The 57,671-nt window shown below is 33.6% G+C and carries 50 protein-coding genes and 2 pseudogenes (2 of these 52 cut by a window edge); 17 read left to right on the forward strand and 35 right to left on the reverse strand.

Going from position 1 to position 57,671, the window contains the following annotated elements; translation table 11 throughout:
* From ACYVEC_RS02800 to ACYVEC_RS02820, 5 genes are all read right to left on the reverse strand, one after another.
* Positions 1-50, reverse strand: partial view of a LytR/AlgR family response regulator transcription factor gene (locus ACYVEC_RS02800; RefSeq protein ID WP_098556227.1) — the 5' end (the start) only. 667 nt of this gene lie to the left of the window's left edge; only the first 50 of its 717 coding nucleotides appear in the window; its start codon is at positions 48-50; its stop codon lies beyond the left edge, outside the window.
* 265 nt (positions 51-315) lie between these two features.
* Positions 316-1,515: an MFS transporter gene (locus ACYVEC_RS02805; protein ID WP_061680085.1), complete on the reverse strand. Its 1,200-nt coding sequence runs from the start codon at positions 1,513-1,515 to the stop codon at positions 316-318.
* Positions 1,516-1,803: 288 nt separating this feature from the next.
* A complete protein-coding gene (locus ACYVEC_RS02810) occupies positions 1,804-2,544 on the reverse strand; it encodes a WecB/TagA/CpsF family glycosyltransferase (RefSeq protein WP_063223953.1) in 741 nt (246 codons plus the stop codon).
* A gap of 15 nt (positions 2,545-2,559) precedes the next feature.
* A complete protein-coding gene (locus ACYVEC_RS02815) occupies positions 2,560-3,660 on the reverse strand; it encodes a glycosyltransferase family 4 protein (RefSeq protein ID WP_063223954.1) in 1,101 nt (366 codons plus the stop codon).
* Positions 3,661-3,738: 78 nt separating this feature from the next.
* Positions 3,739-5,145 (reverse strand): O-antigen ligase family protein, encoded by a 1,407-nt coding sequence (locus ACYVEC_RS02820; protein ID WP_060633028.1) that lies wholly within the window; start codon positions 5,143-5,145, stop codon positions 3,739-3,741.
* Between the two features lie 272 nt (positions 5,146-5,417).
* Here ACYVEC_RS02820 and ACYVEC_RS02825 point away from each other — a divergent pair, with 272 nt between their 5' ends.
* From ACYVEC_RS02825 to ACYVEC_RS02835, 3 genes and pseudogenes are all read left to right on the forward strand, one after another.
* Positions 5,418-6,050, forward strand: coding sequence for a trimeric intracellular cation channel family protein (locus ACYVEC_RS02825; protein ID WP_000924376.1), 633 nt, complete (start codon positions 5,418-5,420; stop codon positions 6,048-6,050).
* 249 nt (positions 6,051-6,299) lie between these two features.
* A pseudogene (locus ACYVEC_RS02830) lies at positions 6,300-6,677 on the forward strand (protoglobin family protein); the annotation flags it as partial.
* Positions 6,675-7,481: a methyl-accepting chemotaxis protein gene (locus ACYVEC_RS02835; protein ID WP_371830870.1), complete on the forward strand. Its 807-nt coding sequence runs from the start codon at positions 6,675-6,677 to the stop codon at positions 7,479-7,481. The pseudogene ACYVEC_RS02830 and the gene ACYVEC_RS02835, both read left to right, overlap by 3 nt.
* Before the next feature lie 91 nt (positions 7,482-7,572).
* Here the strand turns inward: ACYVEC_RS02835 and ACYVEC_RS02840 are convergent, their stop codons facing one another.
* Entirely contained in the window at positions 7,573-8,886 is a 1,314-nt protein-coding gene (locus ACYVEC_RS02840; protein WP_098556226.1) for an ArnT family glycosyltransferase, read from the reverse strand.
* A gap of 312 nt (positions 8,887-9,198) precedes the next feature.
* Between ACYVEC_RS02840 and ACYVEC_RS02845 the strand changes: the two genes are divergently transcribed.
* The 4 genes from ACYVEC_RS02845 (at position 9,199) to ACYVEC_RS02860 (ending at position 14,150) form a co-directional block, all read left to right on the forward strand.
* On the forward strand, positions 9,199-9,711 hold the full coding sequence (locus tag ACYVEC_RS02845; protein ID WP_000412135.1) for an acyl-CoA thioesterase: 513 nt from the start codon (positions 9,199-9,201) through the stop codon (positions 9,709-9,711).
* Positions 9,712-10,095: 384 nt separating this feature from the next.
* A complete protein-coding gene (locus tag ACYVEC_RS02850) occupies positions 10,096-11,550 on the forward strand; it encodes an oligosaccharide flippase family protein (RefSeq protein WP_063223957.1) in 1,455 nt (484 codons plus the stop codon).
* A 29-nt stretch (positions 11,551-11,579) separates the two neighbouring features.
* Positions 11,580-12,401 carry a glycosyltransferase family 2 protein gene (locus ACYVEC_RS02855; protein ID WP_063223958.1) on the forward strand — a complete coding sequence of 274 codons (822 nt, stop codon included), beginning with the start codon at positions 11,580-11,582 and terminating at the stop codon, positions 12,399-12,401.
* A gap of 195 nt (positions 12,402-12,596) precedes the next feature.
* Positions 12,597-14,150: an ABC-F family ATP-binding cassette domain-containing protein gene (locus ACYVEC_RS02860; protein WP_098556224.1), complete on the forward strand. Its 1,554-nt coding sequence runs from the start codon at positions 12,597-12,599 to the stop codon at positions 14,148-14,150.
* A gap of 95 nt (positions 14,151-14,245) precedes the next feature.
* Here the strand turns inward: ACYVEC_RS02860 and ACYVEC_RS02865 are convergent, their stop codons facing one another.
* Complete coding sequence (locus tag ACYVEC_RS02865; protein ID WP_063223960.1) at positions 14,246-15,703, reverse strand: glycosyltransferase family protein; 1,458 nt, start codon at positions 15,701-15,703, stop codon at positions 14,246-14,248.
* A 303-nt stretch (positions 15,704-16,006) separates the two neighbouring features.
* Here ACYVEC_RS02865 and ACYVEC_RS02870 point away from each other — a divergent pair, with 303 nt between their 5' ends.
* A complete protein-coding gene (locus tag ACYVEC_RS02870; RefSeq protein ID WP_063223961.1) occupies positions 16,007-16,390 on the forward strand; it encodes a GtrA family protein in 384 nt (127 codons plus the stop codon).
* Positions 16,391-16,426: 36 nt separating this feature from the next.
* Positions 16,427-17,398, forward strand: a complete 972-nt coding sequence (locus ACYVEC_RS02875) for a glycosyltransferase family 2 protein (protein WP_060633037.1) — start codon at positions 16,427-16,429, stop codon at positions 17,396-17,398.
* A 29-nt stretch (positions 17,399-17,427) separates the two neighbouring features.
* On the opposite strand, the gene ACYVEC_RS02880 is transcribed toward ACYVEC_RS02875, so the two are convergent.
* Positions 17,428-18,300 carry a TetR/AcrR family transcriptional regulator gene (locus tag ACYVEC_RS02880; RefSeq protein ID WP_063223962.1) on the reverse strand — a complete coding sequence of 291 codons (873 nt, stop codon included), beginning with the start codon at positions 18,298-18,300 and terminating at the stop codon, positions 17,428-17,430.
* Positions 18,301-18,440: 140 nt separating this feature from the next.
* On the opposite strand from ACYVEC_RS02880, the gene ACYVEC_RS02885 reads away from it, so the two are divergent.
* Entirely contained in the window at positions 18,441-21,557 is a 3,117-nt protein-coding gene (locus ACYVEC_RS02885; RefSeq protein ID WP_460505589.1) for an efflux RND transporter permease subunit, read from the forward strand.
* A gap of 28 nt (positions 21,558-21,585) precedes the next feature.
* Here ACYVEC_RS02885 and msrB read toward each other — a convergent pair whose 3' ends face one another.
* From msrB to lytS, 7 genes and pseudogenes are all read right to left on the reverse strand, one after another.
* Positions 21,586-22,038, reverse strand: a complete 453-nt coding sequence (msrB, locus tag ACYVEC_RS02890; RefSeq protein ID WP_257148876.1) for a peptide-methionine (R)-S-oxide reductase MsrB — start codon at positions 22,036-22,038, stop codon at positions 21,586-21,588.
* 45 nt (positions 22,039-22,083) lie between these two features.
* A pseudogene (gene msrA, locus ACYVEC_RS02895) lies at positions 22,084-22,551 on the reverse strand (peptide-methionine (S)-S-oxide reductase MsrA); the annotation flags it as partial.
* A 90-nt stretch (positions 22,552-22,641) separates the two neighbouring features.
* Positions 22,642-23,685, reverse strand: a complete 1,044-nt coding sequence (locus ACYVEC_RS02900; RefSeq protein ID WP_063223965.1) for an AI-2E family transporter — start codon at positions 23,683-23,685, stop codon at positions 22,642-22,644.
* Positions 23,686-24,012: 327 nt separating this feature from the next.
* Positions 24,013-24,705 carry an antiholin-like protein LrgB gene (gene lrgB / locus ACYVEC_RS02905; RefSeq protein WP_063223966.1) on the reverse strand — a complete coding sequence of 231 codons (693 nt, stop codon included), beginning with the start codon at positions 24,703-24,705 and terminating at the stop codon, positions 24,013-24,015.
* A 34-nt stretch (positions 24,706-24,739) separates the two neighbouring features.
* Positions 24,740-25,171, reverse strand: a complete 432-nt coding sequence (gene lrgA / locus ACYVEC_RS02910; protein ID WP_060633042.1) for an antiholin-like murein hydrolase modulator LrgA — start codon at positions 25,169-25,171, stop codon at positions 24,740-24,742.
* A 132-nt stretch (positions 25,172-25,303) separates the two neighbouring features.
* Positions 25,304-26,044: a LytR/AlgR family response regulator transcription factor gene (locus ACYVEC_RS02915; protein WP_063223967.1), complete on the reverse strand. Its 741-nt coding sequence runs from the start codon at positions 26,042-26,044 to the stop codon at positions 25,304-25,306.
* Complete coding sequence (gene lytS / locus ACYVEC_RS02920; RefSeq protein WP_063223968.1) at positions 26,022-27,791, reverse strand: two-component system sensor histidine kinase LytS; 1,770 nt, start codon at positions 27,789-27,791, stop codon at positions 26,022-26,024. Before lytS ends, ACYVEC_RS02915 begins: the two co-directional genes overlap by 23 nt.
* A gap of 327 nt (positions 27,792-28,118) precedes the next feature.
* On the opposite strand from lytS, the gene ACYVEC_RS02925 reads away from it, so the two are divergent.
* Positions 28,119-29,417 (forward strand): MFS transporter, encoded by a 1,299-nt coding sequence (locus ACYVEC_RS02925; RefSeq protein ID WP_098555261.1) that lies wholly within the window; start codon positions 28,119-28,121, stop codon positions 29,415-29,417.
* A gap of 109 nt (positions 29,418-29,526) precedes the next feature.
* Here ACYVEC_RS02925 and ACYVEC_RS02930 read toward each other — a convergent pair whose 3' ends face one another.
* On the reverse strand, positions 29,527-31,095 hold the full coding sequence (locus ACYVEC_RS02930) for a BCCT family transporter (RefSeq protein ID WP_199677972.1): 1,569 nt from the start codon (positions 31,093-31,095) through the stop codon (positions 29,527-29,529).
* A 361-nt stretch (positions 31,096-31,456) separates the two neighbouring features.
* Positions 31,457-32,527, reverse strand: coding sequence for a nitric oxide synthase oxygenase (locus ACYVEC_RS02935; protein ID WP_063223971.1), 1,071 nt, complete (start codon positions 32,525-32,527; stop codon positions 31,457-31,459).
* A 216-nt stretch (positions 32,528-32,743) separates the two neighbouring features.
* Between ACYVEC_RS02935 and sodA the strand changes: the two genes are divergently transcribed.
* Positions 32,744-33,370 carry a superoxide dismutase [Mn] gene (gene sodA / locus ACYVEC_RS02940; protein ID WP_063223972.1) on the forward strand — a complete coding sequence of 209 codons (627 nt, stop codon included), beginning with the start codon at positions 32,744-32,746 and terminating at the stop codon, positions 33,368-33,370.
* Positions 33,371-33,458: 88 nt separating this feature from the next.
* Here sodA and ACYVEC_RS02945 read toward each other — a convergent pair whose 3' ends face one another.
* Positions 33,459-34,340: an NAD-dependent epimerase/dehydratase family protein gene (locus tag ACYVEC_RS02945; RefSeq protein WP_080468617.1), complete on the reverse strand. Its 882-nt coding sequence runs from the start codon at positions 34,338-34,340 to the stop codon at positions 33,459-33,461.
* A gap of 105 nt (positions 34,341-34,445) precedes the next feature.
* On the reverse strand, positions 34,446-35,036 hold the full coding sequence (locus ACYVEC_RS02950) for an AmiS/UreI family transporter (RefSeq protein ID WP_063223974.1): 591 nt from the start codon (positions 35,034-35,036) through the stop codon (positions 34,446-34,448).
* Positions 35,037-35,459: 423 nt separating this feature from the next.
* Between ACYVEC_RS02950 and ACYVEC_RS02955 the strand changes: the two genes are divergently transcribed.
* The gene (locus tag ACYVEC_RS02955; protein WP_063223975.1) at positions 35,460-35,861 is read left to right on the forward strand and encodes a hypothetical protein; all 402 of its coding nucleotides are present in this window, start codon (positions 35,460-35,462) and stop codon (positions 35,859-35,861) included.
* Positions 35,862-36,031: 170 nt separating this feature from the next.
* Here ACYVEC_RS02955 and galE read toward each other — a convergent pair whose 3' ends face one another.
* Positions 36,032-37,048, reverse strand: coding sequence for a UDP-glucose 4-epimerase GalE (gene galE / locus ACYVEC_RS02960; protein WP_098555259.1), 1,017 nt, complete (start codon positions 37,046-37,048; stop codon positions 36,032-36,034).
* 223 nt (positions 37,049-37,271) lie between these two features.
* Entirely contained in the window at positions 37,272-37,919 is a 648-nt protein-coding gene (gene trhA, locus ACYVEC_RS02965; RefSeq protein ID WP_063223977.1) for a PAQR family membrane homeostasis protein TrhA, read from the reverse strand.
* A gap of 164 nt (positions 37,920-38,083) precedes the next feature.
* Between trhA and ACYVEC_RS02970 the strand changes: the two genes are divergently transcribed.
* Complete coding sequence (locus ACYVEC_RS02970; RefSeq protein WP_098555258.1) at positions 38,084-38,644, forward strand: DUF1836 domain-containing protein; 561 nt, start codon at positions 38,084-38,086, stop codon at positions 38,642-38,644.
* Positions 38,645-38,684: 40 nt separating this feature from the next.
* On the opposite strand, the gene dbpA is transcribed toward ACYVEC_RS02970, so the two are convergent.
* Positions 38,685-40,130: an ATP-dependent RNA helicase DbpA gene (gene dbpA / locus ACYVEC_RS02975; RefSeq protein WP_063223979.1), complete on the reverse strand. Its 1,446-nt coding sequence runs from the start codon at positions 40,128-40,130 to the stop codon at positions 38,685-38,687.
* Between the two features lie 188 nt (positions 40,131-40,318).
* Positions 40,319-41,350: an acyltransferase gene (locus tag ACYVEC_RS02980; protein WP_063223980.1), complete on the reverse strand. Its 1,032-nt coding sequence runs from the start codon at positions 41,348-41,350 to the stop codon at positions 40,319-40,321.
* Positions 41,351-41,590: 240 nt separating this feature from the next.
* Between ACYVEC_RS02980 and guaC the strand changes: the two genes are divergently transcribed.
* Together guaC and pepF are read left to right on the forward strand one after the other, a co-directional pair.
* The gene (gene guaC / locus ACYVEC_RS02985; protein WP_063223981.1) at positions 41,591-42,574 is read left to right on the forward strand and encodes a GMP reductase; all 984 of its coding nucleotides are present in this window, start codon (positions 41,591-41,593) and stop codon (positions 42,572-42,574) included.
* Between the two features lie 136 nt (positions 42,575-42,710).
* Positions 42,711-44,528 (forward strand): oligoendopeptidase F, encoded by a 1,818-nt coding sequence (gene pepF / locus ACYVEC_RS02990; protein WP_098556570.1) that lies wholly within the window; start codon positions 42,711-42,713, stop codon positions 44,526-44,528.
* A gap of 38 nt (positions 44,529-44,566) precedes the next feature.
* On the opposite strand, the gene ACYVEC_RS02995 is transcribed toward pepF, so the two are convergent.
* From ACYVEC_RS02995 to ACYVEC_RS03015, 5 genes are all read right to left on the reverse strand, one after another.
* Entirely contained in the window at positions 44,567-45,445 is an 879-nt protein-coding gene (locus tag ACYVEC_RS02995) for a radical SAM/SPASM domain-containing protein (RefSeq protein ID WP_063223983.1), read from the reverse strand.
* A gap of 185 nt (positions 45,446-45,630) precedes the next feature.
* Complete coding sequence (locus ACYVEC_RS03000; RefSeq protein ID WP_078185000.1) at positions 45,631-47,199, reverse strand: recombinase family protein; 1,569 nt, start codon at positions 47,197-47,199, stop codon at positions 45,631-45,633.
* A 15-nt stretch (positions 47,200-47,214) separates the two neighbouring features.
* A complete protein-coding gene (locus ACYVEC_RS03005; RefSeq protein ID WP_165689465.1) occupies positions 47,215-47,364 on the reverse strand; it encodes a hypothetical protein in 150 nt (49 codons plus the stop codon).
* A 30-nt stretch (positions 47,365-47,394) separates the two neighbouring features.
* Complete coding sequence (locus tag ACYVEC_RS03010; RefSeq protein WP_002068761.1) at positions 47,395-48,171, reverse strand: recombinase family protein; 777 nt, start codon at positions 48,169-48,171, stop codon at positions 47,395-47,397.
* Between the two features lie 262 nt (positions 48,172-48,433).
* Positions 48,434-49,180 (reverse strand): rolling circle replication-associated protein, encoded by a 747-nt coding sequence (locus ACYVEC_RS03015; RefSeq protein ID WP_460505599.1) that lies wholly within the window; start codon positions 49,178-49,180, stop codon positions 48,434-48,436.
* 1,390 nt (positions 49,181-50,570) lie between these two features.
* On the opposite strand from ACYVEC_RS03015, the gene ACYVEC_RS03020 reads away from it, so the two are divergent.
* Positions 50,571-50,963, forward strand: coding sequence for a hypothetical protein (locus ACYVEC_RS03020; RefSeq protein ID WP_460505601.1), 393 nt, complete (start codon positions 50,571-50,573; stop codon positions 50,961-50,963).
* Positions 50,964-51,183: 220 nt separating this feature from the next.
* On the opposite strand, the gene ACYVEC_RS03025 is transcribed toward ACYVEC_RS03020, so the two are convergent.
* The 7 genes from ACYVEC_RS03025 to ACYVEC_RS03055 all read right to left on the reverse strand — a co-directional run.
* On the reverse strand, positions 51,184-53,109 hold the full coding sequence (locus tag ACYVEC_RS03025; RefSeq protein ID WP_460505603.1) for a hypothetical protein: 1,926 nt from the start codon (positions 53,107-53,109) through the stop codon (positions 51,184-51,186).
* A 181-nt stretch (positions 53,110-53,290) separates the two neighbouring features.
* Positions 53,291-53,770 carry a 23S rRNA (pseudouridine(1915)-N(3))-methyltransferase RlmH gene (gene rlmH / locus ACYVEC_RS03030; protein WP_063223984.1) on the reverse strand — a complete coding sequence of 160 codons (480 nt, stop codon included), beginning with the start codon at positions 53,768-53,770 and terminating at the stop codon, positions 53,291-53,293.
* Between the two features lie 59 nt (positions 53,771-53,829).
* On the reverse strand, positions 53,830-54,015 hold the full coding sequence (locus ACYVEC_RS03035) for a CxxH/CxxC protein (RefSeq protein WP_044783717.1): 186 nt from the start codon (positions 54,013-54,015) through the stop codon (positions 53,830-53,832).
* Positions 54,016-54,068: 53 nt separating this feature from the next.
* Positions 54,069-55,244: a S1C family serine protease gene (locus ACYVEC_RS03040; RefSeq protein WP_063223985.1), complete on the reverse strand. Its 1,176-nt coding sequence runs from the start codon at positions 55,242-55,244 to the stop codon at positions 54,069-54,071.
* Positions 55,245-55,307: 63 nt separating this feature from the next.
* Entirely contained in the window at positions 55,308-56,102 is a 795-nt protein-coding gene (locus ACYVEC_RS03045; protein ID WP_000522836.1) for an MBL fold metallo-hydrolase, read from the reverse strand.
* Complete coding sequence (locus tag ACYVEC_RS03050) at positions 56,086-56,928, reverse strand: two-component system regulatory protein YycI (RefSeq protein WP_060633058.1); 843 nt, start codon at positions 56,926-56,928, stop codon at positions 56,086-56,088. The genes ACYVEC_RS03045 and ACYVEC_RS03050 overlap by 17 nt, the downstream gene beginning before the upstream one ends.
* Positions 56,909-57,671, reverse strand: the 3' portion of a protein-coding gene (locus ACYVEC_RS03055) for a YycH family regulatory protein (RefSeq protein ID WP_063223986.1). It continues 554 nt past the right edge of the window; 763 of the gene's 1,317 nt are visible here — the last part of the coding sequence; its start codon lies beyond the right edge, outside the window; it ends in the stop codon at positions 56,909-56,911. The genes ACYVEC_RS03050 and ACYVEC_RS03055 overlap by 20 nt, the downstream gene beginning before the upstream one ends.

Raw genomic sequence — 57,671 nt, forward strand, 5'->3', positions numbered from 1 at the left:
ACTAAACTTCTTCGCTCTTCTGCTTCTTCCATGATTAGTAAAATTTTCATTTCTTCAACCACCTAATTCTTTTGTCCGTATGTCCTGTTGTATACATTCGCTTTTATAAGGAACATTCCCTTTTTCTTACTATACCATTACTTATCTAAAAAAACAGAAAAAAGGGAACCACCACGGTTCCCCCTGCCTTTTTATTCCGTTATTTGTAGGCAGTAAAAATCACTGAATGCGAAAACATGAGCCCTTATTTTTACTGCTCTAAAACACAATTGGTACTGGCCAATAATCAGATCACTCACTGATTAAAGTTTTACCTTATACCAATTCTCGTTGCTTCGTTTCTTGCCCAAGTACAATTACAGCAACTACGCCAATTAAAATTGATCCACAGAAAATCGTAAATATTAGTGATAATGAAGCCTGTGAAGCAACTAAGTATCCTACTAATAAAGGCCCAAGAATACCACCAATACGACCGAATGCTGCTGCCATCCCTGCACCTGTACCACGAATAACCGTTGGATACTGTTCAGGTGTATAAGCATATAATGCACCCCAAGCACCTAAATTAAAGAAGGATAGTAACATGCCTGCTACGATTAGTACCGTTAATGACTCTGCCACTCCAAACAAGTAAGCACTGCACGCTGTACCAATCAAATACGTAACTAAAACAAACTTACGACCAAGACGTTCAATAAACCAAGCAGCAGTGAAATACCCTGGCAATTGAGCTAACGTCATAATAAGTACGTATTGGAAACTTTTTATTAAACTAAATCCTTTTAATACCATTACACTAGGTAACCAAAGGAACATTCCATAATAGGAAAAGACAACAGAAAACCATAGAATCCATAACATAATTGTTGCCCTACGATATTCCCCAGACCAAACTGACTTTATATTTTCGATAACAGATGGTCTTTTTTCAACCTTTTGGAATCTCGGAGAATCTGGCAAATTCCATCTTAAATATAAAGCATATAGTGCCGGAACCGCACTCAATACCATCGCCACTTCCCAACCATATTTCGGGATAACAAAATACGAGATAAGAGCTGCAATTAGCCATCCACCTGCCCAAAAACTTTCTAATAGCACAACTATTTTTCCACGTTCATGTGCTTCAACGCTCTCTGATACTAATGTAGAAGCAACTGGAAGTTCTCCACCAAGCCCCATACCAATTAAAAATCGTAAAACAAGGAACATCGCAAGTGTCGTCGTTAAAGCAGTTAAACCACTACCGATAGAAAATAGTAATAATGTAATAATAAAGACTGATTTCCGCCCTATTTTATCTGATAGTATTCCAAAAACGAGCGCCCCGACTGCCATACCAATTGAATTAATGCTGCCTATCCAGCCCATTTCTTGCGTACTTAATCCCCAATCTTTTTGCAACGCTACCATTACAAATGAAAGCATTCCAACATCCATTGCATCAAATAACCATCCAAGCCCCGCTATACCAAGTAGCTTTCGCTTCGAAATTTCTTTCACCTTGCCCACAAGAAGTCCTCCTTACACAGCTGTCTTTACACATCATTTTACATGTGTGAATTGTATAAGTAAAATACTTTGTAAAAAATTCTCCTTCATCATTCCCAAAAAGCCAAATACATATCCCACTATTTGAGGGCCGTAAGAACCCTACCTCAAAATTCAGCTGGAGCAAAGAAGTTAGACTGAAAATATACTGTCATGAAACGCCCGATTATTGAGGGGCAACAATCAGTATTAGATAAACAAAACTTCAATTTATCAAAAATAGCCAAATAAAAAAGTAGCGATATTCCGCTACTTTTTCGAACGCATGATTTCTTTTAAAAATTCCGCTAATACTAACTGACGGCGCCAGCGCGTTGGATTACTACACAATCTATAAAACCACTCTAAATGGATCGCTTGAATCCATTTTGGTGCACGTTTTACCTCTCCAGCCCATACGTCTAAACTTCCACCTACTCCAACAGCCATTTTCGTTTCTAAACGATACTTATTAGTTTGGATAAAGTTCTCTTGTCTTGGGAAACCAAGTGCGACAAGTAATAGATCTGGTTTTACTTCTTGAATACGAGAAACGATATTCTCTTCTTCTTCTTGTTTAAAATACCCATCTTGTATACCTACAATAGATACAGCTGAATACGTCTTCGTTAAATGATCTGCTGCAGCTTGTACAACATGCGGTTTTGCACCAAGTAAGAAAACAGATACCGGTTTATTCTCTTCTGATAGCTTCGCAAATAAATTACACATTAAATCAAAACCTGCTACACGTTCCTTTAAAGGTGTACCTAGCATACCACTTGCTTTTACAACTCCAATACCATCAGGTGTAATTAAATCTGTATTTAATAATGTTTTATGGAATGTTTCATCCTTTTTTGCACACATAACAATTTCAGGATTCGCTGTTACTACCTGAAAAGTATGCGTTCGCTCCAATTCTAGTTGTCCCTTCAAATATTGGATTGTTTCATCCATTGTCATTGTAGAAAAAGGAACACCTAGAATATCAACCGTTTTTACTTCCATGATTAACTATCCTCTCTATTTCAGTAAAAGTTTTTTATATGCATTATAAGTATCTTCATACAAATTCTTTAGCGAGAAATGAGTAGATGCGTGATTATATAAACGATTTCCCATCGCTTCTAATTCACCATTCAACCATTTTTCGTAAGCATTTTCTAATGCGTTTGCTAATGAATCCGCATCACCAATCGGTACAATCCATCCATACGTATCATCAACTATTAACTTTCTCATATCGCCTACATTTGTTGCAATAGACGTTAAGCGTTGATTAGCCGCTTCTAATAAAACGAGAGGGAAACTTTCGCTATAAGAGGTTAACAAATTAATGTGTGCAGATGCATATAATTCTTTTGAATCTGTACGAAAACCTAGAAACATTACTTTATCCTCTAGACCCTTTTGTTTCACCATCTCTTTTAATTCTACTTCTATAGGACCATCACCAAGCAAGAGTACCTTTATATTGGGAATTTTAATTTTTTGTAATGCTTCAAATAAAATATCATGACCTTTAACAGGATGAAGACGCGCTACTTGAATAGCTGTAAATACTCCTTCATCGATGCCAAATTCACTCTTATCATAAGGTTTTACCGGATTACTATCATACTCAATTCCATTATAAACCGTACAAATCTTTTCTTCTGGTACACCTAGTTTTATTATGTTTCTCTTAAAGTTCTCCGTAATTGCAAAGAACAAATCTACCTTCCTGAAAGAACGTAAATTTAACTTCGTAAATACCCATCCTTTTAATCCCCTCTTCATAAAATCCAAAGTTGGATCACTGTGGACAGTCATTATCCATTTCGCTTTTATACCTTTTTTCAAGAGGGAGAGATAGAAATTTGCTCGTGCGCCATGTGTATGCACAATGTCAAATTGATTTTCATTAATAAATGCTTTTATTTTTGAAAGAATTGATAGGTCGTACCGAGATGATTGGGTAAAAACATGCACTTGAATGCCAAGGTTTCTCGCCTCTCTAGCAATTGCACCTTCTTCAAATACCATTAATTCCACTTCTTCCTTTGAAAATTGAGATAAAAGTGAAATAATATGTGTTTTTCCCCCACCTTCTTCTGCACCAGCATTCATATGCAACACTTTCATTTCTTACATCCCCCATTTTTTTCTTTTTATTTACTATAACAAAATAAAAGCTAACATATGCTAGCTTTTATTTTTCTATCATTCAATTTCCAGGTCAACTATTAAATATGCCATGATTACTACTAAGTAGAAACTCACTCCAGGTGCAATTAAAATATGACCAGCCATGAATGAAATACCTAATCCGAGAAGTATCGCTGCAATCACCATTGCATATTTCACAGTGAATATTTGTTTAAATTTAGTAAATATACATGCAATAAATTTAATACCAAAGTATAAAAATGGAATTACAAGTAAAATGAACCCTATGATTCCGAAAGAATAGAACCAATCATGGAAGTCACGTTCAATTAACTTCGGCTGTTCTTTATAGTTACCGGCGTAACCCATTCCTAATAATTTTTGAGACATTGGAGCTTCATTATAGAAATCTTTATACATCTGTTCAAATAATTGACGCCCACTAAAAATAAGAGCTTGCGTTTCTTCTTTTTTCTCCGCTACTTTTTCTTTTTCTTTCTCTTTTTCCTTTTCTTTCTCTGTCACAGGAGGTTTATGCTCTTTAGCTTCCTCCTTCTTTTTCTCTTCCTTTTTCACACTCTGTTCTTGTTCAATCAATTGGAAATGAAATCCCATATTTTTCATAAATGGTGAAAAAGGTGTATATGCCAATATGCCTACAAATACAGTCATTGCAAGAAAACCATTTAATAAATAGGCATGTTTCTTTCCATCTTTACGTTGTGTAAATGCTTGAATAAAGCACATAACAACTGCGATAGCCATTGATCCAAAGATTGCTCCTACGCCAACCTTTGTTCCAATTGCAAATAGTGAATAAACAACTAAAATTGAAGGAATCCAATAGTACGCTTTACCTATACTTTTTGTTTTTTCAATTGAATACAAAATAACAATTGGACACATGATGGCTAAAATAGATCCTAGCTCGTTACCTGCATAAAACCAACCGCGTGATCCTAATTTTACCCATTCATAACTATTATAATCTGTTCCAGTAGTAATCGAAGCTACCATTACTACCCCTATAATTAGTGATGCATACGTAATGTAGTCACGCATTTTTGAATTTGAATGGCTTTTTTCTTTTAAAGACTTGAATACAAACACATAACAAGTAAGCATAACAAAAGGATATAAAGCTTTTGCTATAAATTTAATTTCTTCTGTAAGTACCATAGGGTTTTTTGTAAGCTTGTTATTTACCAATCCGATTGTAAAGACTATCCCTACTAAGATTATATACAATATATATTTTATATTTCCTTGTTTCTTCGTTTGAATTAAAATATATATCCCGCTTAGGAACATAACGAATAAGCGTGTAATAACTCCAATGGTCGTATCAATTTTTAAAACCATGATACAGAACGCTGTAAGCAAATCTAAAATCGGTTGCAACAAAATAAAGATTAGTAGAAAATTTTCAAATTTATTACTTTTACTATTTTCGCTTAACATCTAGAACCTCCATAACTATTACCTAATTTCAATCTATACAGTTAATATTTTTTTCTCATCTCAAATATTTATTATAACATATATTTTTTAATTAAACGTCTCACATTTCTACCCCAACCTTACCTTACAGAAAAAAGATTATTTGTATTTTCAAGCGCTTTCTTTCCTCATTTTTTCTTTTTTTCTACATGTAACGAAAATGCATTGTTATTTACATAACTTTAGTGTATATTTTTTCTCTGGAACATCTTTAGGAGGAAGGGATTACAGCAATGTTATTAATCGACATATTTACGTTTCTTGGCATTATCGCCGCTGCTATTTCCGGTACATTAGTTGGTTTAAAAAAAGATTTAGATTTATTCGGTGTCCTTTGTTTAGCTGTAGCTACTGCGCTCGGCGGCGGTATTATTCGTGATATTATGATCGGTAACCTGCCTCCTGTCGCATTTGTTAAACCCATTTACTTTTTCGTAAGCGTATTATCAGCATTATTTACTTGTATGTTTTTTGAACGTATCAATAAACTGCAAGTCGTTATTATGCTTTCTGATGCTGTTGGCCTAGGTGTTTTTACAGCCATTGGTGCAAATGCGGCAATGTCACATCATGTTGACGCCTCATTTCTAGTTGTTTCAATGGGAGTCATTACAGGTATTGGAGGCGGTATTTTGCGTGACATTTGCGCTCAAGATATCCCTTACGTATTCCGAAAAGAGATTTACGCAATCGCTTCTATTTTAGGAGCAATTAGTTTCCTAATCACATATGCAATGGGGGCACACGTATTAGCTTTCTATGTTTGTTTATTAGTAACATTCATTATTCGTGTTGTCACTGTAATATATAATGTACATTTCCCAGTTTTCTTTAAAACACATGCTAAAATTAATAAAGGCCATTAAGAGAATTCTACATAGAATTCTCTTAATTTATATACTATTCTACACACTAATATAGAGTAATTGTATATAAAAATATATAATTATAATAGAACCAAAAATGAAAACGCTTTATACACAGGGGGAAGAACGATGCTTGGGTTTTTTAAAAAACATACAAATAAAACATACGCCAGTATATTTGAATTAAGTAAGGATCAACAAATCACCTTTAACGTGCCTACTAATTCTGAATTGAAAATTCAAATGGATATGCTACATATTTCAAAGGAAGATTTACAAATCGTAAAGGTACTACAGCCCTTTATTTATGAAGAAATTGATTGGATTACGGAAAAATTCTATGCCAATATTACAAAACAGCCAAATTTAATTACTATTATTGAACGTTATAGTTCTATTCCAAAACTAAAGCAAACTTTAAAAACACATATAAAAGAATTATTCAGCGGAGATATGCATGAAGATTTTATTGAACAACGTGTTCGAATTGCCAAAAGACATGTACAAATTGGCTTACATAGAAAATGGTATACTGCCGCTTATCAAGAATTATTCCGCTCTATCATGAAGATATTGCAAACAAAAATTAAAACAATTGACGATTTTTCATATTCTATAAACGTTATAAATAAATTATTCACCCTTGAACAAGAACTCGTTATTGCCGCTTATGAATCTGAATATGAAAGAATGCAAAAAGAACATGAAAAAGAAAAAGAAATAACAGCTATGACCATTACGCATATTGCAACAGAACTAGCATCTGTATCTGAAAAAACGAGCACTTCTATTCAACAGTTAACCGCTAAATCTGAAACTATTGTAGAAATTGCCAAAACAGGTACATCATTAGCTACAACATCGGAGGAAAAAGCGAATAAAGGGAAAGAGCAATTAAATCAGCAAAATAAACGAATGGAATACATTCAAACGAACATGGAAACTATCATTACAGATACTCATGAACTTCTCGATATTTCTAACAAAATTAACGAAATCATAGATATTGTAAAATCAATTGCGGAGCAAACAAACTTACTCGCACTAAATGCTGCTATTGAATCTGCTCGTGCTGGGGAATTTGGTAAGGGCTTCTCCGTTGTAGCTGGAGAAATTCGAAAGTTATCAGAGCAAACGAAAGAATCCATATCCAACGTGACAAAGCTCGTTGAAAAAACAAATGAACAAATTATTCGTGTCTCTTCTTCAGTCAAACAAATTAGCTCCCTCGTATCTGAAGGAACAGATGGTATGTCTGCAACAGATCAATACTTCCAAGAAATTGTAAAAGACATGTCTAACTCGAAAGAGCAGAATAAAAAAATTGAAAATGAGTTAGAAACCATTTCACAAGTAATGAAAGGAATTCAAGACGATTCCTCAAAAATGGCTCTAACAGCCGATAGTTTACAACTGGAACTGAACCGATAGAGTGCAGATTATGTCAGTAGGGATTCTTTATCTCCACTAATTCTTAGTCCTCATCTTCCATTCAAAAAAAAGAATCCAATCTGGATTCTTTTTATTTTCTGAAGAATATTTTTTGACAGTACACATAACTCATATAAACACCAAAGCTTTGCAAAATAAACAAAGCTGGCACTATAAGATTGTAATATGCCATATCTACTTGGAAGAGTCTTAACAATACGTATCCACTAATTAACAATAAGAACAACATATATCCTTCGTTTTGTTGTTTCTTAATAAGAAAGTGTAATAAAGCAATAGACATAAACAATGTTACTGCTATATATATAAGTTTTTCACATTTAAATAGAATAGAATGTATTCCCTCATCTGAGAATTGATTAATGACTGGCTTTAAAAATTTAAATCTTTCTTCTTCAATCTCTTTTAGGTTTTGGTCAATACGCTCTGTTACGCTTTGATTCTTTGTCATTTCCCTCTCATTTTTACCTTTTCCAATCAAAACAGATTGAACATACGTTTCATTTGAAATCGTATATTGTGACATTCCCATTGTCTGAATTCCATAACTCACACCAAAATGGGCACTATAAAATAGAATAAGTATCCCTATCATCTTTAATAATACTTTTTGCTTCATTGCTGATTGAAAAAGTTCAACTAACAACACATATACAGCAATAAAAATAGGAAGAAATAACCCCATTGGGAAAATCATATTACTACATGCAAATAAAATTGCTGCAAGCACCCACATATAAGGATGATCTAAACCTTTATATAAAAGTATGTAACAAGCTAAGTAAAATAAAAATATTGCGAGTGATTCTGATGTTAATAAAGAACTCATAAATATATTTGGAATATATAAAGCGTAAAATACAGACGCAATACGACCGCATCCTTCTCCAAAAACGATTGCTGCAATACGATAAATGAAAAATGCAGTCCCTGTGCAAAATAAAATATTAAATAACTGCAATGCGAATACTGTATCGCCAAATATACGAATAATAATTGATTCATAAATAATAAAAGGTAACTGTGCTATATTCTCTACGCTATTACCAATTGCAACCTGCTTTGCAGACTCAAACGTAGCTTTCATATCACCGATTAACGGAACGTCTACAAATAAAACCATACTAAGTCTCACAACTATACATGTACCGATAAGGAAAATAAGAAATTGTTTATCTGTAAAACGATACTGTAAAATCGATGCTACCAACAGCATGAGAATAACGAAAATAACCAATACAATTGTTACACTTGTTGTACTGTCTCCAAAAAATTGTTTACTTGTTTCGAACGCAGACCAACAACTGTAAACAAAAAATGCGAGCATCGCACCAATCATTATTTTACTGAAAAAAGACGAAAAATTTGTTTGTATATGATTCATATGTCCATTGCACCTCTATTTCCATTCATAACAAAACGATTCTATCATGAATAGGCACACAGCTGATAGGGAATTTCTATGACAAATACAGGGTCCTAATTTTTTCACTTGCAATGTAAGCGAATCCTCTTTTACACTACACTTTATATAAGATAACTTTTCTTTCAGTTACATGAATACAAATACAGAAGTTTTACTCACCCTCTTCTGGAATTCTTTACTTCATTAAATATCTATGGATTTTTAATATTTTTGTACTCCACTTACAATACATGTCATTCTGATTGAAAACAGAAAATAGGGGCTGACCATATGGAAAAGAAATTCATGCGAGAATCCAAAGCAATTAAAACAACACGTGTTTTTCCGAATGATTTAAATAATCATCAAACACTTTTCGGAGGAAAATTATTAGCAGAAATTGATAGTATCGCTTCAATTGCAGCTGCAAGACATAGCCGTAAACATTGCGTAACAGCATCTATCGATTCTGTAGATTTTTTAACTCCAATTCACCAAGCAGATTCTGTTTGTTACGAAGCATTCGTATGTTATACAGGAAAATCTTCAATGGAAGTGTTCGTAAAAGTAATTGCAGAGAATTTATTAGCAGGAGAACGTAGAATAGCTGCAACATGTTTCATTACATTCGTTGCATTAAAAGACGGAAAACCTTCATCTGTTCCACAAGTACTGCCTGAAACTGAAGAAGAACATTGGCTACACACAACTGGTTCTGAGCGTGCAGAAAGTAGAAAAAAAGGGCGTGTCAAAAGCAAGGAAATGGCTGAAGTTCTAACTTTAAGTAAACCTTGGAGTATATAGGACTTTACCATTAAAACATCTTCTGAGCGAATAATTATCATATATTCGCTCATTTTTTATAATCATTTCCACACCTTCATACAACCATTACTCCTTTTCACACATACTATGTAATATTTTTATACATATCCGTTCGCTATTCACTTTTTCTAATTGATAAAATCTCATTTATAACACGGTTCTATTCCATCAACAGTTGCTTTACAAAGTTTATGTAGGGTACACTTATACGGGTGGTCAACAAAACAATTTAAGGATTTGTAAATCGTGTAGAAAACACCTTACACTTCATTATATTGAAAGAATTAACTGTAGTTTAAAACCTTACTATGACATAGCAAGTATTTTAATTAAATTGGATTATTTTAATGGAAAGGTGAAATTATGCAGAAATCAATTGCTTCAAATATTTTTTATAAAATACTGCTCAATACTTTTAATATTATCCTTCCAATTTTAGTTGGTCCTTACGCATATCGAACGTTAGGAGCCACTTCAATCGGAACCGTTAATATTGCTGAAACTTTTTTCAATTACTTCTTCGTGTTCGCCGTATTTGGTGTATACCAATATGGTTTACGTGAAATTAGCTTAATTAAAAACGATAAGAAGAAAGTTTCTAAGTTATTTACAAGTCTCTATGTAATTAACTTCACAACTAGTATTTTGGCTTTATCAGCCTTTGTGCTCTTTAGTTATATTGGATATGGACATGAAAGTCTATTTCCAGTTCTTCTTATTTTCGGTTTTAATTTCATATCTAACATGTTTTATGTGGAATGGTTCAACGAGGCATATGAAAATTATGACTTCATCACTAAAAAAACCGTTATCGTTCGATTAATCTATGTCGTACTTCTTTTCTCTTTCATTCATGGGGTCGACGATTACAAAACATATGCTGGTTTATTAGTATTATCCACATTTTTAAACCACTCTATTAGCTTTATATATGTGAAACGCCAAGTGAAATTTGATTTTTCCGACTTAACGATTATTCCTCATTTAAAACCGTTACTATTAGTCTTGATTTTTTCAAATGCTAATATTTTATATACTCAATTAGATCGTCTTTTTTTAGGAATATATGTTGGAAAAGAAGAAGTTGCATATTACGTAATGGCTTTTCAAATTATGATGATTATTAATACACTTATGTTAAGTGTTGTACAAGTAACCGTTCCAAGACTGTCTTATTTATCAGGAAATGCGTCTGAAATGGAGTATGAATCTTTACTAAATAAAATTTCAAAAGTATATTTCATTACCCTATTCCCTGCTGCAATCGGTTTAATGCTCATTGCTCATGGAGCTGTTGTCATTTACGGTGGACAACAGTTTGCCGGAGCTGGTAATACACTAATTGTTTTCGCCTTCTATATGATTACAGTTGGCATTGAGTCCATTTTATCGAATCAAATTATTTATGTAAAAAAGAAAGAAAGCATTTTAGTGCGATTTTTATTCATTTGCGGATTTATCAACTTAGCATCTAATATTGCACTAATATTCTTCCATGTACTTACACCAACAACCGCAATTTTTACAACAACAATTGCGAATTGTTTCTTAATCACATTTGAATATATTTATGTGAAAAAGAAACTAAAAGTGAATTATACGTTATTCGATATACAAAAACTTAAATATCTCTTTTATTCCCTAACATTTATACCGATAGCATTCGTTATTGATATGATCGTATCTGGACAAATACTGCAAGTTATCCTAGTAATAATAACGTGTGGATTAACGTATGCCCTTATCCTCTTTATAACAAAGGATGAAATTCTCTTTTCACTACTCGAAAAGATACTAGCACGATTCAAAAAGGCTTAAAACGCAATCTCTAAAAGGAGCTGTTAAACTTGAAATTTTCTTTAATCATGGCTACTTGTGGCAGACGTGATGATATTCTTGACTTACTAAAATCACTTGAACAACAAACTTACAAAAACTTCGAACTTATCGTAGTAGATCAAAACGATACGCCAATCTCTGATTTATTTGATGAATATAAAGATAGATTTTCTATTAATTACATTTATACACCTATTAAAGGACTATCGAGAGCTCGCAATGCAGGCTTAAAAGTAGCGGATGGCGATTTTATCGCTTTTCCAGATGATGATTGTATTTATGAAACAAATGTTTTAGAGAGTATATTAGAAACCTTCAACTCTAATAAAGATGTTCATTTTATCTCAACAAACACGACAAATGTTGAAGGAACGGGTTCTTTAATACACGCGCCGAATACAGACATTATTTTAAATAATAAGTATGGATTCATGGGACCTTCTTTCACACTATTCTTCACAAAGCAATTTGTACAAGATGTAGGTACATTTGATGAAGATTTAGGTGTTGGTTCAGGAACGATTTATGGAGCTGGTGAAGAAACTGACTTTGTACTACGCGGTATGAAACAAAATTATACTGGTTTATTTAGAAAAGATCTGTTCGTATACCATCCTGTAAAAGAGGAAATTATTAATGAACAATCATTAAAACGTGCCATTTCTTATGCTGGTGGTTTTGGTAGGGTTATTCGCTTACACTACGGATTCCCTTATTTCTTACGTGCTGTCGCTGCCGCAACATTCCGTATGACACAAAATATTTCTAATGATAAGCGCAAATTCCATGCAAATCGCTTACGCGGAATTGTTCGTGGTTATTTAAAATAAAAAATAAGGTGTAACCACTTTTATTAAATGGTTACACCTTATTTTTATTTCTTTCACATCATAGCAACCCATCATCCTTTTGGAATCGCATACCCTACTGGTCAAATACATTATATATTTTGGAAATGATAGCATTCTATCCAAGAATTTAGTATCATGATTCAAGACACTATTTAGAAATGAACGGAGGACATTATGAGCTTATTAACTGTTGAAAAATTAGGCCATACATTTGGTGATCGTACATTATTTAAAGATGTATCCATGCGCTTACTTGCAGGGGAACATGTTGGATTAGTTGGAGCAAACGGTGTTGGTAAATCAACATTTATGAATATAATTACTGGTCAGCTTATCCATGACGAAGGTCGTGTAGAATGGACACCTGGTACAAATTACGGTTACTTAGACCAGCATACTATTTTAACACCTGGTCGCACAATTCGTGATGTATTAGCAGATGCGTTTTTACCTTTATTTGAAAAAGAAAAAGCTTTAAATGAAGTTGCAGAAAAAATGGGAACTGCTACACCGGAAGAATTAGAGGAACTTCTTGAGCAAATGGCAGAAATTCAAGATGCTCTTGAAGCAGGCGGATTCTATTTATTAGATATTAAAATTGAAGAAGCAGCACGTGGTCTTGGAATTGACGCAATTGGTCTAGATCGTGACGTTGCAGCATTAAGTGGTGGACAACGTACAAAAGTATTACTCGCAAAATTACTACTTGAGCAACCAGAAGTACTACTATTAGATGAGCCTACCAACTATTTAGACGTTGAACATATTCATTGGTTAACAACTTATTTAAAAGAATATCCATACGCATTCCTATTAATTTCCCATGATACGGAATTTATGAATAAATGCGTCGATATTATTTTCCATCTAGAATTCACAAAAATGACGCGTTACACAGCGACATATGAAAAATTCCTAGAGCTAGCAGAAATGAATAAAAATCAACATATCAACGCTTATGAGAAGCAGCGAGAATTCATTAAAAAGCAAGAAGATTTTATTGCGAAAAATAAAGCTCGTTACTCAACAACAGGACGTGCAAAGAGCCGTCAAAAACAACTTGATCGCATGGAACGTATCGATCGCCCTGAAACAGCTATTAAACCTGAGTTTTCATTTAAAGAAAGTCGTGCAAGTAGCCGATTCGTCTTTGAAGGGGAAAATGTAGAAATTGGATATACACATCCGCTATTACCAAAATTAACGATGACAATTGAACGCGGAGAAAAAATTGCAATTGTTGGATGTAACGGTGTCGGTAAGTCAACACTGTTGAAGACAATTTTAGGTAAGATTAAACCATTAAGCGGAAAAACAAGCCTTGGTGACTTCTTAAATCCATCATACTTCGAACAAGAAGTAAAAGCTGATAATATAACACCAATTGATGATGTTTGGAATACTTTCCCTAGCTTAGACCAACATCAGATACGCGCCATGTTAGCGAAATGCGGTTTGAAAAACGAACATATCTCTCGTCCACTGAACCAATTAAGCGGTGGCGAACAAGCAAAAGTTCGTTTATGTAAACTAATGGGTGAAGAAAGTAACTGGTTACTCTTTGATGAGCCAACAAACCACCTTGATGTTACAGCAAAAGAAGAGCTGCAAAAGGCGATGAAAGCATATAAAGGAACAATTCTTCTTGTATGCCATGAACCAGACTTTTATGAAGGTTGGATAACAAAAACTTGGGATGTAGAGAAATGGGCTCAGCAAGACGCTTAATCCAATAAGAACTATCTTTCAAATTTTATAAGTAAAAAAGCAGTTGCTTCTAAAAGGATTCGTACACACCCTTTTGAAACAACTGCTTTTTTTACTTATCTTTTTACTATATCTCTGTCACTTTTTTTATTATAAATATGCTTAATACCAAAAGCAGCTAAAAAGATCATAGGTATTGTAGCCGAATAATGATATCTCGGTGCTACTTCTACTATCATTTGTGCCATTGTTAGCCCAATTACATATAAACAAATAATTAAAAGTGAAGATTTATTTTTATTTTTTATAGCTACTAACGCTCCGAACAGTGAAGTAACTAGTAAAAAGTAATAGAAGACATTAGAAATTATAGTATAGCGTACTTTATGGTCCATAATTGGATCTGCATATTTAACAGCTTGGTCATCATTACCTAAAAAGATAATAAATTTATCATACATTAGTTTCCCGAAATCTATATCATCGTTTTTGATTCTCTTTTTCGCTTCTTCAAGCATTTGCTTTTGGACGTCCTGAGCACTCCATCCTGGTTGACCACTATAATGATATAGTAATGCTGAATCTCCTGGATTCCATGTTCCTGAGGCTCCCTTATTAAACCCTACATGAATATTGTATCCCGGCACTGTTGCTATCTCTTCACCTAAACGTAATGTTACATAATGATTTGCCGCCGAAGACATCATTAAGTATCCAATAATGATAACCCCTAAGTATGCCACCTTATTAATAAGTAGCTTTTTATTCCCGATATGCTTTGTATCTATAATAAACATCCATATCGCTAAGGCTATAATTGGCACTGCTGCAATTGGTCTTGCCATGTTTATTAATACAAGTAATGCAGCTAATAGAATTGAATACATAATAACCTTTGCAATCGTTATATTTTCAAGTTTATCATAAACAATTATCATAATTGCCCAGGCTAATAACAGTACTGTACAATACAACGGTTCTGAAAGTGCAAACATGTTATACATCGTTTGTGATGGCAAGAGAATCCATAAAACACTTGCTGTTATCGCTGTTCTCACTCCACCAATTCTTCTAGCTATAAAATATATTAATCCCATCGAAATTGTAGTTAAAACAACATTAATAATTGGCGGAATCATAAAGTTTGCCCCAAATATTTTTAGGAAGATACTTAAGAATGAAGCATAACCAAAAATATGTGGAAATAATGCAACATATCTATCATGAATAACAAAGTTATCACCTAATGCTTTTGCAGTATTGAAAAAGGCTTCATAATCACCAATCGGATCAATCTTATATGTAACAATCCATGCAGTTTTCACTGCTACACAAATAATTAGCAGTACAAAAAAGCATATTTTTTCATTTACTCTCTCAAGATATAGCGATCCACTACTAAGTATAAAGTTTCCAATTGTACATAATAATAAAACTCCAACTAATATCATTACATAATTATATTTTTGAGTATCTGAAAAATAATCAAAAATTAATATTGCAACGAAAAAGCTATAAATGCCGTATATGGCACGTGTAGAAAAAGTTGAAAACAATCCAGAAAAACGTTCCAAAAAAACTCACTCCTTAACATATTTATATGGGAAAACATTATATTTCCTAAAAAAATTACACTACCAGCTACTATACATTAATATTACCATGATTTCCATGTTTGCTTTCATACTGTCCGGTATGCCAATTTAAAATAACCTTTTTTATTATTGACAAATTCATTCTATATCCTAAAATGATATCCACTCAAAACATATAACATCTTAGTATAAACTATGCTATAATTGATAGTTGTTATGTAAGAATAACCTTTCTACATTTCTTGTTTTATTTATATATTTTATAAAGATGAGGATACTATTATGGAGAAACTCTTAAAGTTTGGTTTAGTAGGAATCTTTAATACGCTCATTACCATTATTAGCTTTTGGATCTTATTAAAGTTCGGGATGAACTATCTTGTTGCGAATACCATTGCCTATTTAATTGGTGTTGCCAATAGCTACTATTGGAATAAAAATTGGGTGTTTAAACCTAATAATAAAAGCACGTCAATGTTCTTTAAATTTCTAACTGTAAATTTAATTGTATTGGCTTTTAATACATTATGTTTATTTATATTAGTAGATAAGCTTGCCTTGAATGCATTAATTGCACAGATTTTCGCAATTGGTGTCGGAATGGTTATAAATTTTGTCCTTAATAAAATTTGGACATTCAACCAAACTGAAAATGCTACTAATTAAATTTGAACGACTTATTAAAAATACGGAGGATACAACATGCAAAAATTAATTTCGGTTGTAGTTCCTATGTACTTCGAGGAAGAAGTAGCACAGGAATGTTATAACCGTTTAAAGTCCGTTATGCTTCAAAATGATATTAATTACGAGTTTGTCTTTGTAAATGACGGTAGTACAGACCGTACAATGGAAATTTTATCTGAGATTGCAGCAAATGATTACCGTACAAAAATCGTTAATTTCGCGCGTAACTTTGGACACCAAGTAGCCGTTACAGCTGGTATTGCTGCTGCAAAAGGTGACGCTATTGTAATTATAGACGCAGACTTACAAGATCCACCTGAAGTTATTCCTGAACTTATTGCAAAATGGGAAGAAGGATATGAAGTTGTTTATGCAAAACGTAAACAACGTAAAGGTGAAACTTGGTTTAAACTTTTAACAGCTAAATATTTCTATAAATTCCTAAACTACATGTCTGATATCGATATCCCAAAAGATACTGGTGATTTCCGAATCATCGATCGCAAGGTAGCTGATGTTTTCAATCAAATGACTGAGCGAAATCGCTTCATCCGCGGTATGATGTCTTGGGTTGGCTTCCGCCAAACGTATGTTGAATATCAACGCGATGAGCGCTTTGCTGGTGAAACAAAATATCCATTAAAGAAAATGATTAAATTTGCATCTGATGGCATTATTGCATTTTCGACAAAGCCATTACGCATCGTTATGTCTTTAGGTTTATTATCAGTTCTTATTTCTATAATTGTCTTACTATATACAATTACTGTGAAAATTCTCGGACATGATACGCAAACAGGTTGGGCATCTATAATGGTTGCTATTACATTCTTTAGTGGTATTCAGTTATTTGGCCTTGGCATCGTCGGCCAATATATTGCTCGTATTTATGACGAAAGTAAAAACCGTCCGATTTATATCGTAAAAGAAACAATCAATATTGAGCAAGAAGAGACTACACAAACAAAAGAAAAAGTGAATGCATAAAAAAAAGGTAACAATGAAAACTGTCATTGTTACCTTTTTATATTGTAATATCCCATAAGTCGTAAGCGGAATTCTTTTAAATTTGGATATACTTCTAAATTAGACAGCATTCCTTGGATGACCGGAATCCTTGGATTTGGTAATCTCATTTCCGCCTCCAAAACATCTAGCGTAACAATTAATTCATCATCTTCTAATTGATCAGCTAATGTACGTTTAAAAACAATAATTTCTTTTAAAAAATGTTCCTTAACCTGCTCCTTAATAAGCTCTGATTTACAAAGGAATTCTCCAAGCTTTTCTTCATGTAACACGGGTTCTTCCGAAGATTCTACCAATCCATCTACTAAATCATCCACTCTTTTCAAAATAAACGCAGAAACATACGATAAGTCAATTTCTGGTGCTTGTATAATGATTAGTTCTAAATATCCACGGCATATGCCCTCTACCATAATTACTAAATCTAACAAATATGGAATAACCTTGTCACCATAAATAGACAGTAAACTATTCCGATAAAATGCGTGAGACTCTAACTTCATCCGCATCATAAACTCTTCCACTTCTTTATTAAAAGGAATAGCATTTTCCCTCGCATGCATAATAATAAATTCTTTATGCTTTTGTATATCGTTAAACTGGCAATGCAATTGTTTTGCAAATTTTTCACGTGGTAATAATGATTCTTTATCAATATCCATCATTTTATTTTGAATCTTGTCATAGTAATATCGAAGTGTTGCTAATAAAAGCTCATCTTTCGATTTAAAATATAAATAGAAAGCTCCCTTAGATATGCCACAAGCTGTCACAATTTCCTGCACTGATGTCGCATTTACACCCTTAGTCGCAAATAACTTCATAGCCATCTCTATAATTAAGCGCTCTTTTTCTTTCATATCTTCTCTCCTAAACTTAATCTCGCATCTTATCATGAATTTATTATACCATCTCTTTTCATTGACGACTGACCAATCAGTCAGTTATATTATGTATTAGACTGACCAGTTGGTCAATACAATAAAAAGGGAGCGCAAACATGAACAAAATCATTAATTTCTCGTTAAAAAATAAGTTCGCAGTTTGGCTACTAACCATTATTGTTACCATTGCAGGTATTTATTCTGGGCTTAATATGAAGCTGGAAACAATTCCTGATATAACAACACCGGTTGTAACAGTAACTACGGTTTATCCTGGTGCTACACCAGAAGAAGTAGCTGACAAAATTTCAAAACCAATGGAAGAGCAACTACAAAATTTAAGTGGTGTAAATGTTGTTAGCTCATCATCTTTTCAAAACGCATCTTCTATTCAGGTAGAATATGATTTTGATAAAAACATGGAGAAGGCTGAAACAGAAATTAAAGAAGCTCTCGCAAATGTGAAACTGCCAGAAGGCGTACAGGACCCGAAAGTTTCACGTGTAAACTTCAATGCCTTTCCAGTTATTTCGTTAAGCGTAGCAAGTAAAAGTGAATCTTTAGCTACCTTAACTGAAAATGTAGAAAAAAATGTTGTTCCAGGATTAAAAGGACTTGATGGGGTCGCATCTGTTCAAATTTCAGGTCAACAAGTAGATGAAGTACAACTTGTCTTCAAGAAAGATAAGATGAAAGAATTAGGTTTAAGTGAAGATACTGTAAAAAATGTAATTAAAGGATCGGACGTATCTTTACCACTTGGCTTATATACATTTAAAGACACGGAAAAATCAGTTGTTGTAGATGGAAATATTACAACAATTAAAGCACTAAAAGAACTGAAAATCCCAGCTGTTCCTTCATCACCGAGTGGTCAAGGTAGTCAAAATGCTGGAGCTGGTACACAAATGCCGCAAATGAATCCAGCCGCTATGAACGGGATTCCGACAGTTACATTAGACGAAATTGCTGACATTAAAGAAGTCGGAAAAGCAGAATCTATTTCTCGAACAAATGGAAAAGAAGCAATTGGAATTCAAATTGTAAAAGCTGCTGACGCGAATACAGTTGATGTTGTAAATGCAGTGAAAGATAAAGTAAAAGAACTCGAGAAAAAATATAAAGACTTAGAGATTATTTCAACATTCGACCAAGGTGCACCTATTGAGAAATCAGTAGAAACAATGCTGAGCAAAGCCATTTTTGGTGCTATCTTTGCGATTGTTATCATTATGCTGTTCCTACGAAATATCCGAACAACATTAATCTCTGTCGTTTCCATACCACTTTCTTTATTAATTGCTGTATTAGTCATAAAGCAAATGGATATTACGCTTAACATTATGACACTTGGAGCAATGACAGTCGCTATCGGGCGCGTCGTCGATGATTCCATTGTTGTTATTGAAAATATTTACCGACGTATGTCATTATCAGAGGAAAAACTACGCGGAAAAGATTTAATTCGTGAAGCTACGAAAGAAATGTTTATTCCAATTATGTCTTCTACCATTGTAACAATTGCTGTATTTTTACCGCTTGGACTAGTAAAAGGTATGATTGGTGAAATGTTCTTACCATTCGCCTTAACTATCGTCTTCGCTTTATTAGCATCATTACTAGTAGCAGTTACAATCGTACCAATGCTAGCTCATTCTTTATTTAAAAAAGAGAGCATGAGGGAAAAAGAAGTACATCATGAGGAAAAACCAAGTAAATTAGCAAATGGTTATAAACGCATACTTGCATGGGCTTTAAATCACAAAATTATTACATCAAGTATCGCTGTCCTTCTATTAGTTGGTAGCCTTGCACTTGTGCCAATTATCGGTGTAAGTTTCTTACCAGCTGAAGAAGAAAAAATGATTATTGCAACATACAACCCTGAACCAGGTCAAACATTAGAAGACGTTGAAAAAATTGCAACAAAAGCTGAAAAGCACTTCCAAAATAATAAAGACGTCAAAACAATTCAATTCTCATTAGGTGGAGAAAACCCAATGAGCCCTGGTCAATCAAATCAAGCAATGTTCTTCGTACAATATGATAATGACACGAAAAACTTTGAAAAAGAGAAAGAACAAGTCGTTAAAGATTTACAGAAGGTGTCTGGAAAAGGTGAATGGAAAAACCAAGATTTCGGAGCGGGTGGCGGTAGTAATGAAATTAAGCTATACGTTTACGGAGATAGCTCTGAAGAGATTACACCTGTCGTAAAAGATATTCAAAATATCATGAAGAAAAATAAAGACTTAAAAGATATAGACTCTAGTATTGCAAAAACATATGCAGAGTACACTTTAGTCGCAGATCAAGAAAAACTAAGCAAAATGGGTCTAACGGCTGCACAAATTGGAATGGGACTTTCTAATCAGCATGATCGCCCTGTTCTGACAACAATTAAAAAAGACGGTAAAGATGTCAATGTATATGTAGAAGCTGAAAAACAAAATTATGAAACAATCGATGACTTAACAAATCGAAAACTTACAACACCACTTGGTAATGAAGTGGCTGTGAAGGATGTAATGACTGTAAAAGAAGGGGAAACTTCGAATACAGTGAAACACCGCGATGGCCGTGTTTATGCGGAAGTAAGTGCAAAACTAACATCTGATGACGTTTCAAAAGCATCTGCCGCTGTTCAAAAAGAAGTAGATAAAATGGATCTTCCTTCTGGCGTAGATGTTTCTATGGGTGGCGTTACAAAAGATATTGAAGAATCATTTAAGCAACTTGGCTTAGCGATGTTAGCTGCGATTGCCATTGTATACTTCGTTCTTGTCGTTACATTTGGCGGTGCTCTTGCACCATTCGCAATTTTATTCTCGCTACCATTTACAATTATCGGAGCTCTTGTTGCCTTATTAATCTCTGGTGAAACGTTAAGTGTATCTGCAATGATCGGTGCGCTTATGTTAATCGGTATCGTTGTAACAAACGCAATCGTGCTTATAGACCGCGTTATTCATAAAGAAAATGAAGGTCTATCAACACGTGAAGCTTTATTAGAAGCTGGTGCAACACGTCTTCGTCCTATTTTAATGACTGCAATTGCAACAATCGGGGCTCTTATCCCGCTTGCATTAGGATTTGAAGGTAGCGGCTTAATTTCTAAAGGACTTGGTGTAACAGTAATTGGTGGATTAACAAGTTCAACGTTATTAACACTTCTTATCGTTCCAATCGTTTATGAAGTATTAAGTAAGTTTAAAAAGAAAAAAGCAAAATAAAAAAAAAATAACCTCGCTAACTGCGAGGTTATTTTTTATTTCCAAACAAGATTAGAAAATCACCATAGCCTTCTTTCTCTAATTCCTCTTTTGGAATAAATCGAAGGGCTGCTGAGTTTATACAATAGCGAAGTCCATTTGGTCCTGGACCATCTGGAAATACATGTCCAAGATGTGAATCCCCTTCTTTGCTTCTCACTTCCGTACGCGTCATATTATGACTCACATCCATCTTTTCTTTCACACTAGCTGACATAACTGGCTTTGTAAAACTAGGCCAGCCGCATCCGCTATCAAACTTATCGAAAGAAGTAAATAAAGGTTCTCCTGAAACGATGTCTACATAAAGACCTTCTTCTTTATGATTCCAATATTCATTTTGAAAAGGTGGTTCTGTTCCATTTTCCTGCGTTACATAAAACTGCATCTCATTGAGTTTTTCTTTTAAATGAGCATTATCCTTTGGCCAATGTTGCTTAATAAACGCATCTCGCCCTGAGCCCTTACGGTATAACTCGTAGCGGAATGTGTTTTTCTTATGATATCCTTGGTGATATTCTTCAGCCTGATAAAACGTAGTAGCTGGTAATATTTTTGTCGCAATCGGCTTTGAAAAACGCCCACTCTGTGCAAGCTCTTCTTTTGAATCCTCTGCCTTCTTATGTTGTTCTTCATTATGATAAAAAATCACTGTTTCGTAAGACTGTCCACGATCGTGGAATTGCCCACCTACATCAGTAGGATCAACTTGTCTCCAATATATATTTAATAACTCTTCATACGGCATTTTGGTTGCATCAAATGTAATTTGTACTGCCTCATAATGTCCTGTCGTTTCCGAGCATACTTCTTTATAGGTTGGATTCTCTTTATGACCACCTGTATAACCAGAAACAACCTTTATAATCCCTTCCATCTCTTCAAATGGCGAAACCATACACCAGAAGCACCCTCCAGCAAATGTAGCTAATTCTACCTTTTCATTTACAGCCATTCTTTCACCCCTATTCTATATTCTTCTTACAGTATGGCATAAGAAACATCATGTTATAAAAGAAAAAGCATCGAACATCGATGCTTTTCTCTACTTCACTTTATTTTTTTCCAAGTCCTTCTCCATTTCATCACTCGTCACATCTAAGACATCTAATAAGAAAATGAAGATTGGAATACCAATAATTAGTCCCCATACACCTAAGAAGTGTTCTGAGAAGATTAATACCATAAACGTATAGAAAATCGGTAAGTTTGTTTTTTGCGACATAAACTTCGGATTTAACACATAACTTTCAAGCGCATGAATGACTGTTACGATAATTAAAATATAAACAACGTACATAATACCGCCGATATTGTAGGCAATCATACAAAGTGGGAATAACGAAATGATAACCCCAGCTACTGGAATTAAACCGAGTAAGAAGATCATTAACGCTAAACCTAATAATTGTGGGAATCCTAATATCCATAATGCAATAACGGATAAAACACAGTTAACAACTGCAATTAAAAATTGTGCTTCGATTACTTTTCCGAATGAACGTGCAAATTTCTTACCGAAGTACTCAATTTCAGTATAGAAAATTGCAAGTCGGCTTTCTTTAAATTTTGCAGTAAAAGCAACGATACGAGATTTCTCCAACAGGAAAAATAAACTTAAAATTAAAGAAAGTAAAACTTGAAGTCCGAACTTCCCGACATTTGTAATTGATTTATACAAAATGTCTACACCTTGTCCTACATATTTAGAAAGTTCCATATGATTGACAGCATTAACTGCATACTTAATTAATTCACTATCCGGTGGGTTTCTTAAAAATACGTTAAATTGATAAATCAATTGTGAAATTTGTATCGTTAATACTGGTAAATATTTAAATAGCGTAATAGCAATTCCACCAATTAACATGACATATAGAAATGCTATAATGAGCTTTCGATTGATGGGCATAAAATGATCTAATTTACGAGAAATAAACTTTTGGAATCGATCCATTAAATACGTGAGAATAAACGTAATTAAAATTAAATTCAACATACTTTGCAGCCCGTATAACACGAGAGCAAGTATTACTAATACGAGTAACCTCTGAAATCCTTTGCTTTGAAACAGGTTTTTTATTTGCATAATCGACGAGTACTCTCTCCTGTCCTATAAAGTAAAACGTTAATAAGTAGATTTTTCTCTCTTTTCTACTTTTAATTATTCATTCATATTAAGATTTTTATAAGCTCATTATACGCCTACCTTAGTAGGTCTATAGTAACTTACTTCTTATTTTACAATACAATGACCTAATTCAAAACGTATTCTACATAGTATTAATGAAGATTTAAGGAAACTTACATTTTGTTAAAGATAGGTCTTACCACTACTGTAACATAAAAAGCAAGCTATCAGTAGAAATCTGTCCTACAAATAGCTTGCTTTTCTCATTTTTTTAAGTAAGTTTTACTATCCAATAAACGGCATGAACATTGGTATGACAACTACTGTTACAACCCCTACTACCGTTACAGCAATGCTTGCCATAGCTGCCTCTACTTCACCCATTTCAATTCCTACTGCTACTCCTAATGCGTGACCTGCTGTTCCAAGCGCTAAACCTTTTGCAATTGGATGTTTCACTCTAAATGTTTTTAAGAATAATGCCCCTAATGCGTATACGATAACTGCGTTAAAAATAACTGCAAACGATGTAATTGCTGTTATACCACCAATACTTTCAGAGATTGGTAACGCAATTGCTGTTGTTGCTGCTTGCGGTAACATTGAATTCATTACTGCTGTATCTAGACCAATTGCTTTTGCAACAATGAACACGACAATTACTGAACAAATAGATCCTACTACGATAGCTGATAAAATTTGCCACCAATATTTTTTTAACTTATCAACTTGTTTATATAATGGTATTGCAAAGGCAATTGTTGCTGGTTCTAAGAAGAAACTAATCATTTTTCCGCCAGTATTATACTCTTCAAAAGTAAAGTTACCTACCTTTAAAAAGACAATCCCTAATACCATCGCCACAAATAATGGTGTGAATAAGAAGAATCCTTTAGAATGCTTAAATAATAATGTGCCGATTCCGTATGCGATTAATGAAACGACGATTCCGAAATATGGAGTCATTGTACTTGCCATGTTCATTACCTCCTAACAATATATTCTAAAATGGTTACGCAACCTTTCCGTGCTTGCGTCCTTTATTTACTACTTTCAATTCTTTTGTATCTTCTGTTTCTTTTTCATCTTTTCCTAAAATAAATTGTGCAAATAACCCTGTTACAGCGAGTAAAATAATTGTTGCGACAACAATTACAGTTAAAATTTGTACAAAATATTGTCCCATTACACCAAGAGAATTAATAACTGAAATACCTGATGGGACGAAAAGGAATCCGATAATACCGGTTAAAGCTGTTCCAAGTGATTCAACTTGCTCCAATTTAATTACTTTTAAACATAATAGACTAAATAAAATGACTAACCCGATTACCGATGAAGGCATCGGAATTGGTAAATGTGTTGCAATAATATTAGAAATTAACATAATAGCTGAGAATATGAATGCTTGTGATAAGAAACTATATACTTTTTTCGTACTCATTTTGGCCACCTCTTTCGATTTGGTACCTTTATTGTATAGGATATAAACGCCTAAGTAAGCGTTTACATAACAGAACGTCAAATATACAGAATCAATTACAAATATAAAAGGATGAAATACAAAAGCTGCTTCTTAAATACGAAGCAGCTTCTTGAGTTCTTTTGCATATGTACGGCTAACAGGTACTTTCGATCCTTCTTTCATGATTAAATTATAAGTAGAATTGAACCATGGCTGAATTTCAGTAATATGATTAATATTTGCAATAAAGCTACGATGGACACGCATAAAACTTGCTTGTGGCAACTTCTTTTCCAAAATTACAAGTGTATCGTGTGTTACATACGTTTCCCTCATTGTTTTTACTGTCACTTTTCCATCTACAAGCCCTACATATACAATATCTTCAATATTAACAAGTACGATTGATTCTTCAATTGGTAATGCTAATTTATGCATCTCTGCTGTTACATCTGTACCCTTTATTTCTTGCTTTGTTTCTATTTGCGATTGTTTTTGTTTTTTATACTTCTTTAATGTTTGTACAATACGCTCTTCATCAAATGGTTTTAAAATGTAATCTAACGCGTCTACTTCAAATGCTTGCAGCGCATACTGATCATAGGCAGTAGCAAATACAATTGCAGGTGGATTTTTCATCTTCTTTAATATATTCGCGATTTCAAATCCGTTATCATCGGATAGCTGAATATCTAGAAACACAATATCTGGTTTATTTTTCATCAACTCTTCTAATGCGTCTTCTACACAATCAGCCTCACCTATTATCTCAACTTCTTTCGTTCTCTCTAATAGATACTTTAGTTCATCACGTGCTAACATTTCATCGTCAACTACTAACACTTTTAACAACCCGCTCTTCCTCCCCTATCTTTTTTGGAATAACAAAAGTAATCTCTGTCCCCTCATTTAATTCACTTTCGATATGAAGCATCGTTTCTTTCCCAAATAACCCAATAAGACGTTCATTAATATTATATAAAGCTGTTCCTGTCCCTTTCTTTGACGAAACTACCATTCTTCCTAATTGTTCTAAACGTTCTTCCTCAATTCCTTGTCCATTATCTTTTACTTCAAAGTGAACCATACCCTCTTTTTCAAAGACATGCACTTCCACCTCGCATACTGGTTGCTTCTTCGGAAAAGCATGTCGCAATGCATTTTCAACCAATAGTTGAAGAACAAATGGTGGTACTAAGGTTATCTTTAGCTCATCCTCAATATACATCTTTACTTCATACTTATTTGGGAACCTTGCTTGTTCTAGTGATAGGTATGCCTGTACATGGTTTAATTCTTGTTCTAGTGGAATCAATAACTGACGTGCCCCTTGCAAATTACAACGGAAATACACGCTAAGCTGTAATAATAACTTCCTTGCCTTTTCTACATCTGTTCGGCATAAAGCTGATACTGTATTAATCGCATTAAATAAAAAGTGTGGGTTAATTTGTGCTTGTAATGCTTTTATTTCCGCATCTTGCAATAATTTGCTTTGCAACTCAGCTTCACCTAATTCAAGTTGTGTAGAGAATATTTTTGCTAATCCTTCTGCTAATTCCTCTTCCACACGACTTAACTGGTTAGGATTTTTGAAATATAGTTTTAATGTCCCTATCGTATTTCCATGTGAAGTTAGTGGAATAACGATAGCAGCTTGCAAAGGACAGCCTTCGTGTTGACAATTAATAACCTCACGTGATTTTGCTTTCATTATTTTCCCTGTATTTAACACTTCTTTCGACAAACCAGTTATTAAACTATGTGAAGGAATATGGTGATCTGATGCTAATCCAACGTGAGCCAATATTTTCTCTGTATCTGTTAAGGATACTGCATCTGTCCCTGTAAAGCGGTGAATAATTTGTGCCACATGCTTACATGACTCTTCTGTTAAGCCTTGGCGAAAATACGGTAACGTTTTATCTGCAATACGTAATACCTTATGAGTCTGAAGTGCCTTTGCGTTCTCTTCCTGGCGCAAAATAGCTTGTATCATAGAAAGTAAAATAAAACTTCCAAAACTATTTACAAGGATCATCGGTATCGCAATTGTTTTCACAATACTCATTCCATCCTCTACAATTAATAGGATCATAATCATTTCTAAAGAAACGATAAAAACACTTAAAACCGCTGAAAATTTAGGCGTAATTGTACGATTATATCTTTTAAAAATGTATCCGATATAACCTGTTATAATCCCCGCTAAAATTGAAGAGATTGCACAACTTAGCGCTGTCGTCCCGCCAAGCATATAACGGTGAATACCAGCAATTGATCCTACTCCAATTCCGACGATAGGTCCGCCAAGTAATCCACTAATTCCAACACCCATAATACGTGTATTCGCGATTGTGCTCGATGAAGAAACGCCTTGTAGCCAATTTTCATTCATAATCGTATTTCCTGCTATTTCAATTCCTGTGTAATTGCTTACAATTGTAAACACCGAAAAAATACAAATAAGTTTAAGCTTATCTACATATCCGTCTTGCTTATGAAGAAGGCGCCTGAACGTTTTAATATGCGAAAGTAAAAACCCTAAAATAACAATAAGTCCGACGCGTTCAATCATCATAAGTACTAAATTTAGCATCTGTGATTCATTCCTTTTTATAGTAGTTAGTTTTATTATGGGAAAATAATGAAGTAGACGTCAAGAAGAATGAAATACCTTTTGAAATATTTTACACATAACAATTCCATCTTTATTTGACAATATAATAGAAGAGTGCTAAAAATAAAGTAATATAATACAGTCCTTTAACCCAACCCCGTGAGGTTGAGAAGGAAGTCGGAATACAATGTACGTATGTTCTTTTTAGGGATACGTATGCTTTTTTGGCCTTCTCATCATATCAGGTGAGAAGGCCTTTTGTTATTCTTCCATAGCGACTGTAGAAGAAAATAAGGAGGAATAATGATGAACGTCACTACTGATGTACAATCAACAACAGAGGAGACGAAAGAGAAAAGATATAAAACACTATTTGGTTCTGCGCTAGGATATGCAGCAGAAGGTTTAGATATGTTGCTCTTATCTTTCGTACTTGTCTACATTTTAAAAGAATTTCATTTAAGCCCTGTTGAAGGCGGAAACTTAACATTAGCTACCACAATAGGTATGCTAATCGGGTCTTATTTATTTGGATTTATTGCTGATTTATTTGGGCGTATCCGTACGATGGCCTTCACAATCTTACTATTTTCACTAGCAACAGCACTTATTTATTTCGCAACCGATTATTGGCAATTATTAATTCTTCGCTTTTTAGTTGGAATGGGAGTTGGTGGTGAATTCGGTATTGGAATGGCCATCGTAACTGAAACATGGTCTAAAGACATGCGTGCTAAGGCGACATCAGTTGTTGCACTTGGATGGCAATTTGGCGTACTAGTCGCTTCACTCCTTCCAGCATTTATCGTCCCGCATTTTGGATGGAGAGCTGTTTTCTTATTTGGACTCATTCCCGCTTTATTAGCTGTTTACGTTCGCAAAAGTTTAAGTGAACCGAAAATATGGGAACAAAAACAACGATACAAAAAAGAATTGCTACAAAAAGAAGCTGAAGGTAATTTAACAAATACTGAAGTAGAACAACTAAAGCAAATGAAAAAGTTCCCACTTCGAAAGTTATTTGCCAATAAAAAAGTAACGATAACAACAATTGGACTTATTATTATGTCATTCATCCAGAACTTCGGATATTATGGAATCTTTACATGGATGCCCACTATTTTAGCGAATAAATATAACTACACATTAGCAAAAGCGAGCGGTTGGATGTTCATCTCTACAATCGGCATGCTCATTGGAATTGCAACTTTTGGTATTCTAGCCGATAAAATTGGTCGCCGTAAAACTTTTACAATCTATTATGTCGGTGGTACTATATACTGTCTCATTTACTTCTTCTTATTCACAGATTCAACATTATTGCTATGGGGAAGTGCATTGCTTGGATTCTTTGCAAATGGCATGATGGGAGGATTCGGAGCAATTTTAGCTGAAAACTATCCTGCTGAAGCTCGCTCTACAGCAGAAAACTTTATTTTCGGTACAGGACGTGGTTTAGCCGGATTTGGGCCTGTCATTATCGGATTACTCGCTGCAGGTGGTAATTTAATGGGAGCACTCTCTCTCATCTTCATTATCTATCCAATCGGTTTAGTTACGATGCTATTATGTGTCCCAGAGACGAAAGGTAAAGTATTAGAATAGATTAAAACTGTACAAAATGATTGTTCGAGAACTATCCCCCTTCAAGAAAAGTAGTTGGATAAATAGTAAAGAGGAAGCATCTCATTTAAGATGCTTCCTCTTTTATTTATTATTTTGATTTACTAGCCTTCTGAAATAAGAAAGCAGTTTTATCTTCTTCTTTTACAATACCTTGTTCTAATGCTAATTCCCCTGCAACTTTAGGCGCTAGCCATAGCATTGGGAACAACAGAATTGATACTGGGACAGCTGTTACTACGATGAATGATTGCAATGCATTAATACTTCCCTCACCCATGTATAAAAGAATCGCTGCAACTGCGCCCATAATAAGCGACCAAAAAACTCGCAAACTAATTCTAGGATCTCCATCTCCAGTCACTGCCATTGAAATCGAATACGCCATTGAATCTCCTGTTGTCACTACAAATAAAATTGTTAATAAAAGAAATGCAGGTCCAATAATATTGGAGAGTGGCAGTTGCTCTGTAATTGCAATCATAGCCGCTGGCATACCCGATTCACTTAATGCGGTCGAGATAGAACCAGGATTCATTAACTCATAAAACACACCTGATCCCCCTAGTATAGTAAACCAAAACGTTGTAATAATAGGTGCAATAATTCCAATTGCAACGATGATTTCTCGGATTGTTCTCCCTCTTGAAATTCGGCTCACTAAAATTGCCATCATCGGTCCATATCCAATAAACCATCCCCAGAAAAAGATTGTCCACGATCCTAACCAACCTGTATCACCGCGGTATGTGCTCATTGGAATAAATTCATTTATATAAAATCCAAACGAAGAAACAAATGAATCAATAATAAATCCACCTGGTCCAAATAGTAATACAAATACCATTAATAGAACTGCTAATCTAACATTTAAATTACTTATAATTTGAATTCCTTTATCAATTCCTGTTACCGCGGATATAGTAGAAACAGCTACTACACAAACAATAATGGCTAATTGAGTAGTAAACACATCAGGAATGTCAAACAATGCTTGTAATCCATAACTTGCTTGTAGTCCTAAAAATCCAATTGGACCAATTGTCCCTGCCGCTACCGCAATAATGGCAAATGCATCGATCATCGTTCCAAGTATACTCTTTCGCAATTTCTCTCCAAAAATAGGATATAAAAGCGTTCGAGGTTTTAACGGCATACCTTTATGGTAATGCCCATACATCATCACTACTGCACTAATTGTCCCTAAAATCGTCCAAGCTAAGAAACCCCAATGCATATAACTTTGTGCTAAAGCCGGCATGACTGCTTCTTGCGTTCCAGCAGATATACCTTCATGTATTGGTGGCACCGTCATCAAGTGGTACATCGGCTCTGCCGCTGCCCAAAAAACGCCACCTCCGGCAAGCAATGTAGACATAATAATAGCGAGCCATTTTGTCGTACTAATCTCAGGTTTCTCTAGCCCCCCAAGTTTAACTCTCCCATATTTCGAGAACGCCATACACATTGCAACAATAAATGTACCAATTAATAAAACTTGCCAAAAGGCACCAAAATATTTAATTGAAGCTGTAAAACTGCTATTAATGACTCCCTCTACGTAACTTTTATTTAAAAAAACCGCAATTACAAATAATAAAAGTGAGCCCCCACTAATAAGAAATACAGGCCAATCCGTTTTTCGACTCTTCATCCTCATTTACACTTCCTCCTTCCTCAGCAATCTAAAAAAACAACTTTATTATGTTTTATTTTTTACACCCAAAACACAATGATTATATAAGTATAATAATTTATTAATTTCCTACACACTTATGTTGTCCCTAAAAATATGCTAAATCCCTTATTTAAAAGAAAATTTCTATTCCTCTTATATAAAAAAGCAAAACAAAAGACCTTATATTTCTATAAGGTCTTCGAAACAGAAATTTGATTATAACATAAGGAACTTCTTGGTTCAAAAAGTCCCTTCCAAAAATAACCGAGGGTAAAGGCTTCCATTTGCTACGTAACGGTAATTTAAAAAAATTATATTTTGCAGAAAAAAACTATACTAAATATCATTTATGAAAGAAATTCGGCTTCAAAATTTCATTCGGATACGGTTTATGATAAATATGAGTGGTAGCTGGAGATAACGGTGGAATGAGCCACACCCAATTCCCTGTTACAACCCGACCACAAGCGGCTTCTTGCTTCTCAAATTGCTGAAATTGTTGTGCAGCAGTATGGTGGTCAACAATACTCACTCCTTGTTTTTTAAAGGAATGTAAAACAGCTACATTTAATTCAACTAACGCTTTATCTTTCCACAACGTACCGTTTCTCGATGTATCTAGATTCATCATCTCCGCAACTGCCGGAAGTAAGTTATAACGATCATGATCCGCTAAGTTACGTGCCCCAATCTCTGTTCCCATATACCATCCATTGAACGGAGCCGCTGTATAGGAAATACCACCAATTTCTAAGCGCATATCTGAAATCATTGGCACGCCATACCATTTTACTCCTAAAGATGAGATTGGGTACTCTGGATGTTCAATTGGTACCTCTTTCACTTCTTTTTTAGGAATTTCCTTATATACAGGCTCTTTTCCATCAACAGAAAATACAAGTGGCAATACATCGAAATTCGTACCTTCTCCTTGCCAGCCAAGTTCCTGACAAAAATCTGTAAACGCAGTGGAATGAGAGTCACCAATCACTCCCATTTCTGTTTTATATCCTGCATATCGAATTAATTGATGATTATAAATTCGTATATTATTTTCTTCACCTTGATATTGCTTAAAAATCGTAATTGTCGGTTTCACTTTTCCGTCGTTCGTTGCATATTTAATATGATGAATTAATGCATTATATACACCTTCCTCATCATTTACTTCACGTGCATCTAATATATGCATCTTGCTCCAAAATAATCTTCCGATACATCGATTGCTATTGCGCCATGCCATTCGCGATCCATGAACAAGTTCTTCAAATGTATGCTCATACGTCCCTGTATTCTCTATCTCAGCTTGAATTTCTTTCATTCGCTCTTCTATGAATTGTTCTTTATTAAGCTCTTTATAGCAAATCATAATAAAATGACTCGCTTCTTCTATTAATTGTTTCGTTTTACTCATAAACAATCTCCTTCTATTTCAACAAAACGTTACTACTTTACAGTATAAGCAAAAAGAATACGAGTCACAAATGAAAGTCGAAGTGTTACTTTTATTGTAATATTTTTCAGAAAATTAAAGAGATTACTATTGACTTGTATGAAAAATAGGTGTATTTTTGACTCAGGTAAATTATTTTTACCTAGACCAACTTTTAAAAAGAAAGGAGGTAATGTTATGTCTTCATTTCAATTGCCAAAGCTTTCATATGACTATGATGAACTAGAGCCATATATCGATAGCAACACGCTTTCTATTCATCATGGAAAGCACCATGCGACATACGTAAACAATTTAAATGCTACTTTAGAAAATTATACGGAATTACATAATAAATCTTTAGAAGAGTTACTATGTAATTTAGATACTTTACCAAAAGAAATTGTTACAGCTGTAAGAAATAACGGTGGTGGTCATTATTGTCATAGTCTTTTTTGGGAAGTAATGAGCCCACGAGGTGGCGATGAGCCTAATGGAGATGTTGCAAAAGTAATCGATTATTATTTCAATACCTTTGACAACTTAAAAGATCAACTGTCCAAAGCAGCAATTAGCCGTTTTGGAAGTGGATATGGATGGCTTGTCCTTGATGGTAAAGAACTTGCTGTTATGAGTACACCCAATCAAGATACACCTTTGCAAGAAGGTAAGATTCCATTACTCGTCATCGATGTATGGGAACATGCCTATTATTTAAAGTATCAAAATCGGCGTCCAGAATTTGTTACCAACTGGTGGCATACAGTGAACTGGGACCGGGTAAATGAAAAGTATTTACAAGCAATTCAATCACAAAAACATTAGTCGTGCGTATAAGGTAAGTTTGGTAATGTAAAATTAGTATTGTCGAAATCCTCCAGAATCCCCCGGATTGCCACCGGGGGATTTATGATTATTTCATCGCACGTATGTAATAACATAATACTTTTGCTATTTCTACCTTCAACTCTCGGAACGGGAATCCTAATTCATTAGCTTTTCCATTATATAATGTGCAATTAATCACTTCATTATAAGGCGCTACATGATCCCCTACTTCTTGCAGGAGTGCTTTTATTCCCGTATTTTCTTCTATGAAATGAATAATTCCTCCAGTAGAAACTACCCCGTGACTACAAGCATTAATTGGTCCTTCTATGCTTTCTGTCCCGCACCAAGCTAAAAACTGCCCTGCTTCTTCTTCATGTATAAACGACAACTCTCCATCCAAATGATTCACGGCGACAGGTTCTTGCCTCACAATATGTTCAACGTAAAATTGTAACCTTTTCGTATAATCGTTTTCTCCAATAACAACCGGAAAACGAACTGCCACAACTGGGAATGTCGCTTTTTGGAATAAAACTGCTTCGGCTAATCTCTTTCCTTCACTATAACTGAAGTCATTTCTATCTCCATACGCGATTTCATACTCGTACGGATTGAAGTCCTCTTCTGATAAGTTTAGTGCAGGTTCATAGACTGCCATTGAAGATGTCATAATATATTTCTTTGTTTTACCTTCCAAAACTTCACATATTATATTCGCTGCATTCGAGCTATAGCATAAATTATCGTATACGATATCATAACTTTTATCTTTTAGATGCTCTGTTAATTGCTCTTCATCTTCTCTATCTACAATAAGTCTTTTTACTGCACTTCCAAAAGAATCTTCCGTAATTCCTCTCGTCGCAATCGTTACATCGTGTCCATCTTGCAAAAGCGCTTCTACTAAATGTTTACCAAAAAATCTAGTTCCCCCTAGCACCAATACTTTTTTCAACTTCATCATCCCCATTTTGATAAATTGTAAAATACTACCTCTCTATTATAAATGCTAACATATAAAAAGCATGGAATTAGTGTAACGATTCCATGCTTTTCTACAGAAAATATATTAACGTACTCGATATTTATAAATACAATAACAGAAGTATAAAATAGAAATTACGGATACATAAACCCATAGTTCATATACGAATCCCTCTCCCCATACTCCCATAAAATAAAAGAGTGAAGGCAACGTCAATGTTACCCATGATTGTACGAAAGCAATCCTTCCAAGATATTGATTGATATTCTTTTTTTGTGTATTTAATACAAAGAATAAATACCAAAGTAATGCCCACATAAACCACGTTAACGCATTCACAACATCATGGAATTGAACAAATGAAACAACCATATAGAATAAGGCAATAATTGCTACCCAAATACAAAACCATCCTAGACCGCTACTATCCATTCCCTTTATAAAGGTAACACCTACATATAAATAGGTTAATCCAAATAAGAAAGTAGCTGCATATGAATACACTGTCCAATTGCTTTGGTCAGAAATCATGATCAGATAGAACGGAATAATAATTTGTAATGCTCCTACAAATAAATTAAAAACACCCGCACCTTTCATCTCTGCTTTTCCTAATATAACAAGACTATTTAAAAATAAAGCTGCACCCGAAAGTAATAATCCTACGTAACCCATATATCCTCATGTGAAAACCTTACATTTTCACACTGTCCCTCCCCATCTTGTAAAAATTATATTATTCCTTATTCTCCTTCTTACTTACAACTACATACAAAGTTTTTTCGAATATAAGTCAGACTTCCTACCTTAAAAAACGATAAAAAAATCCCTTCGATACATGTCATACAGTAATCATGCCCATCGAAATGTATCACATAATAAAAACGCTTTCAATAATACGTAATTCAATCAAAAAGCTAATGATTATTTGATTATAAACGCACTTTACCAATGATACAAGTATTGGAATATTATTCAATATTACATTTTTTATTTCTATAAAAAATTAATAGAATGATACATTTTCCCTATTTCATTCTATCAATAATCTGCATAGAATATTGTACAATCATATTGAATTAGAAAGGTCTGATATTTATGCCTCTTCATTATCCACATCAAGCTGATATTCATTCAACAGGTGTATTAACAAGAGAGCCTGCAACAGTTTCAGCAGTAATAAACATAGTAAATTTAGATGCATATTATGCACACTATATAAATATAGAGGTTTGGGATTGGTCTAACTATTCTAGTCCTGTAAAATTACCTGTACTCATTGGTGAAGATACAGTTGTAGAATTTCCATACCCTTTACAAGGCAACAATCTAGCAGTATTTTATGCCAATTTAGATGAAGCTATTAATTTGTATGAAATTCGTATTTCTTATCCTACTCACTCCAATATTATTGCAAATTGTTTCGGACGAAGCGTACCGCCTTATACAAGCCAAGAAGGTAATACGGTGTATCATAAACAACTTGTTCGCATTCATTAATAGTTCTTTCCAGTATCTAAAATTGATATAGAACAACTTGCTGTTCAAACGCCATGATCAGTAATATGTTCTCTTTCCCAAAGTGAACATATTACTGATCTCAAGCAACATGATAAAGATTACAATTTATTGTATACATAAAAGAATAAGAGAATACTTTACTAACTATCTTAAATCATTTGATATCCATTTTTATTATTTACTTGCCATCTCCAAGAATCTACACACATCTCTTCTAACCCATATTCCGCTTCCCATCCTAATTCTCGTTTCGCTTTAGATACATCAGCAAAACAGATTGCTACATCACCAGGACGACGCCCTATCACTTTATAAGGTATTTTTTTACCCGAAACCTTCTCAAAAGCCTTTACCATCTCCAATACACTATACCCTTTACCTGTGCCAAGATTATACGCTTCGATTCCTTTCGTCTTAAGTACTTTCTCAAGTGCCTTTACATGTCCTTTTGCAAGGTCAACAACGTGAATATAATCACGGACACCCGTCCCATCTTTCGTTGGATAATCGTTTCCGAATATATTTAGCTCCTTTAACTTACCTACCGCTACTTGCGTTACATATGGCATTAAATTATTCGGAATCCCATTTGGATCTTCTCCAATACGGCCACTTTGATGTGCTCCAAATGGATTAAAATAACGAAGTAACGCAATACTCCACTCATCATCAGCTTTTGCTACATCACGCATAATTTGCTCAATCATTAATTTTGTTTGCCCATACGGATTTGTCACACTCAGTGGAAATTCTTCTGTAATTGGTGATGTTTTTGGAATTCCATATACAGTTGCAGATGAACTAAAAATAAAATTTTTAACATTATGTTTCTGCATCACATCACATAGTACGATCGTACTTATTATATTATTATAATAATATGTAATTGGGATTATAGTAGATTCCCCCACTGCTTTAAACCCAGCAAAATGTATAACCGCTTCAATGTTATTTTCCAAAAAAATCTCATTCATTTTTTCACGATTTAAAACACTTTCTTTATAAAATTCAAATTGTTTTCCTGTTATTTCTTTTACTCGGTTTAAGGACTCGATTGAACTATTTGAAAGATTATCTACGACTATAATTTTATAATTACTATTTAATAATTCTATACATGTATGACTACCAATATATCCTGCTCCACCCGTTATAAGTATCGCCATATATATAGTCCCCCACTAATTATTAATTATAAAATTTTATAACCTCAATACAAATCTATCCTATCATAAAAAACTGATAATTCTAAAAAATTATTTTTAATTATTATTTATATAAAAAAGAGCCACATAACCTTTACGTTATGCAACTCTTCAACATACATATGTGTCTATATCTTTTTTTATTAATCAAGAAAAATAAAATTTGCTCAGAAATTTCATACTGTTAAATTACGTAACAATATACACTTAAAAAGTGGGCAAGGCTTCCCAATAACACGAACACGTGAAAAATTTCATGATGCCCCATATGGTTAAACTCTAACCATTTTGGCTTTGTTCCATAAATAAATCCACCAATTGTATAAAGAATACCTCCAAGCACTAGGAGCACCATACCACCTGTACTTAAGTTAGCAGCTAACGGCGCAAAGAACAGAACAATTAACCAACCCATTGTAATATAAATTGCTGTTGATAACCATCTTGGACAATTGAACCAAAACATTTTAAAAACAATACCACAAATGGCAGTTGCGTAAACTAAACAAAATAATAATAAACCGTGTGCGGAATGTAATGTAATTAAACAAAATGGTGCATATGTACCTGCGATCAATATAAAAATCATAGAGTGATCAAGCTTCCTAAAGAAATAAATAACACGTTCACTGGCTACAACACTATGATATACAGCTGATGCTGTATACAGAACCATCATTCCGATGCCAAACAAAATAACAGCTGTAATTGCCGCAAAAGATGGCATCTTAATAGAAACTTTTACAAGCATAGCTAGTAATGCAATAAATGATAATACAGCTCCTCCCAAATGGGTAAAAGCATTAACCGGTTCTCTTATATAAGCATTCATATAAACACCCCTCATATAATTACATGTAGTTTTAATAACTATATGTAATTATATACACATTATTATTAGAGGTCAACATTTACAATTCATTTGTTTCGTAATACCATATTTAGAGATAAACTAAACATTATGCTCCACTAAGTCATAAAAGTGAGGGGTTCTACGTGGAAAATATAAATAAATTGCTTGAAACATTACATTTAGAAAAAAATATTACACTGGAAGACATTCCAAATGTCGATTTGTATGTAGACCAGGTTGTCCAACTATTTGAAAACACTTATACGGATACAACAAGAACCGATGATGAAAAGGTATTAACAAAAACAATGATTAACAATTATGCAAAAGGTAAATTGTTTATTCCAATCAAAAATAAAAAATACTCAAAAGAGCATATGATTTTAATCAGTTTAATTTATCAATTAAAAGGGGCTCTTTCCATTAATGACATAAAAAGTTCCTTAGAACATATAAACGAATCCTTATTAAGCGATGGTTCATTCGAATTAAATACACTCTATAAAGATTATCTTACTCTTACCGAAAACAACGTCGAAAGCTTTAAACAAGATATAAATAATCGCGTTTCAGAAGTAAGTGAGATTTCTTCCTTAGAAGATCCAAAACTAGAAAAGTTTCTATTACTAAACTCCTTAGTGAACATGAGTAATATGTATAGACGTTTGGCAGAGAAGTTAGTCGATGATTTAAAAGGATCTTAAACAAAAAACTATCCACCTATTAAAGTGGATAGTTTTTTGTTTACTTATTTGCCTCATGAACTTTCAATTGCTTACCTTTTATCGTTGTATTTCTCATAACCTTTAAAACAAGTGGTCCTTTTCCGTTTAATATTTCAACATAAGAAACATTATCTTGTATTGTAATAATGCCTATATCTTCAGCGGAAACACCTTGAATTTTAGCAATTGTACCGACGAAATCCACCGCTCTAATTTTCTTTTTCTTTCCGCCATTAAAGTACAATTTCATAATTCCTTTATTTATATCCGCATTCTTATCCTTCTTGATCATTGGTTTAGCGTGTATTTTTTCTTCAAATGCAGCTTTCCTTTTTATAACTTCTTCTTTTGAAGGTGCGTGTGCCTTCGGAATTGCAAAACCGATGTACGCCTCAATCTCCTCTAAAAATCGATCTTCATAAGGCGTTATAAATGTAATGGCTTTTCCGCTATTACCAGCTCGTCCTGTTCTTCCTGTACGGTGTACATAGCTTTCTTTCTCTAATGGAATATCATAATTAATAACGTGTGTAATATTATCAATATCAATTCCTCTCGCAGCTACATCCGTTGCTACTAAATAACGGAACTTTCCTTTTCTAAAATCATCCATCACTTCAAAACGATCTTCCTGTACCATACCACCGTGTATTTTGTCACAAGGATAATTAACTCGTTTTAGCTGTCTATATACATGGTCTACGTTTTCTTGTGTACGACAGAAAATAATGCAACTGTCTGGATTTTCAATCATGGTTACATCCTTAAGAAGTGAAAGTTTCTCTTCTTCCCTTACTTCAAAAAGGGTATGTTCAATTTTATCTGTTGTAATCCCAGCCGCTTTAATTTCAATATGAGTTGGTGCATTCATATATGTACGGGATAACCTTTCAACATCTTCCGGTAAGGTTGCTGAAAATAGCATTGTCATTCTTTTTGTAGGTAATTCATCAATAATTGCCTCTACTTGATCGATAAAGCCCATGTTTAGCATTTCATCTGCTTCATCAATCACTAAATATTTTAACCGTTCTAAAGAAAGGGTCCCTTTTTCAATATGATCCAATACACGTCCTGGAGTCCCTACTACTATATGCGTCTTTTGCTTTAACTCTAATTTTTGACGTGCAAATGGGGATTTGCCATAAATTGCAGCAGCTTTAACTCTCTTGAATCGCCCTATATTCGTAATATCTTCTTTCACTTGAACAGCAAGTTCCCTCGTTGGTGTTAAGACTAACGCTTGTGGTTTATTCTCTTCCCACTCTACCATTTCACAAAGTGGTATACCGAACGAAGCCGTTTTTCCACTTCCCGTTTGCGACTTTACAACAAGATCCTTCTTTTGCAATGCAACTGGGATAACCTCCCCTTGTACTTCTGTTGGATGCTCATATCCTAAACCAGTAAGTGCTCGTCTTATCTCTTTACTTAATGCATAATTACTAAAACTTTTTTTACTCATATATTAACCTCATTTGATTTTATATTTAACCTATTATGTTCTTCATACCTCACTTTAGACTATAGTAAGATACTATATTAATCCACTGTTTTTAATTCATTTAAACCTAAATTTATCTAAGTATAATTTTAAAATAGTAAAGGGCAGCCTTAATAATAAGTCTGCCCTATCTATACCATATTCATTTTTTACGGAACTAGTTTTTTCACAACTGGTATTCTTTGCAATACTAACGTAATTACCATACTAAGAACAATTGTAATCGTTACATTAATAGGTATCGCCAATATTGCATGCACACGCTCATTTACCTTAGGGAAAACCATGTACAACAAGTTATTTAATAAGAAGAAGTGAAGAATATAGATTCCAAGGCTTGCTTGATTTATAAAACGGAATAACAATGGTAATTCTCGTTCTGATTTTTGGAATGCATATTTAAAAAATATAAATAATCCAATCGCCATCAGTACGACACCTGGCGCAAAATATCCATACCAAAACTGCTCTAATTGCCCATTTGCTTTTACTGTATAGTAATACGTAATAAAGAATGTACTAATAAATCCTACGAATCCTCCAATGTAAGAAATATTTCTCCATTTTTTCGAAATGTCAAAATTAGATAGATAATAACCAAGTAAGAAATACCCTACATAATTTGTAACGTAAAATAATTCAATATTAAAGTTGATAGGATAATAATATTTAACTAAATTGACTACAACAGACGCGTATAGCCATAAAATTAAAAAGTATTCTATCTCTCTTTTTTTAGCGTTCTTCACAAAGATTTTCAGTAGAGGTGTAATTAAGTATATCCCTACAATCATGTATAAGAACCATAAATGTCCCCCAATGGTATCCGTTAAAAAGTGCTTTATCCCTTGCTTTAAAGATGCCGGAAAATACCCTGCATAGGCCCCATATGCATAAAATATAGCGCTCCAAGCTACAAAAGGTATAATCACTTTACTTGCACGCTTCTGTAAAAATTCCCCGACTGAAATATCCTTTGTCCCCTTTAACAATAAAGCTCCACTAATCATTACAAAAATCGGAACACTTGCACGTGAAATCGATTCAAATAGATTTCCAGCCATCCAGCGTGAAGCATTATTTGCATCTAAAACAGAAACATAACCAGCCGAAACGTGAATTGTAACAACTGCGATTGTCGCTAATACTCGTAACCAATCCATATATACTAGACGCTTCATTAGTACCCCTCCTAAAATTCCCTCTTTAACTTTTATTTTCCAAACATAATTTTACATCAAATAATACTATGTTTAAACACATTTTCATCACATGAACTTACAAAATACGTAGCTAAACTTTAATTTTCAAATATAAACATGAAAACCTTTGACTTATGAGTGAAAATAATGTAAATTATCTTTTGGACGAACATTTTTAAACGAAATGAATAAAATATTCGTATTTTAGGGGTGTAAATGATGGAAAACGTATTCGACTATGAAGATATTCAATTAATTCCTGCAAAATGTATTGTAAATAGCCGCTCTGAATGTGATACAACTGTCACTTTAGGAAAACATAAATTTAAATTACCTGTCGTACCTGCAAATATGCAAACAATTATTGATGAAAGAATTGCAACTTATTTAGCTGAAAATAATTACTTCTATATCATGCACCGTTTCCAACCAGAGGAACGAATTTCATTCATTAGAGATATGCAATCACGTGGATTAATCGCTTCTATTAGCGTTGGTGTAAAAGAGGACGAGTATGAATTCGTACAACAATTAGCTGCTGAGCAACTTACACCTGAATACATCACGATTGATATCGCACACGGACATTCTAATGCTGTGATCAACATGATTCAACATATTAAAAAGCATTTACCAGAAAGCTTCGTTATCGCTGGAAACGTTGGAACTCCAGAAGCGGTAAGAGAATTAGAAAACGCTGGTGCTGACGCAACAAAAGTTGGTATTGGACCTGGTAAAGTTTGTATTACTAAAATTAAAACAGGCTTTGGAACTGGCGGTTGGCAACTAGCTGCACTTCGCTGGTGTGCAAAAGCTGCAAGTAAGCCAATTATCGCTGACGGTGGTATTCGTACACACGGCGACGTAGCTAAATCTATTCGATTTGGGGCGACTATGGTTATGATCGGTTCTCTATTTGCTGGTCACGAAGAGTCTCCAGGGGAAACAATCGAAAAAGACGGCAAACTTTATAAAGAGTACTTCGGTTCAGCTTCTGAATTCCAAAAGGGTGAGAAGAAAAACGTTGAAGGTAAAAAAATGTTCGTTGAGCATAAAGGTTCTTTAGAAGACACTTTAATCGAAATGGAACAAGATCTTCAATCTTCTATCTCTTACGCTGGTGGAACAAAATTAGAATCAATTCGTACTGTAGATTATGTAGTCGTGAAAAACTCTATTTTCAACGGTGATAAAGTATATTAATTTTAAAATTTAACTCGAAGGACAAGTATTTTTATACTTGTCCTTCTTTTCATGTATAAAAATGTTAAATATTTTCATTTTACTGAATTTTCTAGTATCATGTTTTTAGATACTTATAATAAGGGGGATATAATAAATGAAAGATGTAATTGAGAAACGCCATATTCGTGCAGAAGTTCCTACTGAACTAACATGGGACCTCTCTGATTTATTCGAATCTGATAAAGAGTGGGAAACTGCATTACGTGTATTAACAAATGATATAAAAAAACTTGATGCGTTTAAAGGGCAATTACACACTAGCCCCACTACCTTATTACATTGCCTACTTTTAGAAGAAGAGCTTTTAATGAAGTTAACAAAACTATACTCCTATGCAAATTTAAAAGAATCTGCTGATCGTACAAATCCAGTTATTCAAGCGAACTCTTCCAAAATTGCTGCTTTATGGACGAAAGTACATACTGCACTTTCCTTTATTCACAATGAAATCCTTTCATTCGATGAAGGCACAATTGAAAAATATATAACTGAAGAAACAAAACTTGAACCTTTCCGTAAATCATTACTAGACATACTACAAAAAAGGCCGCACACGCTCTCTCCCGAAACAGAAGAAATTCTTGCTGCGCTTGGTGAAGTACATAGTTCTCCATACAAAATTTACGGTATGACTAAATTAGCCGATATGGATTTTACCTCCATACAAGACGAACAAGGAAAGGAACTCCCTGTCTCATTTGCATTATTTGAGAGCAAATATGAGTTTTCTCCAAGCGTAGACATACGTAGAAAAGCATACTCATCATTTGTTTCCACCTTGAAACGATATAAAAATACAGTGGCAACAACATATGCGACTGAAGTAAAAAAACAAGTAACACTTTCTCGTTTACGCAAATTTGAATCTGTTACTCATATGCTTTTAGAACCACAAAAAGTCCCACTTGAAATGTATAACAATCAACTTGATATTATTTATAAAGAATTAGCGCCTCATATGCGCCGTTTTGCAGATTTAAAAAAGAGAGTATTAGGACTCGATCAAATGCTGTTCTGCGACTTACATGCACCTTTAGATCCCGAATTTAATCCGGCAATTACTTACGAAGAAGCTGGAAAACTTATTCAAGACTCTTTACGAGTACTCGGCGATGAATATAGTTCCATTATCGAAAAAGGATTCAAAGAAAGATGGGTCGATCTTGCAGATAACGTAGGCAAATCAACTGGAGCATTTTGTTCAAGCCCATATGGTTCTCATCCATACATTTTAATTACATGGCAAAATACGATGCGTGGATGCTTCACATTAGCCCATGAATTTGGGCATGCTGGTCATTTTTATTTAGCAAATAAAAACCAGCGTATTATGAATGTACGTCCATCCATGTACTTTGTTGAAGCACCCTCTACAATGAATGAATTATTATTAGCCCAGCATTTATTAGCGACTACTGACGATAAGAGAATGCACAGATGGGTGATTCTGCAACTACTCGGCACATATTATCATAACTTTGTTACTCACTTACTTGAGGGAGAATACCAAAGAAGAGTGTACACTCTAGCAGAAGAAGGAGAAGCACTTACAGCCACAACTTTAACTGAAATAAAAACAAATGTACTTTCGACATTCTGGGGTGATTCTGTAGAAATTGATGAAGGTGCTGGCTTAACTTGGATGCGTCAACCTCATTATTATATGGGCTTATACTCTTACACCTATTCCGCAGGCCTCACTGCATCTACTGCGGTAGCTCAAATGATTAAAGAGGAAGGGCAACCTGCCGTTGATCGTTGGTTAGATGTACTTCGCGCTGGTGGTACGATGAAACCACTTGAATTAATGAAACACGCCGGAGTAGATATGTCAAAACCAGATGCAATCCGTAAAGCTGTTTCTTACGTCGGTTCCTTAATCGATCAATTAGAGCGCTCTTATCAAGAATAAAAAAATAAGCCCTCGCTTTATGAGGGCTTATTTCATATTTACTTTCCAAATCTTTTACGGTATCCACATTTCCTACATAGTTCTTCGACTGCAACCCTGTTCGAAAATCCATCGACAATGTTTGTCGCTCTCTCACCTTCTATAATGTTAGAAAATGAATCATTATTAATATTCCCAAGGTTAATAATCCCTTCACCATCTAAACAACAAGGAATAACCGTTCCGTTCGCTAAAATACCAGCTTGATTTCGAAGACCATGACAGAATCCTTTTCCATCATCCTCTTCTTCGTGCAATGCTGGCCACTGGAATTCATAGTCTTGATTAATGAAGACACGTTCCGCAATTTTTATACCTTTTCCTGGTGTAAGCTTCTCTTCAATTTGATAAGATAAATCAAACTCATTTTCAATGATGGATAATAACTCTCTATTTTTCTGGATTTCAGCATTTGTTTTATTATCCTGCGTTAAATTCCATAAACGTAGTGAAACAATTAAATCCGATTGACTTGTCGCTTCTCTAATGAAGGAAAGTATACTTCTTACATAGCCCTCTTTATCCTGTGAACCTGGGTGTCCATCAAAACTATGCAATGAAAAATTCATTTGTCTTAGAGCAGGTTTATTTAACAGTCTATGCCTTCTCTTATTAATTAACGTTCCGTTCGTTGTAATATTAACTTTAAACCCTTTTTCATGGCTTAAATCTAACAATTGATCTATTTTCGGATGTAGCAACGGCTCACCCTTCACGTGCAAATAAATGTAGTCTGTGTGAGGTTTAATTTGGTCTAATCTTTTAGCAAAATCCTCCACAGAAATGAATTGCTTCTGCCTTTCCGTCGGCGGACAAAAGCTACACGCAAGATTACATACACTCGTAATCTCCAAGTAAAATTTCTTAAACTTCTTCACCTTTAACTCCTCACTTCTATGACTACTTATACTTTTTCCTCTTCATATTACAGCACACTTTTTTAGAAATAGAAACATACTTATTTTAGGAAATCTATATACCACCTATTAATGTGTAAAAGACCATCGGTGATTTTTGTCCAATGGCCTTTTTTACTCTTTTTATATACAAAAAGTAATTTTACTTATGATACGGTTCTCCCCTCTTTACTAACTAGTAAAGCGTCCTCTGGATTATTACCGTAATCAAACCAATAAGTTATTTGCTTTATATCTGTACGATTGGATTGAACCTCTATTTTCTTAATTATAGCTCTTAATAAAGATTTTTTCAGCTCATAATTAGCATGTTTATATAAATCAGTAAAATTTCCAAGCGCCCTTATAACCATTTCTTTAGTAATTGGTACTTCAGCGCTTTCTATTTTTTTTTCTAGTTTATGTTTTTCAGCTTCAAGTTCATCTATCTCTTTCCGTAACGGGTCGGATAACTCCGTATATGTTTCTACCCGAATTTTCTCATCAAAGTAATCTTTATTAAGTTTAACTATACGGTTTCTCCTTCTTTTTAATTCTTCATTTATGTACAATAAATCACTTTTTATTCTTTCCATTCCCCATTCTCTTTTTTCTTGAATACGTTCAAGCGTCTTATCGACAATTGAGGGCATTGAAATTATTTTATTAACACATTGTATTACCTTATCTTCAATCTCTTCCTTACGAATAAGATTACTTTTACAAGCTAACTTTCCCTTACTATGGAAAGTCTGACACATATAGTATAAATGATATCCTGAACCATCTCGCTTTTTAGTTTTATGCATTACCATTCCTGCCCCACATGATGGACACCTTAAAATACCAGATAACAAAAACTCCCCGTTGAAGTTACGATTTTTAGAAATACTCTCCTTATGAGCATAATTCACTCCTTGAACCTTTTTCCATAAGCCCTCAGAAATAATAGGTTCATGTTTCCCTTTTACCAAGTTATATTCATCTATTTTCTCTTTACTTGTTTCCTCAATCCTATTCTTCTTTCGTCCCCACCGACAGTATCCAATATATAATGGATTCTCTACAATCGTTTTAATCGTACATATACTAAATAGCTGTCCTCTCTTCGTTTTAAACCCTTGTTGATTTAGAATAACAGCTATTTTCTTGTATCCCTTTCCTTCAGCCCTTAAATTAAATACCTTACGTATAATTTCAGCTTCTTCAGCATTTACTTTCAACTCTTTATTTTTAATATCGTATCCAAGTACATGTCCGCCATTCCAATACCCTAACTCTGCTCGCTTAGACATGCCAGCTTTTACCCTCTGTACAATCATTGAACGCTCAAGTTGAGCAAAAGTAGCTAAAAAATGAATAATAGCAATTCCCCCGGTTGTAGAACTATCTAGATTCGCATCACTTATTACTATATAGCTATTTCTTGGTACAAGAACATCGTCTATTAATTTAGTAACATCGCTTACTCTTCTAGATACCCTATCAACAGACTTAACCAAGATACCTTTAAATTTCTCCTGAGAAAGGTCTTTAAATAAACGTTGTATTTCAGGACGATTATAATCTTTCCCTGAATAACCCTCGTCACTATAAACATCATATACTTCGTAACCTTTAGCTTTGGCATATTGTCTTAAATGATCTTCTTGAGCTTGAAGTGAGAAACCTTCCTTCGCTTGCTCATCTGTCGATACTCTAATATAAATTGCAACTTTATCATTATTATAATTCACTATTTCTTCCTCCAATTAATTAACGGTCTTATTATTGTAATTTTCAGTTATTACAGAGCCTAATATCTCTATTAATTGATTCCACTTCGTTTCTTCTACACTTGGAATTATCATACTTCTTAATTCTTCCTGACTATAGTTAAATTCTATTTCTTCCTTTTCCAATCTTCTCACCCTTTTAAATTTTATTAATTTCTAAATAATAGGCTCATGTTTCCCCTTTACCTTTATATTCCTATAGCTGTACGTTCCCTGATAAAAAGATTTTCTATCAAGAATTCGCTTAACTTGTACTTTCGTAAATTTTTTTCCTTTTGCAGTGGTAAATCCCTCATTATTTAATTCATTGGCTAAATCAGTTAATGACCACTTAGGATATATCTCTCTTAGGTTAAATACACGTTGTACAATTTCCGCCTTCTTATCGTCAATCTCAATGTACTTTTGGCCTTTCCTAGCTTTATAACCAAAGGCAGCCCTTCCTCCTGCATATCCACCTTCTTGGGCTTTTCTATTGCGACCACGACCTAGCTTAAGTGCAATTTCTAATCTTTGATATTGATCCAACAATTCCATTAATCCATTAATTAAAAAATCATTTGGATCTTTCTTATAGATACTATAATTAGGTTGTTCGATACTTTTCACATCGACCTGATGTTTATTAAATTCACGATGTATCAATACTTTTACGATATCGGAACGCCATAAGCGGTTGGTATTCAACACAACTACATGGTCTACTTTCTTGGTTTGGAGCATCGAAAGCATATTTTGGAATCCTTCTCTTTCTACTTCCATGGCTTCTTCATCTACTTTCGCACCACTAATTCCAAGGTCACTGTATATATCAATTAGAGTCCAATTATTTTCCTTACAAAACTTTCTTATCTCATCTTGTTGGTATAAAGCACTATAACCTTCCTTCGCCTGCCCTTGGGTTGATACCCTGACATAACCAATAACATTCATATAAAATCCCCCTAGTGTAACGATATTTAAAATTAACGTAACGTTCATCTAAAAAAATATAAATTGTTAATTTTTTACAACAAAAATCATATTACTTCTTAATTGCAATTCCAACAAAAATTGACAATTTTTTTAGTAACTTTATAAAATACCTTTTTAAACCTTTCCAAATTCCAAAATATTTTCTTAAATGTATCGTTATTAGAGGGATTATCGACATTTTAAAAAATATATATTTTAAAACTAATTTTACTTTTAATTTTTATCCTTTTTTATATATTTGGGTTTCTATACTCCCAATAAATTCAACACTACATTTACGTTTATCAATCTGCTCCAAATCGGATTTATCTTTCTTTAGATGCTCTACAATTTTATTGTAGTCACCCTTAATTACAATAGGCTCAATAAGATTTTTACTCTTTATATATAACCTTTTTCCAAACGCTCTTTCATCAGCTTTAAACTCCTTTAAATTGCCAACCAAATACTTTAATAAAGGTGAATGAGAATATACAACTCCCAGTTTATAAATTCGTTTAATATAAACCTCTCCATGTCCCCATATCTTCTCGAAAGTTTTATTTTTTAAATCCTCTTTAGGTAATCTTGGTATATCGACCAAAATATGATAATGAATAGTTCCACGTTTTTGAAAAGAACGTATAGCTATATATTTAAAATCACCATATCGCCAACGCATTCGTTTAATCCAATTATCAAAATCCTTACTCGCTTCATTTACAGTAACTTCTTCCTTTTTATAGGTTAAAGTAATAAATATGTCATTAACCTTAAAGTTCAAGATAATAATATGGATAAATTTATCTATTTCACTATTTTTCAGTTTTCTTACTTTAGATAAACTTTTCTCTTGTACATCTAAATATAGCTTCTCACTAATACTTCTACTTGTAGCCTTAACTTGAGCAGTAGGTATTGATTTTTCATATTTAATTACTTTTACATAATTACCCAAATCAATCAATTTACAATTATAACTCTCCATTCTATTCCTCCTTTTTAACTTTCACTTAAACAAAGGAGGAAAATAAAAAAATATCCGAGAGGTTAATAAATTTTTTAAAAAAATATTATAATTGTGAACAAAATGTGAACAATCCACCTAGATAATAGGTGGCTTACAACTTTTAATCTTTTAGCTAATACAACCTTATTAAGCGAATTCCCAAAATATTCCCTAGTGATAAATAAGCTTCTATATACACCTTACTTTACTGAATTTCATTATCTTAAAATCCCCTTTAATTACTTTCAAAGTTAGCTCTTCTCTGCTACGCAGAGGGACTTCGTCCTAATATAATTGATAGTTAATTCATTTTTACTACCATCACTTACAACAAGTTATCGAGAGAACTATATATACTTATTAAAATAAGGATAGAATTTATAAAAAACTAAAACCACTCGACTCAACAAGTGGTTAATTTTAATACATTATTTAATTTCCATGATTACTCTTCTGCTCCATGCTCTAATAAATATTTAATAGTAACATTTTCTCCTTCTTCTTTTACGATCATTAACAAAAACATTTCCCCTATTATTCAGCCTTTTTCATTCTTAAATACAAATATTTTGATAAAGTTAAATAAATCAAATTACTGTTATGTAAAAATTTATACTTTAGATACCTATATAAACTATCCGTGTTGAAAAATTAAAATAATGTTGTTATTATTAAATTACAAACATTAAACATCTAAGTAACTTAGTAAATTCCTTTCTGAATAACATGACTGGACATCATGGTATTAAAAGAAAGGCGGGTGAGAATATGCCTATAAATTTTTCACAATTGAGATCAAAAAAACTTACATCTGATTTAAGTTCTAGTAGCGCTATGAAAAGCTCTAATCTAATCATAGTGCAAAAACTTATATAATTAACCATTATATAAGTTAAGAAGGTGTCTTGGGGGACACCTTCTTTTTTTATACAAAAAAAAGGAAGGTACCTGGGGTTGTACCTTCCATTAACCAATTCAAAAAAGTCAAAATGCCTATCCACAGCTCAAATTTCGGTACCCCCTATAGAGATTCAAGTACTTATAATCCGCGGTTTGGACAATTCCGCTTCCGAAATACTCCCCCAGATGAGACAGTTTATCATATAATTGAATTGGTTATAATATGTATGAAAGAAGTAGCTGCAAACTACCATTATTCATAAACTTAGTCTTTATTTATATATATTTCTATTGCTATTGCTATTACGATGATACCAAACATTAAATTCATCATAAGTTTCTTGGTTCCTTCCTACCCTAAGGTGGCTGAACCGTATAGTAGATTATAGCAATTTATTCCATAACCGTCTATAATATAAATTACTTTAAAAGTATCTATTCTATTTACATATTGGGAGTGAACCATACTATGATGGGACGTAAATACCTATTCTCAATTGGGCTAATTTTTATAATCAGCGGGATAATTAGAAACACATGGGGAATACCTACTATATTGCTATCTTCTTTCTCCCTTCTAGCACTAATGATTTCGTTAAATGATTTTTTTAAAAGTATGTATCTTGCAGTAAAAAAGAAAGATGAACATCTAGGAAAAGTAAGTATCTTTCTAATAATCACTAAATTCCTTGAAAAATATTTCCCTTATCTAGTTTTTATGATTCCTGCTTATTATACTTATCTAAATGTTAGATATGGCTATGTAGATTCAGATTTAAGCCGTATAAATGATATGATGACACTCCTAGCCCTTGGGGTTTCAATAATAGCTATAAGCTGGGATAATAAGGATTCAAATTAGATGCTCTCTTCTAAACAATTAAAAATAATCAATTAATATAAAATCCACTATTTTGAATAGTGGATTTTGACATTCATTAACTAATTTTTTCGAACTATACTTAATTCAAAGTTCAGCCTTACTATCACTTGCGATGTGATATGATTCTTTAAACTAATTAAAGTGTTAATTTTTATCATTTATATATCTAAACTCTAACTAATTATAAGTTAATACAGCTTTATTCGCTAAAATCCCTAATGCACAAATCATCATTAATTTTAATAATAATAATTACAATTAATTTTAAGAATATCAAATAATTTACCCTATGCAATTCATCATCATTAGTTTGAGTCCCATGTATATAGCTATTACGCAAATCTAACGAATTACTAAATTTTGATTTATTTAAATGATAATCGAAATAATCCTGTTCACTTTTAGTAAAAAGTTTATTATCAATGGCAACCATTCCTTCATTAATAAGAATATCAATTTCATCCCTTAATTCCGAAGGATAATTCCAATAACTTATTACTTCATTGAAATACAAATCAGCCAATAAAATAACCTTATTATGATTTACAAACTTCAAATATCCATTTCTATCCTCATCTATATACTTATTTTTAATAAGCCAATCGATACGTTCCACTTGATATTCTCGGAAATCTTCTAATTTAACTTTCTCAAATCTTAATAATTCATAAAAATTCTTATATTGAATATGTAATTTAGGAATATAAAAAATGGAACTTTGGCTAGAGAATAGCAAAAATACAACTGTATTAAATACTTCCTCGGTAGGATATACATATTTCCTATTATTACAACTTTCACAATCCTTAAAGAACATATGGGATGAGGAAATTTGCAATAACTCTTCATCAATTTCTCCTTCCTCCAAATACAACTCATATTGCTTTAAAATACGATCAATTTCCGGTAAAATTGCCCTACACTTTTCGAGATCAGTGGAAACACTCGTCGGCATCTTCACAATAAAGCTATTAATACCAAACTCTTTAGATAAATAATCTTTAAAAAACCATTCAATCATTTCTTCAAGTCTTATTTGATAAGATTTTAACTCTTGTATATAACTCGTTATTTGAGCTGTTGACATCATGTCCTTCTGAATAAATTTAGAGGATTTTTTATACAAGTGCTTTGAGCTATTACGAATAATCCTCTCGAAAGTTGTTATTTCACTTGATTTACTCACTAGACTTAATCTCATTTGTTCATCGAAGAAATTAAAAATATAAATGAAGTTATTCCACAATGTACTAAAATCTAAATTTTCTTCAATCCACCTTCGGCTCACACTGCATTCTTTTAACATATTATTTGTTCTATATATTACAGCTTCTTCTTGATTTATAGGATATTTTACAGCTACCCCCATTTTAGTTTTAACTACATTGGTACCTTCAAATATTTTTTCCTTCTCTTTTTCATATCTTCTTTTTGCTTTTACTTTTATCCTATCCTTAACTTTCAACTCACTCTTCGAGGGGAAATTAACAATCAGCTCCAAACGATTGATATGTGGTGAATCAGATTCAATATAATTAACTAGTATTTTCTCTTTATCTTCCTCTGTTAAGGTCGGAGGAAGATAAATACTTCTTTCTCCACCGCCCTCATTATCAATATATTTACGAAGCAATATTTTAGCTCCATTTTTGTCTTGTAACATATTTATACGTAAAGTTTCCCCAAATTTATTTACTATTTTCTTAAATTGCAAAATCATAGAGTAATGAATGTCATCACCGTGTAAAAACTCTTTAAAATCATCTTCACTTATATGATTATAAATACTATACATTTCAATCAGTTCAAAAAAATCATCAATATATTCTATATCAATATCCTCATATAGTTTTAAAAATCCACCTGATTTGTAATTATTTATAAATTTACCAATTTTACTTCTTAATACTTTTATTACATCATTTATTTTTCCTTCAGTTTCAGCTATCATTATACTCTTAAAATTCTCAATCCCATAAAACTTGATTATATTATGGTATTCAAGAATTATATTTATATTTTCTTCATTGGAACTAGCGTCAAAATTACTAATAAGCTCAACAATTTTCGTCAGACTCATTCTATATGTCATATCATACTCAGAATAAAATTTAATCCTCTCCATACTAACTCCCCCATCAAATTATGCATTACTTTAAGTGATTAATTTCTTCTTATGCATAATTATATTAGAAATTATTAATATATTATACAAAAAAACAAGCCTAACTAAATATGTTAAGCTTGTTTTCATAACTCTTAAAAATATCCTTCTACAATTTCTAACTCAAACTTCCGCTTTACTATCACTTGTGATACGGTTCCCCACGATTAATACGAAATGCTCTATACACTTGCTCAAGCAACACTAATCGCATTAATTGATGTGGTAACGTCATCTTTGAAAAGGAAAGTGACTCGTTTGAACGCTTCATTACTTCTGAACTTAGTCCAAGTGATCCACCAATTACAAACGCAATTTTACTCTTTCCATATGTAGCAAGACGATCTAAACTTACTGCAAATTCTTCTGATGACTTTTGTTTTCCTTCTATCGCTAACGTAATTACGTGCGTATCATCAGAAATTTTATCCAGTATACGTATACCTTCTTTTTCTTTTACAATTAACATTTCTGCTTCACTTAAATTTTCTGGTGCCTTTTCATCTGGTAATTCAATTACTTCTACTTTTGCGTATGCAGATAATCTTTTTAAGTATTCTGCTATACCTTGTTTTAAATATTTTTCTTTTAATTTCCCAATTGAAATAATAGAGATATTCACACTTATTCCCCACCTTACAAACATGTTATCCACATAACTTATCCACATATCCACAATTGTTACCCACATATTGTGTGAGAATCTGTGTTCGATACAACATATGTCGCCTCATTTTGACAAAATTCACATGCTTTTTTCTCTTTTTCTGAGTTATCCACATTGTTAATAACCGGTGCAACTTCACACTCATCCACAATGATATCTAAAGCTAATTCAACATGTTCTAAACAACAAGGTAAATTCATATTCTTCACCTCACTTTTCTACAATAGAAAACAGGAGGTAGGCCCTCCTGTTTTTAATACTTTTGAATGCCTAGTTTAACGGTTGTTGTTGCTCGTTTTGTACCACGATAAAACGTAAGAGTCATTTTATCATTAATTTTTTTATCATATAAGGCCGTACGGAATCCGATAATATCGCGAACCGGTTTTCCATCTACTGCTACAATTACATCGTGTTCTCTTAAACCAGCATCTGCACCTGGCGAAGGACTTTTCACATCTAAAATACAAACTCCCTCTGTTACATTGCCTGGTAAATGCAATGTTTTTGACCAATAATAATTTGGAATTTCATTTAATGATCTAAGTTCAATTCCAACATACGGTCTCCTTACTTTTCCGTACTTCTCCAGCTCATTCATAATCGGAACAGCTCTAGTAACAGGAATAGCTAGTCCAATTCCTTCTACTTCTTTTGCTGCAATTTTCATTGAGTTAATACCAATTAATTGACCTGCCGCATTTACAAGTGCACCACCACTATTACCTGGATTAATTGCTGCGTCTGTTTGCAATACTTCTACTTGCCAATCATAATGTCCGTCTTGATCTAAATCTACAGGGACGATACGTTCATTAGCCGAAATAATGCCTTGTGTGACAGTCCCAGAAAATTGCAGCCCGAGCGGATTTCCAATCGCAATGACTGGTTCTCCTCTACGAACAGTGTTAGAATCGCCAATTTCAATTACCTTTTTCACATGCTTTGCATCGATTTCTAGTACAGCCAAATCTGTGACTACATCGGTTCCTAATACTTTTCCTGGAACCTTCTTACCGTCACTTAAACTTACTTCAATACGATTTGCTCCAGCAACAACATGATTATTCGTTACAATATAAGCTTGGCCATCTGTCTTTTTATAAATGACACCCGATCCTGTGCCAGCTTCTGAATCTGCCTCTGAAAAATTATCTCGTTGGATATTAATAACGCCAACAACGGCTTCAGATGCACGATCAACAGCATCCACAAAGCTAATCTGTTTAATTCCTTGAGCTTCGGCCATATTACTTCCACTTGCTTCAGCTTGCGGAAGCGCGCCCCCATCATTTGAAAATAAAGGAGCTCCAAATGCAAATAACGAAGCTCCTACAATTGTTCCTGCTATGCTAGAAATAACAATACCTTTATGCTTCTTTTTCTTTGCACGTTTCATACGATAATTTTCTTCATCAATAAAGGACATATTTGTTCACCCATCTTCCTGAAAACAACTATATTCACCTTTATTGTTTACTAAAATGAAGAATTATACGTATTGAATTTTTGTAGGCATTTTTGGATCTGTATCATGAATTTCGAAGGCTTCTCCCACTCCAAATCCTTTTTCCTCTAATACTTGTGATACTGACATACGCGCTAGTTCTTTCATGTTGTTATCTAAACTTAAATGGGCTAAATAAATATGTTTTGTCTCATCTGTAATTACATCCGCCATCGCTAATGCAGCATCTTCATTACAAACGTGCCCTACATCACTTAAAATACGTCGCTTAATACTCCATGGATAACGCCCCATACGAAGCATTTCCACGTCATGATTACTTTCAAACACGAAAGCATTCGCCCCCTTAATCACACCTTTCATACGGTCACTTACGTATCCCGTATCTGTAATAAGGGCTAACTTTCTATTATTGTTATGAAAGGCATAGAACATCGGCTCTGCCGCATCATGAGAAACCCCAAATGACTCGACCTCAATATCACCGAATGTTTTCACATCCCCAACTGAGAAAATGAACTTTTGCTCAGTTGGGATATTTCCTATTAAGTGTTCCATTGCATTCCATGTTTTCTCATTTGCATAAACAGGTAAATCATATTTACGTGCCAATACACCTAATCCTTTAATATGATCACTATGTTCATGCGTTACAAGAATACCTGATACATCATTTATATTTAGTTCTGCCTGTTTAAATAAAGCCTCTGTTGCTTTACCACTTAAACCTGCATCGACGAGTAATTTTTTTTCATCCGTTCCTACATATAGCATATTCCCTGTACTTCCACTTGCAAGTACGCTAAAATGCAACCCCATTCTTTCTCACTCCAGTATGTTCATCAACCACTTGATTTTCCCTTTCACCTAATTCCATAACTTGTCCTTCAATTGCATTTACAAAGAAGTCCTGCTTCTGCTCCGTTTTTAAATTCCAGGTTGGAGCGAGTACTTGGTTATTAGAAGTAGACGCGGTAAGGGTGGCATAACCAATTTGTGCTTCTTTTACATGTGTATTCCCATGAACTTTATTTTTTAAATACAGGTTTTCTAAAGCCGTTTGGGCCGTAATAATTTCTTGCTGTTTCGTTTTTTCACTTTCGCCCATTTCTTTTAAATCAGTTAGCATCGTCTGCGTGTAAGACACAAGTTCATTTTTTTCATTTAATTCCACGACAATCATTGCCTGTTCGTTATAGAAAATAGGCTTATCTTTATATTTTTGGAAGAAGTAAATTTTAGAGTCTTTCATCGCCCCAAACTCATACTTTTGTCCATCCAATACATAGTTCTTCAAAAAATCATTATACTTATCTTTGGATAATGATTTTGTATTTAAAAAGGGCTCTTTTAGCTTACTTTCTATCTTGTACATATTTTGTATATGCGCTGTTTGATTTTTTAAAGACTGTACATCTTCTTCTTTAAATGCCTTGTTTTCTGCTCTAATAAATGACTCTTTTTTCGGTTCTTTAGGGAAATTACCCATAGTAATTTTGTTTGCTTTTAATTCTTGATCTATCTTTGTTTCTGCAATAAGCTCCAATTGATTACTATCTTGCTTTTGAATGAATTGAAAAATGAGAAAGAGGTCCAAAACAAAAAAGGTCACAATAAATATGGTTTTAATCCGATCCCAATCCATTTAGTCCTCCCTCACTCCACTCATATATTTTTTGTTTGCCAGCTTCATCTTCAACAAACTTTACATACCAAATTGGCTGTAGTCGAGCTACTTGCCCATCTAGTGATAATTTGTATCCAATACCAATGTCTTTAATGAATCGTTTATCTACAGCGGCATTATTTTCTAAGGATGCTATCACAACATGCCCTGATGGAAGAGTAACCTTCTGTTCTATACCTTTCGTATTTAAAGACAACAATGGTCTTTCATATTCCATTACCTCTTCTGATCCCCATACTTGCCTCAATTCAGCTAATCCATCTGTATTGAATACGGAATATCCATCTTCATGTAAACGGAATACCGTCTGCCCTTTATTCATATAGTCCAAACGATATGAATCCAGGCTTCCACTGTGACCATTTACAAAATCAAAGCTTTTTTGTAAAAGCATTAAATTATCTGTCGTTTTCTCACTTGAAACAGAAGAATTTTTATACTTTAGCATATGCTGATTGTTTTCAATCTCCATGGACCTAATACCATCTGTAAATATTTCTTTCGATTGCTCGATAATCGGGCTTAAATAACGTGGGTCACTAAAAAGAGCATTCTTAAATGTATCAACTGCTAAATTAGATGAAATATATGTTATATTACTTAATTCTGTCGTTCCATCTGGTAAAAATAGCTTTTTCATATCATTAATTTGATAGTCAAAATAAGGTTTCGCTGATACTATAAATTGATTTTGTGCATTT

This window comes from Bacillus sp. MN7755 (assembly GCF_054771475.1).

What these genes read in the sequence shown, in the direction of transcription:
- ACYVEC_RS02810 (WP_063223953.1), bottom strand. Translation starts at nt 2,544, where the DNA reads ATGGAAGTAAAAACGGTTGATATTCTAGGTGTTCCTTTTTCTACAATG.
- ACYVEC_RS02815 (WP_063223954.1), bottom strand. Translation starts at nt 3,660, where the DNA reads ATGAAAGTGTTGCATATGAATGCTGGTGCAGAAGAAGGTGGGGGAAAA.
- ACYVEC_RS02820 (WP_060633028.1), bottom strand. Translation starts at nt 5,145, where the DNA reads ATGTTAAGCGAAAATAGTAAAAGTAATAAATTTGAAAATTTTCTACTA.
- ACYVEC_RS02825 (WP_000924376.1), top strand. Translation starts at nt 5,418, where the DNA reads ATGTTATTAATCGACATATTTACGTTTCTTGGCATTATCGCCGCTGCT.
- ACYVEC_RS02840 (WP_098556226.1), bottom strand. Translation starts at nt 8,886, where the DNA reads ATGAATCATATACAAACAAATTTTTCGTCTTTTTTCAGTAAAATAATG.
- ACYVEC_RS02845 (WP_000412135.1), top strand. Translation starts at nt 9,199, where the DNA reads ATGGAAAAGAAATTCATGCGAGAATCCAAAGCAATTAAAACAACACGT.
- ACYVEC_RS02850 (WP_063223957.1), top strand. Translation starts at nt 10,096, where the DNA reads ATGCAGAAATCAATTGCTTCAAATATTTTTTATAAAATACTGCTCAAT.
- ACYVEC_RS02860 (WP_098556224.1), top strand. Translation starts at nt 12,597, where the DNA reads ATGAGCTTATTAACTGTTGAAAAATTAGGCCATACATTTGGTGATCGT.
- ACYVEC_RS02870 (WP_063223961.1), top strand. Translation starts at nt 16,007, where the DNA reads ATGGAGAAACTCTTAAAGTTTGGTTTAGTAGGAATCTTTAATACGCTC.
- ACYVEC_RS02875 (WP_060633037.1), top strand. Translation starts at nt 16,427, where the DNA reads ATGCAAAAATTAATTTCGGTTGTAGTTCCTATGTACTTCGAGGAAGAA.
- ACYVEC_RS02880 (WP_063223962.1), bottom strand. Translation starts at nt 18,300, where the DNA reads ATGAAAGAAAAAGAGCGCTTAATTATAGAGATGGCTATGAAGTTATTT.
- ACYVEC_RS02885 (WP_460505589.1), top strand. Translation starts at nt 18,441, where the DNA reads ATGAACAAAATCATTAATTTCTCGTTAAAAAATAAGTTCGCAGTTTGG.
- ACYVEC_RS02900 (WP_063223965.1), bottom strand. Translation starts at nt 23,685, where the DNA reads ATGCAAATAAAAAACCTGTTTCAAAGCAAAGGATTTCAGAGGTTACTC.
- lrgB (WP_063223966.1), bottom strand. Translation starts at nt 24,705, where the DNA reads ATGGCAAGTACAATGACTCCATATTTCGGAATCGTCGTTTCATTAATC.
- lrgA (WP_060633042.1), bottom strand. Translation starts at nt 25,171, where the DNA reads ATGAGTACGAAAAAAGTATATAGTTTCTTATCACAAGCATTCATATTC.
- lytS (WP_063223968.1), bottom strand. Translation starts at nt 27,791, where the DNA reads ATGCTAAATTTAGTACTTATGATGATTGAACGCGTCGGACTTATTGTT.
- ACYVEC_RS02925 (WP_098555261.1), top strand. Translation starts at nt 28,119, where the DNA reads ATGAACGTCACTACTGATGTACAATCAACAACAGAGGAGACGAAAGAG.
- ACYVEC_RS02930 (WP_199677972.1), bottom strand. Translation starts at nt 31,095, where the DNA reads ATGAGGATGAAGAGTCGAAAAACGGATTGGCCTGTATTTCTTATTAGT.
- ACYVEC_RS02935 (WP_063223971.1), bottom strand. Translation starts at nt 32,527, where the DNA reads ATGAGTAAAACGAAACAATTAATAGAAGAAGCGAGTCATTTTATTATG.
- sodA (WP_063223972.1), top strand. Translation starts at nt 32,744, where the DNA reads ATGTCTTCATTTCAATTGCCAAAGCTTTCATATGACTATGATGAACTA.
- ACYVEC_RS02945 (WP_080468617.1), bottom strand. Translation starts at nt 34,340, where the DNA reads ATGATGAAGTTGAAAAAAGTATTGGTGCTAGGGGGAACTAGATTTTTT.
- ACYVEC_RS02950 (WP_063223974.1), bottom strand. Translation starts at nt 35,036, where the DNA reads ATGGGTTACGTAGGATTATTACTTTCGGGTGCAGCTTTATTTTTAAAT.
- ACYVEC_RS02955 (WP_063223975.1), top strand. Translation starts at nt 35,460, where the DNA reads ATGCCTCTTCATTATCCACATCAAGCTGATATTCATTCAACAGGTGTA.
- galE (WP_098555259.1), bottom strand. Translation starts at nt 37,048, where the DNA reads ATGGCGATACTTATAACGGGTGGAGCAGGATATATTGGTAGTCATACA.
- trhA (WP_063223977.1), bottom strand. Translation starts at nt 37,919, where the DNA reads ATGAATGCTTATATAAGAGAACCGGTTAATGCTTTTACCCATTTGGGA.
- dbpA (WP_063223979.1), bottom strand. Translation starts at nt 40,130, where the DNA reads ATGAGTAAAAAAAGTTTTAGTAATTATGCATTAAGTAAAGAGATAAGA.
- ACYVEC_RS02980 (WP_063223980.1), bottom strand. Translation starts at nt 41,350, where the DNA reads ATGAAGCGTCTAGTATATATGGATTGGTTACGAGTATTAGCGACAATC.
- guaC (WP_063223981.1), top strand. Translation starts at nt 41,591, where the DNA reads ATGGAAAACGTATTCGACTATGAAGATATTCAATTAATTCCTGCAAAA.
- pepF (WP_098556570.1), top strand. Translation starts at nt 42,711, where the DNA reads ATGAAAGATGTAATTGAGAAACGCCATATTCGTGCAGAAGTTCCTACT.
- ACYVEC_RS03010 (WP_002068761.1), bottom strand. Translation starts at nt 48,171, where the DNA reads ATGAATGTTATTGGTTATGTCAGGGTATCAACCCAAGGGCAGGCGAAG.
- ACYVEC_RS03015 (WP_460505599.1), bottom strand. Translation starts at nt 49,180, where the DNA reads ATGGAGAGTTATAATTGTAAATTGATTGATTTGGGTAATTATGTAAAA.
- ACYVEC_RS03020 (WP_460505601.1), top strand. Translation starts at nt 50,571, where the DNA reads ATGATGGGACGTAAATACCTATTCTCAATTGGGCTAATTTTTATAATC.
- ACYVEC_RS03025 (WP_460505603.1), bottom strand. Translation starts at nt 53,109, where the DNA reads ATGGAGAGGATTAAATTTTATTCTGAGTATGATATGACATATAGAATG.
- ACYVEC_RS03035 (WP_044783717.1), bottom strand. Translation starts at nt 54,015, where the DNA reads ATGAATTTACCTTGTTGTTTAGAACATGTTGAATTAGCTTTAGATATC.
- ACYVEC_RS03040 (WP_063223985.1), bottom strand. Translation starts at nt 55,244, where the DNA reads ATGTCCTTTATTGATGAAGAAAATTATCGTATGAAACGTGCAAAGAAA.
- ACYVEC_RS03045 (WP_000522836.1), bottom strand. Translation starts at nt 56,102, where the DNA reads ATGGGGTTGCATTTTAGCGTACTTGCAAGTGGAAGTACAGGGAATATG.
- ACYVEC_RS03050 (WP_060633058.1), bottom strand. Translation starts at nt 56,928, where the DNA reads ATGGATTGGGATCGGATTAAAACCATATTTATTGTGACCTTTTTTGTT.